Origin of the sequence: Shinella kummerowiae, from assembly GCF_009827055.1 — a bacterium.
Classification (GTDB): Bacteria; Pseudomonadota; Alphaproteobacteria; order Rhizobiales; family Rhizobiaceae; genus Shinella; species Shinella kummerowiae.
Map to the genome: position 1 here is coordinate 222,576 of NZ_WUMK01000009.1, position 56,643 is coordinate 279,218.

A 56,643-nucleotide genomic window follows, 5' to 3' on the forward strand; every position below is an offset into this window, starting at 1 on the left:
CGATATTGCTGCGATCTCCGAAAGCCTCGCGGTCACCAGCGCGACCCTGGTGCGCATGTCCGGTTCCGGCGCGACCTGTTTCGCGCTATACCCGTCCGATGCGGCGGCAGATAGAGCGGCGACGGCGCTCGCGATCCGGCATCCATCCTGGTTCTTCACCGCCACCCGCACTCTTGGAGCCGATGATGGCACGCATTGACGAGACGAGGCCCTTTCTCCCGGTCGGCATCGCCGTGCTGACGGTGTCGGACACCCGCACGCCAGAAACGGACCGCTCCGGCGACACGCTCGTCGCCCGTATCGAGGACGCGGGCCACCGCCTTGTCGCCCGCGCCATCGTGCCGGACGATATCGCCGCGATCCGCGCACAGGTGGAAGCCTGGACGCACGATACCGCGGTGGACGTCGTCATTACCACGGGCGGCACTGGCTTTACCGGCCGCGACGTGACGCCTGAAGCGCTGGAACCGATCTTCGAAAAGCGGATGGACGGATTTTCCGCGGTTTTTCACCGCATCTCCTACGAGAAGATCGGCACGTCGACCATCCAGTCGCGCGCGACCGGCGGCGTGCTGAACGCCACCTTCATCTTCGTGCTGCCCGGCTCGCCCGGCGCCTGCAAGGACGCCTGGGACGGCATCCTGAAAGCGCAGCTCGACTACCGCCATATGCCGTGCAACTTCGTGGAAATCATGCCGCGCCTCGACGAGCACCTTAAGCGCTCGGCCGGCTGACCTGTTCCATAGGGCACTGCGCGCCGCGTTCGCCGCATCTATCACTCTCCCACCAGCACAGAGCGAGGGAGAGCGAACATGGCACGCACGATCACCGGAACCAATGACGCGGACCGTATCGCCCAGGGCGGCAGCATCAGCAATGTCGAGCTGACCATCCGGGCGCTTGCCGGCAACGACACGATCATCCTCAACCGCACCGACGATTTCGGCGGCCGCAACAGCGTCGATGCGGGCGCCGGCAACGACAGCGTTGTCAACATGAAGGAGGATGGAAATGTCATCCTTCTCGGCGCCGGCAACGATACCTATGTCGGCACGGGCTTCGGCTCCTTCGCAAGCGAGCGCGCCGACCTCGTGCGGGCCGGAGACGGCAACGACAAGATCGTCGTCAGCACCTTCAAGAGCACCTATCTCGGCGAGGCCGGCAACGACCGCTTCTTTTCCGTCGGCCAGCAGAACACCTTCAATGGCGGCAGCGGCGTCGATTCGATCAGCTTCCTGCCGCGTGACGACGATACGGTCCTCGGCGGTTCCGGCGTCGGCATCGACCTGCTGCAAGGGCTCGCCCAGACCGGCGCCAACCGCTTCGAGACGCTGATCAGCATCGAGAACGCGGACGGCACCAATGCCGGCGACGCGCTCTTCGGCTCCAACGTCAAGAACGTGCTCAAGGGCCTTGCCGGCGACGACGCGATTGCCGGCCGCGGCGGCAACGACGTGCTGGTGGGCGGCCTCGGGCACGACCTCCTGCAGGGCGACAGCGGCGCCGACCGCTTCGACTTCAACTTCCGCGCCGAATCGGCCGTCGGTGCCAACCGCGACGTCATCCTCGACTTCAACCACAACCAGGGTGACCGGATCGATGTGCGCGACATCGACGCGAACACCAGCCAGGCTGGCAACCAGGCCTTCACCTTCATCGGCGACAGCAATTTCTCAAGCAGCGCCGGCCAGCTGCGCTTCAAGGACGGCATCGTTTCGGGAGATATCAATGGCGACGGGCGCGCCGACTTCCAGATCGAGGTGCAGGGCGTCGCTGCCTTGGTTGCAAGCGATTTCGTGCTTTAGGACGTCGGTCGTCCGGCCGCCCTGCCCCGCGCGTCAACCTGCGACTTGCGCCCGCATGGCCTTCACCGCCCAGGCGGGCACGATTTCCGTTACGAGCGTGCGTGCGCGCCCACCGGTCGCGACATCGGCGAGCGTCATGCCGGTGCGGACGGACGCCATGACCTGCTGCTTGGTGACGAGATATCCCTGCTCCAGCGGCGGGCTTCGTCGGCCAACACGCTGGAGGAACGGGCGGCGATGGCTGCGCGAGCCGAGGAACCGCGCCGGGCCGGCATTAACCGAAACATGATCGACGATCGCATCGACCCAACCGGTCATCGGCCGGCCACCCGGCTCCAGCAGCAGCAGCCAGTCGCCGCGCGCGGAGCGCACCACGTCCTTGATATCCCAGCTCGTCAGGAAGCGGCAGCCAGCCGCGTCCGCCACCTTGGCGGAACCGTCGCGCGAGCCGTGGTCGAGCACGATCACATCGCGCACGACACCCTCGACAGCGCCCGTGACCAGCGCGGACAATGTCTGCGCCAGTTCCGCCTCGTTGTCCCGGCATTCCATGATGATCGTCAGCATTCTCCTTCAATACCGCAATGCAGCATCGATTTCCACCGCACTGGATCCGGCATCGCGCGGCATGGTTAGGCGGTATGGTTAGCGCCGGGCAGAAATTTGTTCTTGCAATGTTCTCATTCCCGCGATAGGAATATAGTCATCGAACCAGGGGCAAGATTGCTCCGCCGGAGACAGCCATGAACGATCTTGCCGATCTCAGGCAGGGTGCACTAGCGCCCGGCCACACGAAAGACGTTGCCGAAGCGCTGATGGCCCAGACCGGCATGCGCATCGGGGTGGATCGCCGGCGCGGCCGCGGCGCCGGGCTGAATTTCACCGGCCGGTTCGAGCCGGTGACGCGCGAAGGGTTCGACGACGGCTGGCAGACACTGGAGGAATTGCCGCCCTTCCGCACGGAAGTGCAGGTCGAGAAGCCGCGCACCATCATCACCCGCAACGAATCGCCCGATATCCCCTTCGACCGTTCGATCAATCCCTATCGCGGCTGCGAGCACGGCTGCATCTACTGCTTCGCCCGGCCGACCCATGCCTTCATGGGCCTCTCCGCCGGTCTCGATTTCGAGGCGAAGCTGTTCGCCAAGCCGGATGCACCGAAGATGCTCGAACGCGAGCTGTCCAAGCCCGGTTACAAGCCGCGTGTCATTGCCATCGGCACCAATACCGATCCCTACCAGCCGATCGAGAAGGAGTGGCGCATCATGCGCCAGATGCTTGAGGTGCTGGACAAGGCCAATCACCCGGTTTCCATCGTCACCAAGTCGGCGCTGGTCATGCGCGACATCGACATTCTCTCCCGCATGGCGGCGCGCGGCCTCGCCTGGGTCGGCATGTCCGTCACCACGCTCGATCGCAAGCTCGCCCGCACCATGGAACCGCGCGCTGCCACCCCGCCGCGCCGGCTGGAGACGATCCGTGCGCTGTCCGAGGCCGGCATCCCGACCGCCATCATGATGGCGCCGATCATTCCCGGCCTCAACGACCACGAAATCGAGCGAGTGCTGGATTCGGGCAAGGCGGCCGGCGCGCTTGAGGCGAGCTATGTGCTGCTGCGTCTGCCGCTGGAGGTCAGCCCGCTGTTCCGCGACTGGCTGCTGCGCAACTATCCGGATCGCTACCGTCACGTCATGTCGCTGGTGCGCTCCATGCGCGGCGGCAAGGATTACGACGCCGAGTTCGGCAAGCGCATGAAGGGCGCCGGTCCCTATGCCTGGCAGATCGCCCGGCGCTTCGAGATGGCCGGCAAGCGGCTGGGCTTGACCCGTACCCGTCGCAGCCTCGCCAGCGACCAGTTCGTGCCGCCATCAGGCAGCGGGGTGCAACTGTCCCTGCTCTGAAAAGCGCGGCCGGGCGGACTTTGACCGCCCCCGATGCGGCCCATGCCGGGACGACCCATCCCCTGGCAGATGAAGCCAAGGCCCACCTCACTGTCAGGGCTGCGGCAATGATTTGAAATTTCGCGCAATTGCCCCGGCCGGCCGGCTCGGGAAAATGCGCCATCTCTTCCGGTCCGTCTTCCCCGGGCGCACCGGTTGCTCCTCCGGCATCCGCCTCCTGCCGGAGGGCTTGCAGGGAATCGGACGGATGTGCGAGGTTCGCCGCATGTCCCGTGTCGCATCCTCCGATTCCCGCCTTCTTTTCGATCTGCCCGAAGGGCCTGACTTCTCGATGGAGCTGGCTGCCCGCAAGCGCGGCATCTGGCCGGTCGCCGGCACGGACGAGGCCGGCCGCGGGCCGCTTGCCGGTCCCGTGGTGGCGGCGGCGGTGGTGCTCGATCCGGACAACATTCCGGACGGCCTGCATGATTCGAAACAGTTGAGCGCTGCAAAACGCGAATTTCTCTTCACGCTCATTGTGCAATCGGCCTTTGTCTCGGTCGCCTCGAGCTGCTCGCGCCGCATCGACGTCATCGATATCCGCAAGGCGAGCCTCGACGCCATGCGCCGCGCCGTCGCCGGCCTGGAGGTCAAGCCGCACCTCGTGCTCGCCGATGGTCGCGACGTGCCGCCCGGCCTCGCCTGCGAGGGCCGCGCCGTCGTCAAGGGCGACGCCCGCTCCCTGTCCATCGCCGCCGCCTCCATCGTCGCCAAGGTGATGCGCGACCGCATGATGGCCCGTGCCGAAGCCACCTTCCCCGGCTACGGTTTTGCCCTCCATGCCGGCTATGCCACCGAGGTCCATCGCAAGGCCATCGCGGCCATCGGCCCCTGCCGCCTGCACCGCATGAGTTTCCGGCCGCTCAAGCAGGAATGATGGGCAAGGGATCCGCATTGCAAACCAGATAAGTGTGTGCTTATCTGGTTTGCATGATCGAGAACGATATCTTCAAAGCCCTGGCCGATCCGACGCGGCGCACGATCTTCGACAAGCTGGCGAACGGCAGCATGAATGCCAGCGCCTTGCGGGACGGTATGGACATCAGCCAGCCTGCCATGTCCCAGCACCTTGCCGTGCTTCGCGGCGCACGCCTTATACGGGAAGAACGACAGGGGCGCTTTGTGAATTACGAGGTCGATCCGGATGGGCTGGCCCTCATCGCGGGATGGCTGGCGAAGTATCGCGCCTATTGGCCGACCCGGATCGACGCCTTGAAAACCTTGCTGAAGGATATGGATCAATGAGCGACACAGCCTCCAAGAAGCAGGGCAAGGACCTGGTGCTGGAATACGAGCTCGACGCACCGCCCGAAAAAGTCTGGCGGGCGATCAGCATTCCCGCATTCCGCGAGAGATGGTTGCCCGCGGGCAAGCCGACGGAAGCAGCACCCATTCCCACGGCGGCGGAGGGGGAGATCTGCATCGAGATGCGCGACGACGAACCACCCTTCCTTGAAAGCATCGCAACGTTTCAGATCAGGCCGAACAGCCAGGGCGGAACAACGTTGAGAATCGTCCACCGGCTTGTGGACATCCCGGTCGCGCCGACGGTGCCGCCTGCTGCAAACAGCAACGGACTGCGGCTGATGCGCGCCGCCTGACACCACCCGCCTCACCTGCCAAAGCTTGAAAACAGGAGTTCGCCGATGCGCGAAGCGATGCAACTCGTCCCTATGGTCGTTGAACAATCCAGCCGCGGCGAGCGTTCGTTCGACATCTATTCCCGCCTGCTGCGTGAACGCATCATCTTTCTGAACGGCGAAGTGAACGACAGCGTGTCCGCCCTCGTCTGCGCGCAATTGCTATTCCTGGAGGCTGAAAATCCCAAGCGGCCGATCCAGCTCTATATCAATTCGCCCGGCGGCGTCGTCACGAGCGGCCTCGCGATGTACGACACGATGCGCTACATTCAGGCGCCAGTTCACACGCTCTGCATGGGTACCGCCCGTTCGATGGGATCGTTCCTGTTGATGGCAGGCGAGCCAGGTTCACGTGCTGCGTTGCCGAACGCCAACATCCTCATCCATCAACCGTCGGGTGGCTTCCAGGGACGCGCGGCGGACATGCTCATCCATGCCGACGAGATCCTCAGAACCAAGCAGCGCATGACGCGGCTCTACGCCAAACATTGCGGCCGCACCTATGAAGAGTTCGAGCAGGCCATGGATCGCGATCGCTTCATGACCGCCGAGGAGGCGCTGGAATGGGGATTGATCGACCGCATTCTCACCGCGCGCGACATCGGCGCAAGGTATGAGACCGGCACATGAGCGCGGTTCCTGTATCGCCCCAGGATTGAACGGCCTGCGCGACATCTGCGTCGATCTCAAAACAAAAAGGCCGGCATCGCTGCCGGCCTTTTTAAATCATGCGGTCGAAGAGCCTCAGTTGAGGCGGGTCTTCACTTCGCTGATGGCGTTGTCGAACAGGGCCTTGCCGGTGGTGGCATCGGCCTTGGCGGCGATGACCTTTTCGGCGGCAGCGACGGCGAGGTCGACGGCAGCCGCACGAACGGCGTTGATCGCGTCGGCTTCCGCCTGCTTGATCTTCTGCTCGGAGAGTGCCGTGCGGCGGGTGACGTATTCCTCGGTCTTCTGCTTGGCTTCCGCCGTCAGCAGGCTTGCCTCACGCTCAGCGGCGGCGACGATGCTGGCGGCTTCCGCCTCGGCATCCTTGCGCTTACGCTGGTATTCGGCGAGCAGGTGCTGGGCTTCCTCGCGAAGACGCTTGGCTTCCGCCAGCTCGTTCTGGATTTTTTCCGCGCGGGCGTCGAGACCCTTCGCCATCATCGCCGGAACCTTGAGGTAGGCGATGAGGGCCAGGAACAGGATGAGGCCGACAAAGGCATAGAATGTTGCGTCGAATGCCATGGTGCGCTCCTTACTTGCCTGCGGCCGATTTGACGGCCGAAGCGACTTCGGCCTTGGTGACCTTGGCGCCGATCAGCTGTTCGACGACGGCTGCCGTGGTTTCCTCGGCAATCGTGCCGACATCGGCAAGGGCCTTTGCCTTGATCTCGGCGATGCGGGTTTCGGCACCGGCGATCTTGTCCTGCAGCGAGGCTTCGATCTTGGCGCGTTCGGCATCGGCACGGGCCTTGGCTTCGTCGCGGGCCGTCGAGGCGATCGCGTTGCCCTTGGTGCGGGCGCTGGCAAGCTCCTGCTCGTAGGATGCGATTGCCGCATCCGCCTCAGCCTTCAGGCGCGACGCTTCGTCGAGATCCTGGGCGATGCGGTCATGACGGGTTTCGAGAATCCCGCCGATACGCGGAATGACAACCTTCGACATGAGAAGATAGAAAAGACCGAAGGTGATCGCCAGCCACAAGAGCTGCGATGCAAACGTGCTCTGGTCGAACGGCGGGAAGACACCGGAACCGGCTTCTTCGCCATGCGCCACACCCGTTTCGGTGTGCACTTCGCCTGCTGGCTGAGCCGCATGCGTATCCGCAGGGGTCTCATGCGTTGTCGCAGGAGTTTCCGCCTGGGCGATTTCGAAAGGGGTGGACTCGGCCGACGCCAAGGTCACGGACATGCTGACCTCCAGGGGGCATTCTCAGATTGTACTGAACGTACGATGGACCACGGCCCTTGCGGGCCATGGTCCAGTCCTCAGCCGATATTAGACGGCGAAGAGGAGAAGGAGAGCGATGAGCAGCGAGAAGATGCCCAGAGCTTCCGTAACGGCGAAGCCGAATACGAGACGGCCGAACTGGCTGTCAGCAGCAGACGGATTGCGCAGAGCGCCGGACAGGTAGCTGCCGAAGATGTTGCCGAGGCCGAGAGCCGTGCCGGCGAGACCGAACGTGGCAAGACCTGCGCCGATGAACTTTGCTGCTTCCGCTTCCATGTTGAACTCCTTGAATGGGATGTTGCGGCTTATGAGCGACGCCCGAAGGCGCCGACGACTGTTTCCTTAGTGACCACCCGGATGCACGGCATCGTTCAGGTACATGCATGTCAGAACTGCGAAGACATAGGCCTGCAGGAACGACACGAGGAATTCGAGACCGGTCAGGGCGACGGTCATGAAAAGGGGCAGGATCGCACCGGCGACACCGACGGCGCCAAGGGCGCTGAGCGAGGTGACGAAGCCGGCGAAGACCTTGAGCGTGATGTGACCCGCCAGCATGTTGGCGAAGAGACGGATCGAGAGGCTGATCGGACGCGAGAGGAACGAAATGACCTCGATCGTGACAACCAACGGAAGAAGCATGCCCGGAACGCCGGACGGCACGAAGAGCTTCAGGAAGCCGAAGCCGTGCTTGTAGAAACCGTAGACAACCACTGTGCCGATGACGAGCATGGCAAGCGCGAAGGTGACGATGATCTGGCTGGTGACGGTGAAGAAATACGGCACCATGCCGAGCATGTTGGCGGTCAGAACGAACATGAAAAGCGAGAAGACGAACGGGAAGAATTTCATCCCGTGGCTGCCCGCCCCTTCCCGGAGCATCGAAGCGATGAATTCGTAGGACATTTCCGAGACCGACTGCATGCGGCTCGGAACGAGGCCGCGCTGGCCCGTGGTGAAGTAGAGGAAGCCGATGCCGGCTGCCACGGTGGCGACCATGAACAGCGAAGCGTTGGTGAACGAGAAATCGATGCCACCGATTTCGATCGGAACAATCTTGTTGACCAGGAACTGATGGGTCGGATCGTTGGACACCGCTTATCTCTCTCGCTTGCCCGCCTTGCGGCGGAAGTCACCCAATGTCGGACGCACCCTCAGGTGCCATCCTTCGTCTCAGTCGCATCCCGTCCGCTCGCGGCCTTGCCGGGCTCACGGCCGGCCAGCCTGTCGACCGGATGGGGCGATGCCACCATGCCAGCCGCGCGCATGACGTTCAGAACGCCGGCACAGAAGCCAAGAAGCAGAAGAATGATCATCCCCCACGGCCGTGTACCCGCAAAATGGTCCAAAAGATAGCCCAGAAGCGCCCCGACAATGACGGCCGCGACGAACTCGCTCGAGAGCTTCATGGCAACCGCGTAGCCCTTGCGGCTTTCGGATGCCCGTGCCTCGGCGGCTTGCTCCGCCCCGTCGTCCTTGCGCCGTTCCGCGAGTTCCGCGTCCAGGCGTTTCAGCCGCTCTTCCAGACTTTCCTTTTGCTGATCGGTCATGGCACGCTCCTCGCTCGCTTCCCCGCGAAGCTTTCGCCCCATTGCGGACATATTGAAGGCTAGGATTCAAGCCATATCCGACCCCTTTCGAAGTCGGCCGCAACATAGTTTTAGGTGCCAGCATAGTCAAGGCATGGCGAAGCTTTGTGCCTCACCAAATATATTGAGATAAATCAATAAATTAGCAGGATTTCCACTGCGACCGCGGCAGATCGTCCCGGGAATCGGGCATGCCACGGCACAGACTCAGCAAGCCCCCGACAAGCGTCAGGCGAAGGCCGTCAGCTCCAGCCGCCGCCATAGGTGCGGTAGAAGATGTGCTTGCCGATCTTGGCGACGCGCTTCATCGTGCGGCCCCACGGCGGCTTCACATAGGTCGCGTGATAGTGGGTGGAGGATCCGACTTCCTCCAACCAGATCTTGCCAGCGGTGACCGCCATGGCGATCTCCTTGGCCGTCTTCCAGTGCCAGGGCGAGAGAATGAGGTCGGGAATGCGGTCGCAGGCAAAGGAGAACTGGCAGCGGTTGCGCCAGTTTTCATTCTGGTAGACGACACCGCAGATGGTGTTCGGATAGGCGGGATTGCGCACGCGGTTCAGGATAACCTGGGCAACGGCGGCCTGGCCCTTCACTTCCTCGCCGCGCGCCTCGAAGTAGATGCCTTCGGCGAGGCACTTCTGCTCCTTGGCGGTAAAGACCTCGGCCGGCAACGGCGTTGCGGCCCAGGCGTGGTCTTCCGCCGAAATGTCGGGAATGAAACGGCCGAGTTCCTTGTTCGGCTTGAGGATCGAGTCAAACGGTGATTCCCGGGCGTAATCCGGCTCGACCCGCGCGTAGGCGGTCGCCAATACATCGGCCTTGTCGTTGGTGACGAGGTCAGCGATCATCGGCGAGACGCCAGGGTCCTTGCGCACCGGCGTCTTCTTGTAGAACGCCGTGGCGATCTCGATTTCCTTGCCGGCGATCCGCGACTTGGCAAACGCCATGCGCTCACCGCTGTCGAAGGCCGGCGAAAGAAGCGAACTGGTGCGTTCCAGGATCGAGCCGGCCGTGAAATCCTTCGGCGGCAGCACCGGCATGACGGCGACGATGCGGTTCTTCTTGTCGCGGCGGTTGACGCGGGCTTCGTCGGGAATGCCGCCCTTCCCCTTGTGTTCACTGCGCAGTGCCGCGGTGACGCCGCCCGGCAGTTCGACCCCTGCCCCGCTTTCCACGCCGCCGGTGGTCATCGCATCGGCAAACTCGATCTCGACTTCGTGCACGGAGCCGGCCGGCGAGCGGGTCAGCACCATGGTCTGGTTGCCGCCCTTGCGGTTGAGCCCGGCGAGATAGGTGGCAAGGTCCGTATGGGCCGCCTGGGTGGGAAAGCTGGCGACGAGGCCAAGGCCAAGCGCGAGCGGGATTTTCCATTCCCGCGGGAATTTCCCGCGCAAGTCCGCTGCACATTTCTGCTGGACCTGCTTCAAGAACTCGAGGAAGCGGCCTGCCCCTGCATGACGAATGCTACGCTTACGCAACTGTCTACTCCGCACGCATGCGCAGGCCACGCCGCCGATGGACGATCGGCGTGTTTTCCTGCCCGGAAATGGTCGTATGGGAGCCCCGCCGCGCCGAAGCACGGGCCCGAAGCGGCTCGTTGTCAGGGTAAAATGAAGCATTAACCTTGATGCTTGGTTAATGCTGATAAACGGCTTTGGGGGAGATCATCACCTCCCCTTCACGTTTTTGTCAGGTGCCGGCCACTAGATCACGACATGCGAGCCGAGTTCGACCACGCGGTTGGTGGGTAGGCGGAAATAGTCGGAGGGGTCGGTCGCGAGGTTGGCAAGGCCGATGAACAGCCGGTCCTGCCACATCGGCATGCCGGATTGCGCATCCGGCACCAGCTTGCGCCGACCGAGATAGAACGAGGTCGACATGATGTCGAACTTGTGCCCCGCCTTGCGCATCTGGCCGAGCACCTGGGAGACGTTCTGCGTCTCCATGAAGCCGAAATGCATTTCGATGCGCGAGAAGCGCTCGGAAATCTTCTCGACCTTGAAGCGCTCGGCGCGCGCCACACGCGGCGTGTTGTTCGTCTTGACCGTCAGGATGAAATTCTTCTCGTGCAGCACATGATTGTGCTTGAGATTGTGCAGCAGGGCGGCGGGCGCGAAATCCGGATCGCTGGTCAGGAAGATCGCCGTGCCGGGAACCTGCACCGGCGCGTGGGCGCTCTGTCTCTCCACCGATTTCACGAAGGCCGGCAGCGGCACCTCGATGCGGCGCGTCTTGTCGCGCAGGATGCGCGTGCCGCGCGTCCAGGTCCACATCACGATGACGACGCCGGCGGCGATCATCACCGGCACATAGCCGCCGTCATGCACCTTGAGCAGGTTCGCGCCGAGGAAGGTGAGTTCCAGCAGGAAGAGCGGCAGCAGCACGGCGGTGGCGGCAAGTTTCGTCCAGCGCCAGCGCTTGCGCAGGAATTCGAAGGCGAGCACGGTCGTCACGACCATCGCGCCGGTGACCGAGATGCCGTAGGCGGTCGCGAGCGCCTCGGACGACCCGAAGATGAAGACGAGCGCCATCACCCCAAAGAGCAGGACGGAATTGACGCCCGGCAAGTAGATCTGCCCGGTCTGGGTTTCCGACGTGTGGTAGATTTCCATGCGCGGCAGGAAGCCGAGATGGATGGCCTGGCGCGTCAGCGAGAAGGCGCCGGTGATGACGGCCTGGCTGGCGATGATGGTGGCGGCGGTCGCGAGGATGACGACGGGCAGCAGCGCCCATTTCGGGAACATCAGGAAGAACGGATTTTCGATCGTCTCGGGATGCGCCAGCACCAGCGCGCCCTGCCCCAGATAGTTCAGCGTCAGCGCCGGGAAGACCAGACAGAACCAGGCCCACTGAATGGGCCGGCGGCCGAAATGGCCGAGATCGGCATAGAGCGCTTCCGCGCCGGTGACCGTGAGGAACACCGCGCCGAGCACGACAAGGCCGACATAACCTTCGGTGATCATGAAAAGCACGGCGTAATAGGGATTGAAGGCGGCGAGGATGCCGAGATCGTCGCTGATATGGTTGAGGCCGGCAACACCCATGACGATGAACCAGACCGCCGTGATCGGGCCAAAAAACTTCGACACGGCGGCGGTGCCCCAGGATTGCACGGCAAACAGCATGACGAGAATGACCACCGAAATCGGCACGACATAGTCGGCGAGCGTCGGTGTCACCAACTTGAGGCCTTCGACGGCGGACAGAACGGAGAGTGCCGGCGTGATCATCGCATCGCCGATGAAGAGCGCGGCCCCGACCGCTCCCATGAAGAACAGCACGGTGGCGCGGCGCCCCGCCGTCTTCGCCAGCAGGGCCAGCAGCGAGAGCGTGCCGCCCTCGCCGTGGTTGTCGGCGCGCAGCAGGAAGAGCACATATTTGAGCGTGACGATGATCGTCAGCGTCCAGATCATCAGCGAGATCAGGCCGACGACCTCCATGCGCGAAACGCCGTCAGCCGCAACAGGGCGCAAGGCCTCGCGGAAAGCATAGAGCGGGCTGGTGCCGATATCGCCATAGACGACGCCGACGGAGCCGAGGGCAAGAACAAACAGCGTGCGCGCCCTGCTGCGGGAATGCGGCGCGTGACCGGCGTGTGACTGCATGGGGCGCGATCAGGCTCTAGAGCCAGCCTTTCCAGCGGAAGAAGAAGAACGGGAGAATTGCCGACAGGACCATCGCGACCAGCGTCAGCGGGTAGGCGGCGGCCACGCGCAGTTCCGGCATGAACTCGAAATTCATGCCGTAGGTCGAGGCGATCAGCGTCGGCGGAAGCAGCACGACGGAAGCGATCGAAAAGATCTTGATGATGGCGTTCTGCTCAAGATTGATCAGGCCCAGCGAGGCATCGAGCAGGAAGGTGATGTTGCCGGCGACGAAATTGGCGTGTTCGGAGAGCGACTGCACGTCGCGCGTCACCGAGCGGCAGCGTTCCAGGCTCTCGCGGTCGGATTGCAGGGCGGGAAGCCCGTGCAGGAAGGTCAGCACGCGCGAGAGCGACATCAGGCTGTCGCGCGTCTTGGCAAGCAGGCGGTGCAGTGCCGAGACCTGGATGATCCGGTCTTCGAGGTAGCGCGGCGGACGGCGGGAAAGGTGACGTTTGTCGCCGAACACCTCCAGAGACAGCGTGTCGGCCCGCGACACCGCGGTTTCGAGGATTTCCGCCGTGCGGTCCGCGATGGTTTCCATCAGTCGCGTGATCATCACAGTCGGCGAGGAACAGCCGCCCGGAATACGGTGCATGGCGCTTTTGAAGAGCGAGAACGAACGTGGCTCGGCATAGCGCACCGTCAGAAGCTTGCTCGACGTCAGAATGAAGGCGACGTCTGTCAGGTGGGGCAGATCGCTTTCCGCCTTTACCATCAGCGAAGCGGTCATATAGGCCGCATTGCCCTCCGTATAGAGACGGCTGGAGGGCTCGATGTCCTTCAATTCGTCGCGCGTCGGCACTTCGATCGACAGGATACGCTCGATGAGCGCTTCCTCGTCCCGCGTGGGCTCGAGCATATCGACCCAGACCGCGCCGGAGAGTGCGTCGGCGGCAGCGGAATCGCTGTCTGTGGGCAGGGCGCAGGCCTCGCCATTGGGACGGAAAACGGTGATCACCGGCGAATGGCTCCGGAACGGACCATCGCTCACACTCCTGGTTAAACGCCATCCCTCTGCGGATGGCCGCGCATATTGCGCGGCGCAACATAAAAATCAAGCGCAGGCCTCGAACGCCCCGCGGAGCGCAGGAGCGTCTATTCGAAGACGATGGCCGGCGCCTCCCGCGTGCCCTTGCCCCGCACGACTTCCAGTTCCTGCCAGACCCGCGTGGCGATCGCACGATAGGTTTTGGCCGCCGCACCCTCCGGGTTCGAAACGACGACGGGCGTGCCGGCATCCGAGGTCTCGCGGATATCCATGGTCAGCGGCACCTCGCCAAGGAACGGCACGCCGATGCGCTCGGCTTCCTTGCGCGCACCGCCATGGCCGAAAATATCGTAGCGGTTGCCGGTGTCGGGCGCGATGAAATAGCTCATGTTCTCGACGATGCCGAGCACCGGCACTTCGACCTTGCTGAACATGTTGAGGCCCTTGCGCGCGTCGATCAGCGCCAGGTCCTGCGGGGTCGAGACGATGACGGCGCCGGCGAGCGGCACCTGCTGGGCCATGGTGAGCTGGGCGTCGCCCGTGCCCGGCGGCATGTCGACGACGAGCACGTCGAGATCACCCCAGGCGACCTCGCGCAGCATCTGCATCAGCGCCGACTGGATCATCGGGCCGCGCCAGATCATCGCCACTTCCTCATCGACGAGGAAGCCCATCGACATGACCTTGATGCCGTAATTCTCCATCGGCTTGATCATGCGACCTTCGAGCTGCTGCGGCCGGCCGGTGATTTTCAGGAGCCGCGGCATGGAGGGGCCGTAGATATCGGCGTCGAGGATGCCGACGCGCAGACCGTTCGCCTTCAGCGCCAGCGCCAGGTTGACGGATGTCGTCGACTTGCCGACGCCGCCCTTGCCGGAGGCGACCGCGATGATGGCACCGACGCCCGGAATGCCGGATTTCGTGCGCTGCTGCGGCTGCGCGGGGGCGGCGTGGGCGTGGCCCGCGTGCGAATGCCCCGCATGGGAATGCGCAGCCTCGCCGCGACCGGGCGGCGGCGGTGCGGGCGAGCGGGCGGCCGCGGGACCGGTGGCGGCGCGCTTGTCAGCCGTCAGCGCCACCATGGCGGCCTTGATGCCGGGAATGTCCTTGACGACACGCTCGGCGGCCGCCCGCAACGGATCCAGCTCACGGGCGCGTTCGGCCGGCACGGTGATCGAGAAGTAAGCCTTGCCGTCGGAAATAAAGACGTCGGAGACGAGACCGAGATCGACGATGTTGCCGTCCATGTCCGGGCCGCGCACCGTGCGCAGCCGTTCCAGCACCTGTTCCTTGCTTACATCCGTCATGAAACCCTCGATAGCCGTTCGCGGCGTCTGGTCGCCGCCGTCTCCCGTAGATAGTGCACGGAAAGGCCGTCGCCAAACGAATTTACCGGCGACGGAAGACCTCGGCTTTGCGGCAGGTTGCCTCAGTCCATGACGGCGGACGCAAAGCGCTTCAGGCGATCAGCCCGCGGCGGATCGCCTTGACCACGGCCTGGGTGCGGTTGACCGCCTCCAGCTTGCGGGTGACCTGGTTCAGGTAGTGGTTCACCGTATGCTCGGAAAGACCGAGGATTTCGGCAATCTCCAGGCTGGTCTTGCCCGCAGCCGTCCAGCTCAGGCACTGGATCTCGCGCTCCGTGAGCACCACCTGGCCCGACTTCCACGCGGCACCGATTTCGGCGAGCCGGTTGAAAAGGTGCACGGAGATCATCTGCAGCATCAGCCGGTCGTCACGCGCCAGCGACGGGCTTTCGCCACCCCAGACGATGGCGCCGCGATTGCCGAGCGCATCGTGCACCGGAAAGAAGTGGCCGACGAGCATGCCATGGGTGTTCATCAGGTCGAGCAATTCGGTGAAATCCGACTGTTCGGACGAATCGCCGATCCACTCGCGCATGTCGTAGGAGAACGGCACCGTTGTCAGCCGCAGTTTGCGGATCCCGGCGCTCTGGCGCACCATGCGCAACGCATCGTATTTGGCGAGAACTTCCTGCGGCCAGTTGCTGACGATGGAATAGGCCGACAGTTTTTCGGCCTCGAAACCCGGCAGGTTGAAAACAATGAAGTATTTAAGCCCGTATTCCTCGCACTTGCGCCGCATATAGCGCACGATGTCGAACTGCGTTTCGAGCGCGGCGATCTCGACGCCCTCGTCCTGCAGCTGATGTTCTGTGCTGCTTGTTTCGTCAGCCGTCATGATTCCCCGCAATTTTGTTTTTCGCCTTGGGCAATTGGAGCGGTACTGAACGCATTCCAGAAGGTCGCAAGGTTTTTTTATGCATCAGTTCAAAAGTCCGGCGCGAATCGCCTTCACGACCGCCTGGACCCGGTTGACGGCATCAAGCTTGCGCGTCGCCCGGTTGAGATAATGATTGACCGTATATTCCGACAGACCGAGAATTTCCGACATTTCAACGCTCGTCTTGCCGGCCGATGCCCAGGACAGGCACTCGGTCTCGCGGCGCGAAAGCGTCACGTTCTGGCGGCGCCCGGCACGCAGATCCACCACCTCAGTGAAGATCTCGTTGGCGAGCGCGTTGAGTTCGGCCATCTCGCGCGGATTGAGCACGTCGCGTGTGCCGCCGAAGGCGAGCGCGCCGCGCAGACCTGCCGAATTGTGCGCGGGGAAATAGGCCCCGCGCGACAGGCCGTGCCGGTCGAACAGGTTTGCCGCGATCGCCGCCTTGCCATCCGGCCGGCGGCGGTTCGTGCCGTCGGCGTCATAAGTAAAGGGGTTCGTGCTCTGGCGCAGGCGACTGATGACGGGGCTGCCGAAAATCAGACCGGCATCGTCATAGGTTTCAAGCATCTCATCCGGCCAGGACGTCAGAAGGACGTTGGACGAGAAATCGGTCGAGGTTTCGGACGGAATATTGATCAGCAGATAGCCATGGAGGCCAAAGCGCTTGGCGATGCCGTTGAGTTTTTCGGCAACGTCTTCCTCCGACCCCAAGGCCGGCGGGGTTGTTCCCCACCGATGCTGGAATTGCGCAGACGTCGTATGGAATCGATCCGCCATATCCGTTCTTCCTTCAGCACGCACGCGACCGTGCGGCAAAATAACATGCCGACACAATGCACTGCTTGCCTCAGGAACCCCCGTATCCCAATGCAAGTATGTTCGATGAACCGCGCCTCAAGACCGCGGAAAGCGACGCAACTCAAGAGCCGGTCGTGACGGAAGCTACTGGTGCCCCTTTCCCACGTCCAGCGCGATTTTCTAATTTACCGTAAAATGGGGCAAGAAGACAACCACTCGATCATTTACGTACCTCATTATCGACTTACCGTTGCGGACCGAGCCTTGCTGCGAGTTCCGCCATGATGGCGCCGGCCGCCTGGCGGACACGCGGCGCCCAGTCGTCAAGCTCTGTTTGTCCAACACGATAGGCGGGGCCCGTCACGGAAACGCCCGCGACGAGCGAACGTTTGGCATCGAAAACCGGTGCTGCGACACAGCGTATGCCGGGTTCGTGCTCTTCCCGGTCAAAGGCGATTCCGCTTCGGCGAATCTCCCCCAGTTCGGCGAGGAGCTGGGTTCGCCCGGTGATCGTCTGCGGCGTGAAGCGCCGGAACTCGGTGACCTTCAAGACCGCCTCCAGGGCCTCGGAATCGAGCACGGAGAGCGCTGCCTTGCCGACGCCCGTGCAATAGGCGGGCGAGGCGTTGCCGACCTGCGAATTCATGCGCACCGCCTGCCGGCTTTCCACCTTGTCGAGATAGATGATCTCGCGTCCGCGCAGCACGCCGAGATGCACGGTCTCGCCGGTCTCCCTGTGCAGAACATCGAGAAAGGGGGCTGCGACGGCGCGGAATTCATTGCGCGCCCAACTGGCCGAGGCGAGCTTGAGAAGGCGCAGGCCCGGCACATAGGCGTGGTCGGGACGCAGTTCCAGAAGGCCTTCCTGCACGAGGTGGGACAGTTGGCGATGCAGCGTGCCGCGCGGCTGGCCGCTGACGGCAAGCACATCGGTGAAGCGCATGGGCCGGTCGGCGAGCGCCACCGTCTCCAGCACGTCCATCGCCTTGCCGAGCGTGCCGGTGCCCGAACCGCCCTCTTCCGCCGTCGCCATTGTCGCAGCCCCGCTGATCCCTTGACACTCCGGCACAGTAACGGAATAATTCCGAATAATCAAACTCAGTTCCAAATAATGGAATTTATTCGGGAGAACGGCGATGACGGGTCGCTATCCGGACCTTGCAGGACAGGGCGTGATCGTCACCGGCGGTGGTTCGGGCATCGGTGCGGCGCTGGTGGCGGGGTTTGCCGCGGCAGGGGCCTGCGTCGCCTTCCTCGACATTGCGGAGGTGGAGAGCCGCACGCTGGTTTCCGAACTGGACGGCACGGTCGAGCACCTTCCGCTCTATATAAGAACGGACCTGCGCGACATCGCGGCATTGCGCATGGCGATCGATACCGCTGCCGTGGCACTCGGTGGCATTCGCGTGCTCGTCAACAATGCGGCACGCGACGACCGGCACGATCTGGACGCCGTCGAACCCGACGACTGGGACGAGAACCAGACGGTCAACCTGCGCCATCACTTCTTCGCCGCCCAGGCGGTCGCGCCACATATGCGCAAGGGCGGCGGTGGCGCGATCATCAACTATTCCTCCATCGCCTTTCTGCTCAACATGGGCGAACTTCCCGGTTACGCCGCAGCCAAGGCCGGCATTATCGGCCTCACCAAGTCGCTCGCCGGCAGGCTTGGCCCGGACGGGATTCGCGTCAACGCCATCCTGCCCGGCATGGTGCTGACCGAGCGGCAGAAGCGCCTGTGGATCGACGACGCCACCATAGCCGGCGGCATCGACCGCCAGTGCCTGAAGCGCTCGCTGGTTGCGGAGGACATGGTCGGCCCTACTCTCTTCCTGGCGTCGGATGCGTCTGCCGCCATCACCGCACAAACGCTCATCGTCGATGGAGGCATGCTCTGATGACCAACCCCGCCCCCGAACCCGCCTATGTCGCGGTCGACTGGGGAACCTCCAGCTTCCGCCTCTGGCTCATCGGCAAGGATGGCAGCATCATCGCCGAACGCCGCAGCGGCGAAGGCATGACCACCGCTGCCCGCACCGGCTTTGCCGCGGTGCTGGCAAACCACCTTGCCGCCGTGGCCGCGCCCGAAGGCCTGCCCGTGCTGGTCTGCGGCATGGCCGGCGCCAAGCAGGGCTGGGTCGAGGCGGGCTACATCGACACGCCCGCAGCCCTTGCCGATATCCCGGCCGCCGCCGTGCGCATTCCCGGTGTCGCGGCGGATATCCGCATCCTGCCCGGCCTTGCCCAGCGCGATGCGGCAGCCCCGGACGTGATGCGCGGCGAGGAAACCCAGCTTCTCGGTGCCGCCGCCACACTCGGCGACGACGATCATCTCGTCTGCATGCCCGGCACGCACAGCAAATGGGTTCGCCTCTCCGGCGGCAAGGTTCTCGGTTTTTCCACCTTCATGACCGGCGAACTGTTCGAGGCCATCGCGAAGAACACCATCCTCAGCCATGCCATCGCGGAAGCCGGCGCGATTTCCGGCGAGACACCCGCCTTCCGCGCGGCCGTGGCGCGCATGGTCGCCAACCCGGCGCTGGCGACGAGCCAGCTGTTTTCCGTGCGGGCCGGTTCGCTGATTGCCGGGCTGTCGCCTGAGGACGCCAAGGCGCGGCTCTCGGGTACGCTGATCGGGCTGGAAATCGCCGGTGCGCTTTCGCTCGTTGCGGAGGGCACGCCGGTAAGCCTTGTCGTCTCCGGCGCGCTAGGCGCGCTTTACAGCGAGGCACTGGCAGCCGCCGGCCTCTCCCCTTCCATCATCGACGCCGATACGGCCGTGCGCAACGGTCTTGCCGCAGGCGCCAAGGCGCTCTGGTCCCTCTGAGAAAGCAAACACCATGAACCGCATCCCCTTTCCCCCGATGAAATATCCGCTGATCGCCATCCTGCGCGGCCTGAAGCCGAGCGAGACCGAAGGTGTCGTCGGCGCGCTGATCGAAACCGGCTTTACCGCCATCGAGATCCCGCTGAACTCGCCGGAACCGTTCAAATCCATCGAGATCGCGGTGAAAATGGCCCCGGACGGCTGCCTGATTGGCGCCGGCACCGTTCTGACCGTGGAGGACGTCAACCGCCTCGCCGACGTCGGCGGACGGCTGATGGTGAGCCCGAATGTCGAGCCGGACGTCATTTCCACCGCCGCCGCCAAGGGCATGGTGACTATGCCCGGCGTCTTCACGCCCACGGAGGCGCTTGCCGCCGCGCGGGCCGGTGCAACAGGCCTCAAATTCTTCCCGGCCAGCGTGCTCGGCCCCGCCGGCATCCAGGCGATCCGCGCCGTGCTGCCGGCAGAACTGGAGATCGCCGCTGTCGGGGGCGTGTCGGAGAAGAATTTTGCCGATTACGCCGCCATCGGCCTGCGCAGCTTCGGCCTCGGCTCCAGCCTCTACAAGATGGGCATGGGAGCCAACGAGGTGCGCTTGCGCGCCAAGGCCACCATCGAAGCCTATGATGCCGTCTATGGAGCGGGCCGATGACCGAGACGCATTCCTTCTCCGGCCGCATTCTCAGCGACATCGCCTGCCATCTCGGCGAGGGGCCGACCTACGATCCGGCGAGCGGAAAGGCCTTCTGGTTCGATATCCGCGGCCAGAAGCTGCATGAGCTGCACCTTTCGAGCATGGCGAAAACCGAGCACGACCTGCCCTTCCTCGGCAGCGCGCTCGCCGTCATCGATGCGGAGCGCCAGTTGATCGTCGCCGACCAGGGGCTTTTCATCCGACAGGTCGCCGACGGCCGGCTGACGCCCTTCGTGAAACTCGAGGACAAGTCGCACAACCGCTCCAATGACGGCCGCGTCCACCCGTCCGGCGCGTTCTGGGCGAGCACGATGGGGCGCAAGACGGAAAAGCATTCGGGCGCGATCTACCACATCGCGGGCGACCGGGTGACGCTGCTCTACGCCAACATCACCATCCCGAACGCCATCTGCTTTTCGCCGGATGGCAGCATCGGCTACTTCACCGATACCGACGTCAACCATCTGATGCGGGTCGCGCTCGATCCGAAGACCGGCCTTCCCACCGGGGCGCCGGAGGTGCTGAGCGATGAGAGCGTCACGTCGGGTGGTGTCGATGGCGCGATCTGCGATGCCGATGGCCTCATCTGGAATGCCCGCTGGGGCTCGAACGCCGTCGACGTCTACAGACCCGACGGCACGAAGATCACGCGCTACCTGGTGCCGGCCTCGCAGGCGAGCTGCCCGGCCTTCATCGGCGAAAAGGCCGACCGGCTGCTGGTGACGTCCGCCTGGCAGGACATGGACGCGGCAGGGCGCCTTGCCGACCCGCATGCCGGCCAGACCTTCGAATTGGGTATTTCGGTCAAGGGACGCTTCGAGCCGAATTTCCGGCTCTAGACACCGCTCCAGCCGGCATTTTGCCGGCGGAGTTGCACCAAAAAAGCATAGCGGCAACAAAAAAGAAGGCAATTTTCATCGGAACCAAAGCCGGGGGTCATCGTTCCTTGTCCATCAACCGGTGTGGACGGGCACTTCAAAACCTCCGCCGCGCCTTGATACCAACGAGACGAAAGGCAGGTTTCCAATGACTAACAAGCTTCTTACTTCCGTTGCCGCTGGTGCAATTTTCCTCGGCGCGGCCCTTGCTCCGGCAGCCTATGCGCAGGACACCACGCAGCCGGCCGCCGGCGAAACCCAGACCATGGACAAGCCGGCCGTGATGCCGGGCGATGACGCGACGGGCACGACGCCTGGCGACACCGCCGCAACCCCGGGCACGACCCCGACCGAAGATACGGCCCAGACGCCGGCCACGGGCACCGAAAGCCAGGATACGGCTGAGACCCCGGCCATGACGCCGAGCGAAGACACCGCCCAGGCTCCGGCCGCCGGTGGTGACTACCTGACCGCCCAGTCGGACGAGCAGATCAGCGCCAACACCTATATCGGTCAGTCGGTCTACAACAGCGCCGATGAAAGCATCGGCAAGATCTCCGACCTGATCATGGAAAAGGATGGCGGCATCACCGCTGCTGTCGTTGGTGTCGGTGGCTTCCTGGGCATCGGTGAAAAGTGGGTCGCCGTTCCGTTCGAGAAGGTCTCGATCACCCAGACCCCGGATTCGGACGACGTCAAGCTGACGACGACCGAAACTGCCGAAAGCCTGCAGGCTGCGCCGGAATTCAAGACCAAGTCGCAGCAGGTCGCCGAACGCCAGGCCACGACGCCGGTCGATACTTCGACCACTTCGTCGACGACCGATACGGGCACGGCTCCGGCCACGACCCAGCCGGCCGAATAAACCGGCGGGCACTCTGACCTCCAGCCCGATGGCGTCCCTGCGCCATCGGGTTTTTCCGTTTTGCAGCCCGAAAAGCGTCAGTACCAGGCGTCGGCCATCGCGGCCTTCCGGCGGTTCATATGATCGCAAAGCGCCTCGTCGATGGCGGCATCCAGCGGGGGCGCTTCGTACTCGGCAAGCGTCTTTTTCCATTGGCGGTTGGCGCGCGTTGCCATGTCGGTCGAACCGCCCTCCTCGCTCCATTTCTCGAAGGGTTCGTTGTCGGAGAGCGTCGCATCCCAGAAGGCCGTCTGGTAATTGCGCATCGTGTGGTCGCAGCCGAGGAAATGGCTGCCGGGACCAACCTGCAGGAAGGCATCCATTGCAAGCGTGTTGTCGTCGACGACGACGCCGGCGAGATAGGAATGCAGCGCGCCGCACAGGTCCGCATCCATCACGAACTTTTCGTAGGACATGGCAAGCAGGCCATCGAGGAAACCGGCGGAATGCAGGATGAAGTTCGCGCCGCAATGCACGGCCGACAGCATCGACATCAGCCCTTCCTGCATGGCCTGCCCGTCCGGCAGCTTGGAGTTCGAAAAATTGCCGGCGCAACGCAGCGGCAGCTTGAGGCGGCGGGCGAGCTGGCCGACGACCATGGAGCCGATGGCCGGCTCCGGCGTGCCGAAGGTCGGCGAGCCGGAGCGCAGCGACATGGAGGAGAGGAAGTTGCCGAAGATGACCGGCGCACCCTTGCGCTCGAGCTGGGTCAGCGCACAGCCGGCGAGCGTTTCGGCAAAGGACTGCGCGATGGCGCCGGCATTGGTGACCGGGCCCATGGCGCCGCCGAGGATGAAGGGCACGATGACGGCGGCCTGGTTGGCGCGGGCATAGGCGCGCAGCGACTTCGTCATGGTGCCGTCCCAGACGAGCGGCGAGTTGACGTTGACATTGCCGAGGATGACGCAGTTTTGGTCGACGAAGTCGGCACCGAACAGGATGCGCGCCATGTCGATGGAATCCTCGGCGCGCTCCTCCGCCGTGATCGAGCCCATGAAGGGGCGATCGGAATATTTGATATGGCTGTAGACCATGTCGAGATGGCGCTTGTTCACCGGGATATCGACCGGCTCGCAGATCGTGCCGCCGGAATGGTGCAGCCAAGGGCTCGACTGGGCGAGCTTGATGAAGTTGCGAAAATCCTCCAGCGTGCCGTAGCGCCGGCCCTTGTCCAGATCCATCACGAAGGGCGAACCATAGGCGGGCGAGAAGACCACCTTGTTGCCGCCGATCTGCACGTTGTTGGCAGGATTGCGGGCATATTGGGTGAATTCGGCGGGCGCGGAGGAGACGATCTCGCGCAGCATGCCCGGCTCGAAACGGACCAGCACGCCATCGACCTTCGCACCGGCGCGCTTCCAGTGCTCGATTGTCGCCGGGTCGTCGCGAAACTCGATGCCGACTTCGGCGAGGATGCGATCCGCCACCCGCTCGATCTTCTGCAGGTTCTCTTCCGACAGCACGTCATAGGTCGGGATGCCGCGCACGATATAGGGCACGCCGAGCGGCTTTGCCGTATTGTCCCGTCGGGTGCCTCTGCTGCGCCGTACCGGCGCCTCGATCGTCGCTGCCTCGGCCATGCATTCCTCCATAATTTGACAGGAGGCTAGGCGCGAAAAAGCCGGTTGTAACGCTGGAAAAATCTATTCGACACTATAAGCTGAGTTTATGGAAACGCTCCGCCGCCTGCTCCCCTCCGCCTCCAGCCTCATCATCTTCGAGGCCGCCGGGCGGCACCAGAATTTCACCCGTGCCGCCCATGAGCTCGGCATGACACAGGCCGCCGTCTCCTATGCGGTGCGCAACCTGGAGGAACAGCTCGGCGTGGCGCTCTTCCACCGCGTCCACCGCGCGGTGGAGTTGACCGATGCGGGCGAACGCTTTCACGTCGATGTGACGCTCGGCCTCTCGCGCATCCAGAAATCGGCAGAAGACATTCGCGCCAAAGGACGGGAGGCGAACGTGACGCTCGCCGCCTCCACCGCCTTCGCCTCGATGTGGATGCTGCCGAGGCTTGCCAAGCTCCGGGCGGATCTTCCGGAGATCGACCTGCGTATCCAGACCAGCGTGCGTGATCTCGATCTCGACGAAGAGCCGATCCCGCTCGGCATTCGTGGCGGCGATCCGGCGAAATGGCCGCGCTATCATGCCGCCCTGCTGGCGCCGGAGGTCATCACCGCCGTTGCGAGCCCCGCCTTCGTGGAGAGCCGGGGGCATCCGGCAACGCCGCAGGACCTGTTGAAACTGCCGCTCATCCACCTGGAGGAGCCGGTGCGCTCGGCCTGCGACTGGCCGGCATGGTTTGCCAGCGCCGGCCTTCGCTACCCGGCGCAGGCGCGGCGGCTCTCCATCAACGACTATGTGCTGGTGATTCAGGCGGTGCTGGCCGGCGAAGGCGTCGCGCTCGGCTGGCAGCACCTGATCGAACGGCAGGTGCGTTCCGGCGCGCTCGTCACCGTCGGCGGCCATGTGCTGCGCATGGACGATGCCTTCTACGTCGTCTGGCCGCGGTCGCGCGAGCTCAACAGCCCGGCACGGCGCGTGCGTGACTGGCTGGTGGAGGAAGGCCGCATGGGCCGGGACGCGGTGTCCTGACCTTTAGCGGCGAAGGACCGGCCGCACCTCCTCGTGGAAGAAGCGGAAATAGGAGGTGATCTGCGCCAGCGCATTGGTCGACAGCTTGTACTGGATGCCGAGGCGACCATTGCTGAGCCAGCGGATCGTGCCACTGAGACGGCCCAGCTCCTCGCTCTCGATGGTGACCAGCTGGCCGGGTATCGCCTGTATCGGCTTTTCCAGATCCAGCGCCATGCCGCTCGGCGACAGGTCGACCACGCGGCCGCGCGTCGATTGATGCATGACCTGCACGGTCGCGAAAATCCGCACTCTTGAACGATCGGTCGCCCTGACGGGCATATCCTTGATGGTGGACATTCCTGGCTCCATCCCCCTGAACCCATTTGATGGAGCCACCATAACGACGAGTGCTTGCAGTCCAGCTAAACCGATACGCGCAATTTTAGCGAACTGACCTGTTCAGGGACGATTGTCAGGCGGAGGCGGCGCGCCCCTCGATGCTGACATAGCGATCGGCGAGGAAACGCATGGTGGCGACGGCATCCGCCGGCTTGCCGTAGAAATAGCCCTGCCCCATGCCGCAGCCGAGCGCTTTCAGCTTCAGCGCCTCGGAAAAGTCCTCGATGCCTTCGGCAACCACCGCTAGGTCCAGGCCTTCACACATCGCGACGATCGCCTTGATGATGTGTTCGGAGGCCTTGTCGTTGGAGATGCGCGAGACGAAGGCGCGATCGATCTTCACCTTGTCGAAGGTAAAATCGCGCAGGCGTCCGAGGCTCGACTGGCCGGTGCCGAAATCGTCGAGCGAGATGCGCACGCCGGCGCCGCGCAGTTCGCCAACGATCTTCTGCGCGGTGTCGGCATCCGTCATCATCGCCGTTTCGGTGATTTCCAGCTCCAGCCGGCGCGGATCGAGGCCGACGCGGTTGAGGATCGCCAGCGTGTTGAACGCCGTCTTCGGATCCATCAGCTGGGCGGAGGAGAGATTGAAGGAGAGGAAGAGTTCCTTCGGCCAGGACAGCGCGGTTTCAGCGGCCTTGCGCAACAGCGTGTCCGACAGCGCATCGATGAAACCGCGCTCTTCGGCAAGCGGCACGAAGACGGCGGGCGAGACATAGCCGAGATCCGCATCGCACCAGCGGGCGAGCGCCTCGAAGCCAACGACCGTATCGTCGCGCAGGCTGACGATCGGCTGAAAATGCACGTCCACCTCATTGGCGATGATGGCATTGCGCAGCGCCTGTTCGAGCTGCGTGGCGCGCTTCATCTCCTGGGCGATTTCCTGCGAATAGACGGTGATCTGGCCACGGCCGCGGCGCTTCGACCGGTAGAGCGCGGTATCGGCGCTCTTCAGAAGCTCGGTAAAGTCCTCGCCGGCGAAGGGGTAGATGGCAAAGCCGAAGGAAGCGGACAGGCGCACGTTGCGGTCGCCGAGATCGAACGGCGCCGACAGCACTTCGCGCAGCATCTGGCCGATCTTTTCGGCACCCTTGCGCTCGAAGACCAGCGGCAGCACGAAGGCGAACTCGTCGCCGCCGTGGCGGGTGACGGTCGCGCCGTCCGGAATGCAGGCTTTCAGACGATGCGCGACTTGGCAGAGGATCTCGTCGCCGGCGCGCGGGCCGAAAAGGTCGTTGATCGGTTTGAAACCATCGAGATTGGCCATGCCGATGGCGAAGGGCGCCGGGTCTTCCTCGCGCTCCTTGGCGATCTGGCGCACCTTGTCGCGCAGCCGGTAAAGGTTACCGAGCCCGGTCAACGGGTCGGTGTAAGCCATGGCATGGAGGTCAGTCTGGGAAACATCCAGCGCCGCATGTTCAGCAGACTTCATCAATGATTTCCCGTACTTGCACCCGATCTCCGCCGACCTCTCCACGATGGGGCATGATCGTTAACAAATGCATAGCAAGCGATGCTCAGTCCTCCCCACCTGCCTCCCCATTTTTGGGGAGTTGACCACCCGTTTTCAACTTACGCGACATTTTTCTCCGGCTTGCCGGCGGCGTAACGCTGGTAGATGGCCTCGATCATGTCGGGGCTCACCGGCTTGGTGATGTAGTCGTCCATGCCTGCATCCATGCAGTTCTGCATATCGACATTGAGCGCCTGGGCGGTCACGGCGACGATAGGCGTGCGGGTGCCCGTCAGCTTCTCGGCTTCGCGGATTTCCATCGCCGCATCGATGCCGTTCATGACGGGCATGGAAATATCCATCAGCACGAGGCGCGGCTGGTGCTTGCGCCACAGCATGACCGCTTCCTCGCCATTCTCGGCGATGCGGTGCGAAATGCCCATGCCTTCGAGGATCTGCGAGAAGACGAACTGGTTGATCTGGTTGTCCTCGGCGACCAGCACCTCGATGTCGCCGACGGCGGCCGGCAGCATGGTCGAAATGTCGGTGGCGATGTACCAGTCGTCGGACAGCGAGACCGGCGTCAGGATATCGCCCAGCGGCGAGCCGTCTTGCGACAGCAATTCATGCTCCTCGACGAGCGCGCGCATGAAATCCGGGCCGATGCCATCCGGGCTGATCAACCGCGTGGCGATGCCGCGGCTGTTCGCCTGGATGATTTCGTGGCCGGACATGTTGTCGTCGATGACCACGAGATCGATCGCAAGCCCCTGGCGGGCGGCAAGGGTAAGGAAGGCATCGTATTCCCGCACGCTGCTGACGGCGCAGCAATCGCCCCCGCGCGCCTTGAATTCCGCCACGAGGATGTCCTCGATATGCGGGTTCGGGGTGACGACGAGGATGCGCTTGCCGGCGACGACGCGCAATTCCTCGGGATTGAGCTGATCCAGCAGCAGGCGGCGCTCCGCGTCGCGCACGGGATCGAAGCAGTTCTGCGCCTCCACGAAGCCGCCCGGTACGCGCAGCACGGCGTCGTCGGTGTCCGTGACAGTCCGCTCGCCCGTCACGAAGGCTGTCACGTCCTCCATCAGCGTCACCAGGGCGTAATGCCCCGGCGCACCGATGCGATATTTGCGGGTGATGGCATAGAGATTGGACCCATCGGCGCGGATGACGTGTTCCGCGAGCGTATAGGGTTCGCCCGTCTCCAGCACGGCGCGGTCGCTGCTTTCGATCCGCTCGGCGCTCTCGGCATCGGCAAGCGTCCAGATCGAGCGGCCGATGATGCTGTCGGCGCTGGTGTCGTAGATGGTGCAGAACGCCTTGTTGACGGCGATATAGGTGAGGTTGCGGTCCTTGATGACCACCGGCGACGGCAGGCTCTCGAGGATGGCCTCGGTCAGCGCGATGCGCTCGAGATCGACACGCCACTGCTCTTCCTGCTTCTTCTGCTCGGAGACATCGACCAAGGTCGTCACGTTGTAGCCGCTCGGCAGGCGGCGCTTGCGGAAATGGATCCAGCGGTCGCGGCCAAGCCGCTCGACGGCGTCATATTGCTCGCGCCAATGGGCGGAGATGCGGGTGGAGATCCACTCCTCGCGGTTGACCGCCTTGTGACGCTGCTCCAGCGGGATGCCATAGCGCACGCCGCTGTCGAAGATCGCGCCGAGCACGTCGCGCAGCCGGGTGCCGGGTTTCAGCGTATCGGGGGGGATGGGGAAGTAGCGCAGGACCTGGCGACTGGCGAAGACGAGGCAGTCGTTCTTGTCATAGACGATTACGGCGGCGGCGAGAATATCGCACGCGGCCTCAAACATTCCCAGCCGGATGTTCGCGTCGGACGACGCTACATCATTCATTGTGGCAGTCCTCGCCTGTCTGGCATTCCCCGGAAACATGCTGATCGGTGCTCATCGCACCTGGACGTGAGGGAATGACAGCGGCCAGCGACGCTGAAATTTGTCCACCGGGAAACCGGACTTCTCGTGTTCATACGAGCGTTCGGGCACGTTCGCAGCATTTTATTAAAGCCTGATTAAACGATTTCGGGTCGTCGGCGTGCAGGACACGGGATAAGGCAACTTGGCACTGGCAAGGCCCGGCCGAATCCGCGAAAATAGCCCCATGACCATCAGGCAGCTTTCCGAAACCCTCATCAACCAGATTGCCGCCGGCGAAGTGATCGAACGGCCGGCCAGTGCCGCCAAGGAGCTGATCGAGAACGCGCTGGATGCCGGCGCGACGCGCATCGAGATAGCGACGGCCGGCGGCGGCAAGACGCTGCTGCGCATCACCGACAATGGCAGCGGCATGGCGCCCGCCGATCTGGAACTGGCAATCCGCCGGCACTGCACCTCCAAGCTCGACGCGGACCTCACCGACATCCGCACGCTGGGTTTCCGCGGCGAAGCGCTGCCGTCGATCGGCTCCGTCGCGAAACTTTCGCTGCTCAGCCGCACGGCCGATGCCGGCGAAGGGGCCGAGATCAGCGTGACGGGCGGCAAGGTGGTGCCGGTGCGCCCCGCCGCCGCCAACCGCGGCACCGTCGTCGAAGTGCGCGACCTGTTTTTCGCGACACCGGCGCGGCTCAAATTCCTGAAGAGCGAGAAGGCGGAGGCCTCGGCGATTTCCGACGTGGTGCGCCGCATGGCAATCGCCTTTCCGCATGTGCGCTTCGTGCTGTCGGGTTCCGACCGCACGACGCTGGAATTCCCCGCGACCGGCACGGACCGGCTCGCCCGCATCGCCCAGGTGCTCGGCCGCGATTTCCGCGACAATGCCATCGAGATCGATGCGGCACGCGAGGGCGTGCGGCTGACCGGCTTCGCCGGCGTGCCGACCTTCAACCGCGGCAACAGCCTCAACCAGTTCGCCTTCGTCAATGGGCGTCCGGTGCAGGACAAGCTGGTCTGGTCGGCGTTGCGCGCCGCCTATGCCGAGACGATCCCGCACGGACGCTATCCCGTGGCGGTACTGGCGATCGACATCGACCCGGCACTGGTCGACGTCAACGTGCATCCGGCGAAATCCGACGTGCGTTTCCGCGATCCGGGCCTGGTGCGCGGCCTGATCATCGGTGCGATCCGCGAGGCGCTCGCCCGCGAGGGCAACCGGGCAGCGACGACCGGTGCGAGCGGCATGATGCGCGCCTTCCGGCCGGAAACATCGCAGCCTTCGGCACCCTGGACGCCGACTGCCTCGCCCTACCGGCCTTTCGAGGCTGCGACCTCGCCTGCCCCGCTTCGCGAACGGCAGGCGGGTTTTGCGGAGTTCGCAACGCCATCGGCGCGCAGCGAGCCGGTGTTCGCGCCGTCCGGCCTGCGCGAAGAGGAGCCGCCGCAACGCCATCCGCTCGGCGCCGCCCGCGCGCAGTTGCACGAGAACTATATCGTCGCACAGACCGAGGATGGGCTGGTGATCGTCGACCAGCACGCGGCGCACGAACGCCTGGTCTTCGAGGCGATGCGCAATGCCCTGCATGCGCGCGCCGTACCGGCGCAGGTGCTGCTCATTCCCGAGATCGTCGACCTGCCGGAAGACGATTGCGACCGGCTCGTCGCCCATGCCGACGAGTTTGCAAAGCTCGGCCTCGGTATCGAGCGCTTCGGCCCCGGTGCGGTGGCGGTGCGCGAGACACCGGCCATGCTCGGCGAGATGGACGCGGCCGGCCTCATCCATCAGCTTGCCGACGAACTGGCGGAGTGGGACACGGCGAGCGGGCTCAAGGCCAAGCTCGAGTATCTTGCCGCGACCATGGCCTGCCACGGTTCGGTGCGCTCCGGCCGGCGCATGCGGCCGGAGGAAATGAACGCGCTGCTGCGCCAGATGGAGGCGACGCCCGGTTCCGGCCAGTGCAACCACGGGCGGCCGACCTATATCGAACTGAAGCTTTCGGACATCGAACGGTTGTTCGGGCGTAGCTGACGACAGCGAAAATGCTGGAAATTTCACCCTTGCCGCGATATGGCAGCATGACGACCAGATGACACGGATATTGAGATCGATGATGAACCGTCTTGAAGGACGCGGCAGCCGCGAAGCGAAGATCCGCTATCTCGACGGCGATTTCCAGATCCTGATGCCCGGCTCGCACGTCACCTGCGCGATGACCGGCGAGGCGATCCCGGTCGACGAACTGCGTTACTGGAGCGTCGCCCGCCAGGAGGCCTATGCCACCTGCGCCGCCTCGCTGGAGGCCGAAAAACGCGCCGGCGCGCTGCCAAATCAGAAGCGGCAGTAGGCAGTAGGCAGTAGGCAGTAGGCAGTAGGCAGTGATGTTGCTGCGGAGCACGGCCACGGCGTCAATCTTTTAAGCCGCTATTGGCTACTGCCTATTGCCTACCGCCTTGCTCCCCTGCAGTTTCCGCCGTCGTGCATTGGCAATTGCCGCGTCGATGATCGCATCCGGCCCCTTCGGGTCGTCGAAGTGGATTTCCACCTCGATCACCCGGCTCTTTTCCTTCAACTCCTCCGAACGGCCATGCCCGCCGGCAAGGCGCACACTGTCCTTGGATGTCGTGACGAGCTGGTAGCTGAGCCCTTCGGCATGGTCGAGGATTTCCGCCACCTCGTCGTCGCTCAAATAATGATGGTCGGGGAAGCTGCGGGTCACGTAGAGATGCGCGCCGGTCTCGTTGACGGTGCGGAAGAACTTTTCGTTGTCGGCGATGCCCGACCAGGCCATGACGACCTGCCCCTCCAGATCTTCGGCACCCACGGTGACGAGCGTAGCGGAATGGACCGCCTTGCCGGCACGCGCCGCCTGGCGGATCAATCGGTCGGCCGCATTGCCATCGCCGATCGCCAGCAGCGCGCTCGCCTGGCGCATCTGTTCGGCCAGCGGCGCACGCACCGGGCCGCTCGGCACGAGGTGGCCGTTGCCGATGCCGCGGCGCGTGTCGATGACCAGCAGCGCATAATCGAAGCTCAGTTGCGCGCTCTGGAAGCCGTCATCCATGATGATGAGGTCGGCGCCCTCCTCCACCAGCTTTTTCGCGCCCTTGATCCGCTTACGGGCGATGACCGTCAAAGCTTCCCGGGCGAGCAGCAGCGGTTCGTCCCCGACGGCGCGGGCATAGTGGTGATGGGGATCGACGACGGTGGTCACGTCGAGCGAACCGCCATAGCCGCGGGAGAGGAAGCCCGGCTTGAGGCCCCGCGCCTTTGCGGCACGGGCGATGGCGATCGCCGTCGGCGTCTTGCCGGCACCGCCGACGGTGAAGTTGCCGACACAGATGACCGGGACCGGCACTTCCCCGCGCCGCTTCTTGCGCATGCGCTGGCCGGCGACCAGGCCATAGAGGCGCGAGACGGGCCAGAGCGCATAGGCCCGCCAGTCCGGCTTCGTCCACCAGAAAGGCGGTGCTTCACTTACCATTCGGCCCCCAGCGAGCGCTTCTGCCCGATCGTTGCGTCAAGAAACGCGAGAAGGCGCGGAAAATCAACCATGAGAGACGGTTTGCCTGGCAAGACGGTTGCGGCGTCTCACGCTGCCGGACGTGCGGCCGCGGCTTCGGGGAAGAGCGGCACGAGTTCGGTGATGTCGTTGAGGCAGTAGTCGGAGGCGTCGGCCAGCGATTCCCGCGAGCCCGTGCCGGTGAGCACGGCGACGGTGAGGCCGGCGCCGGCATTGCGGCCCATGTGCATGTCGTGATTGTTGTCGCCGACGACGGCGACCTGATGCGGCTCGAGGCCGGTCGCAGCGCAGAAGCCGAGCACCATGCCGGCTTCCGGCTTGATGCCGAAGCCGCTGTCATAGCCGGCGACGTAGTGGAGATAGTTTTCGAAGCCGAAGCGCTTTGCCGTTGCGCGGATCGAGGCCTCGTTGTCGCTGGAGGCGACGCCCAGCCAGTAACCACGGGCGTGCATGGTGGCGAAGAAATCAGCAAGATCGGTGACGGCGACCGCAAGCTGCGCGGAATTGGCGAAGAGGCCGTCGAAATGGATGGTCAGCGCCTCCACGGTGAAGGGTGCGCCGGCCGCAACGAAGCCCTCGGCGATTTCCACCGTATTGCCGGCGGCCAGCAGGCTATCGGGCATGACATGGCCGGTGTCCGGGTCCATACCGCCCGCCACGAGCAGCTTGCGCGCCAGATCTTCATCGCCAAGTGCGGCAACGCGGGCGAGCTCGTAGTTCACCGGTACCCAGCTCCGGGCATAGTCGAGCAGCGTTCCGTCCTTGTCGAAGAGGATGCCGGAAATCGTCGCTGCCTTGGTCATGTCCCGTCCTTTCAGGAGGTCTGGCGCGGGTGGAGCCGCGCCTTCACGGTGAGCGGATTGATATAGGGTTCCAGCCCCTTGACCGTGGCGCGCAAGGCGCCGCGCATTTCCTGCACGGTCTCTTGCCCGGCCTCGATCATCTGCTTGCGCATCTCGTCGTTGCTCAAGAGGTAGTGTACGCCCTTGGCCAGCATCTCGACGTCGCGCACCATCTTGGCGCTGCCGTTACGGGCGAGCTGCTGGTAGGCCTCGCGGAAATTCTGCACGTTGCCGCCGGACAGGATCGCGCAGCCGAGCATGGCCGGCTCCAGCGGGTTCTGTCCGCCTTCCGCAAACAGCGAACGGCCAACGAAGGCGATTTCCGTCATGCGCAGGTAGAGCCCCATTTCGCCGATCGTATCGCCGAGGAAGATATCGGTCTCCGGCGTCAGCGGGTCGTTCAATGTGCGACGGGCGACATTCAGGCCGCGCGCCGTCAGCATGTCCGCGATGGCATCGCTGCGCTCGGGATGGCGCGGCACGATGATGGTGAGGAGGCCCGGCGTGCGCTCCTTCAACACGCGGTGCACATTGCCGGCGGCCGCTTCCTCGCCCTCGAAGGTCGAGATCGCCGCCCAGGTGCGACGGCCCTTGATCTGGTCGAGATAGGCCTTCAGCACGGCGGCATCGGCCGGCGGCCCATCCGTATCGACCTTGAGGTTGCCGGAGACCATGACCGGCAGGGCACCCAGCGTGCGGAAGCGTTCCGCATCCAGCTCCGACTGCGCGATGACCAGGGCGAAATTCTCGAAGATCGCGTCGGCGATCGACATGCGCCGCTTCCAGCGCGGAAAGGACCGGTCCGAGATGCGGCCGTTCACCAGGACCTGCGGGATATGCCGCTTGCTGAGCTCCAGGATGGTCATCGGCCAGATTTCCGACTCCGCCATGATGGCGAGATCGGGATGCCAGTATTCCAGGAAACGGCTGATTGCCGGCTTCAGGTCGAGCGGCACATATTGGTGGATGACATCATTGCCGAGGCGGTCGCGCACGATCTTGGCCGAGGTGATGGTACCGGTCGTGAGCAGGACGGCTATGCCGCGGCGGCGCACTTCCTTGATGAGCGGCAGCACCGCATTGGTCTCGCCGACGCTTGCCGCATGAAACCAGACGAGCGGGCCCGCCGGGCGGTCGACGCTGGCGAAGCCGTAGCGTTCGCGGCGGCGGGAGCGTTCTTCCTTGCCCTTGGCCACCCGCAGCGCCAGATAGGGACCGACGATCGGGTAAAGCGCGACGCCGCCCCAGCGGTAAAGCGAAAGCGCGAAACGGGCGAGCCGCCTGCTCATCGGCAGGACACCCCGGTTGCGGCTTTCGGGCTTGTGAGGGTCATGGAAGGTCCGGTTTTGTCCGGCGCGGCGAAAGCCGCGCGGGAGCGGTGTCAGGGAACGCGTTTCAGCCGTTCTGCGGGTCCAGAAGCCGGTGCATGTGCACGATGAAGTAGCGCATATGCGCGTTGTCCACGGTCTGCTGGGCCTTCGACTTCCAGGCGGTGAGCGCGCTCGCATAGTCGGGGAAAATTCCGACGATATCGAGATTGTTGAGATCGCGGAACTGGATGTCCTTGAGCGTGGTCAGTTCGCCGCCGAACACCAGATGGAGGAGCTGTTTCGATTCGGTGGTTTCGGTCATGTTCTTCTCTCTTTTTCTTGTCGGATTTTGGCAGACGGTTTGCGGTATTCCGCATCAAAGGTCAATGGCCGGCAAGGTGCCGGGAGGCATCCACAAGGCTGGAAAGCCGGGATAAACCGGCAGCGGCAAGCGTCTCATGGCTGACGTTTGGCCGGTTGTAGGACAAGGCCTCGCCATCGAGCGTGACGAGCGATCCGCCGGCCCGCGCCAGGATGAGGTCGGCGGCCGCCAGATCCCAGTCATGGGCGTTGCGCTTGACCAGCGTGGCATCGATGCGCCCGTCCGCCACCATGGCAAGCCGGTAGGCGAGCGAGGGCACATGCGAGATGCGGTGCACGCCGCCGACAACATGTTTGTCGATGTGGCGCAGCATGTCTTCCGGCACGGCCATGCGGGTCGGGCGGTCGGCATCCGGCTCGGTCGCCCTGATCGGCTGGCCGTTCTTCAGCGCCACGCCATCGGCAGCCGCGGTGTAGAGTTCATCGAGCGACGGTGCGAACAGCACGCCGGCGACGGGGCGGCCCTTGTGCACGACGGCGGCGCTGACGCACCAGATGTCCTTGCCGGCAATGAAGGCGCGCGTGCCGTCGATCGGATCGATGACGAACACGGTCTCGCAATCCAGCCGTCCGGCATCGTCGTCGGTCTCTTCCGAGAGCCAGCCGTAATTCGGCCGGGCGGACAGCAGCTCCTTCTTGAGGATATCGTTCGCCGCGAAGTCGGCGGCACTCACCGGTGAGTGGCCGCCATTCTTCCACCAGACCTCTGGCCCCTTGCGGAAGAATTCCAGTGCCCGCGCACCGGCAAGCCGTGCTGCGGCGGTGAGAAGGTCGAGGTCGGCAGTCCAGTCGTTGGCGGGGCTTGTCATGACGTCACGTCCCGGCAAGCGTCATGCCTTCGATGGCAAGTGTCGGGGCGGCAACGCCGAACGAGCGATCGATGTCGTTGGCCGGCGTGATGCGCATGAACATGTCGGTGAGGTTGGAGGCGATGGTGACCTCCGAGACCGCGAAGGTCAGTTCGCCGTTCTCGATCCAGTAGCCGGAGGCGCCGCGGCTATATTCGCCCGTCACCATGTTGACGCCCTGGCCGATCAGCTCGGTGACGTAGAAACCATTGCCGATGGAACGGATCAGATCCTCGGGCGCGATGTCGCCCGGCTCCAGTGCAAGGTTGGTGGAGGCCGGGTTGACCGAAGTGCCGCCGCGCACGCCGCGGCCATTGGTCTTGAGGCCGAGTTCGTTTGCGGTGGAGGTGGAGAGGAACCAGTGCTGCAACACGCCGTCCTCGATCATCGCCAGCCGCTCGCCGGAAATGCCCTCCCCATCGAACGGGCGGGAGGACGAGCCGCGCACGATCAGCGGATCATCGGTGACGGTGAGGCCGGCCTTCAGGACGGGCTTGCCCATGCGGTCCCGCAGAAAGCTCGTCTTGCGGGCAACGGAAGCACCGTTGATCGCGCCGGCGATATGGCCGGCAATGCCCCGCGCCACGCGGGGATCGTAGACGACCGTAACGTTCTTCGCCGTCGGCACCTGGCGCGGGTTCAACCGGCGTACCGCGCGGGCGGCCGCTTCCCGGCCGATCTCTTCGGCATCGCGCAGATCGGCGAAGTAGAGGCTCGAATCGAAGTCGTAGTCGCGCTCCATCTTCGTGCCCTCGCCGGCGATGACGCTGACGGAGCGGCCGAAGCGGCTGGCGCTGTAGGCGCCGGAAAAGCCGTGCGAGGTGGCAAGCACCAGGCCGCCCATGCCGGCGGAGGCCCCGGCGCCGCCGGAATTGGTGATACCGGAAACGGCAAGGGCCGCGGCTTCGGCGGCAAGCGCCGCCTCGGTCAGCTGTTCGGCGGTCACTTCGGTCGGGTCGAAAAGCTCGAGGTCGGGCCAGTCCTTGGCAAGGTCTGCCTCATCGGCGAGCGTCGCATAGGGATCTTCCGGCGAGGCCTTCGCCATGGCGACGGCGCGCTCGGCGAGCACCTTCAGGTCGAAGCCGGGATTGGCCGAGACGCTGGCGACGCGCTTGCCGACGAAGACGCGCAGCGAAAAATCATCGCCCTCCGAAGCCTCCGTGCCTTCGACCTTGCCGAGGCGCACACTGACGGATGAGGAGCGGCCGCGAACGACGACAGCATCGGCCGCATCCGCTCCCGCCTGGATGGCGCGGTCGATAAGTTCGCCGGCGCGCGCGAGAAGGCTTGCGGAATCGATCGTCTCTGACATGACTTGGCCTTTCTTTGCTGCCCCATTTATTGTGCAGTAGCACAGGCATCAAGGGCAGCCGTTCCTTTTTTGCCCCGCGACCGCCGCCCCTCGAAGAAAGCCCGCCGCATGCCCTACACCCACAGCCCCTATAACGAGGTCCTGCTGATGCTTGGCGGCGCGCTTCTTGCCGCGCCGATCTTCAAGCGACTGGGGCTCGGCACCATCCTCGGCTATCTCGCCGCAGGCGTGGTGATCGGCCCGATCCTGCACCAGATCCGCGACGGCGAGGAACTGCTCGGCGTCGCCGAACTGGGCGTCGTCTTCCTTCTATTCCTCATCGGGCTGGAGCTGAAGCCCTCGCGCCTCTGGGCGATGCGGCACGATATTTTCGGGCTCGGCCTGGCGCAGGTCGTCATCACCGGCCTCGTGCTGGCCGGTTTGACCTTCGTGACGGGCATGGAACACTGGGACGGGGCGCTGATCATCGGTTTTGGCCTCGCGCTCTCCTCCACCGCCTTTGCCATGCAGATCCTCGACGAGAAGGGCGACACGAACACACGCTACGGCCAGCGCGCCTTCTCCATGCTGCTGTTCCAGGATCTCGCGATCGTTCCGCTCCTGGCGCTCATTCCGCTGCTGGCGGAACAGGCGCCGGAGGACACGACAACGGCCTTCCAGGACTTCCTGATCGCCATTTCAGCGATCACCGCGCTCTTCGTCGCCGGCCGCTACCTGCTCAACCCGCTGTTCCAGATCATCGCCCGCACCGGGGCGCGCGAGGCGATGATCGCCGCCGCGCTGTTCGTCGTGCTTTCCGCCGCCATGCTGCTGCAGATGGCCGGCCTTTCCATGGCGATGGGCGCGTTCCTTGCCGGCGTGCTGCTCGCCGATTCCTCCTACCGCCATGAATTGCAGGCCGATGTGGAGCCGTTCCGCGGTATCCTGCTCGGCCTGTTCTTCATGGCCGTCGGCCTGTCGCTGCATCTCGACGTCATCTTTTCCGGCTGGCTGACCATCCTGATCGCCACGCCGGCCGTCATGCTGGTGAAGAGCTTCGTTATCTACGGCCTCTGCCGGTTCACCGGCTCATCGCACAATGATGCGGTGCGCATCGCCCTCGTCTTGCCGCAGGGCGGCGAATTCGGTTTCGTGCTGTTCACCGCAGCGTCTGCCGCCGGCATCTTCTCCGGCGGGCTTGCCTCGCTGCTGGTCGCCATCGTCACCATTTCCATGGCGCTGACGCCGATTGCCGCAGCCCTCTCGCGCTTCCTGCTTGTCGAGGATATCGAGGAGGAGATGGAGGAGGATTTCGAGGGGGCGGGTGCCGACGTCCTGATGATCGGCTTTTCGCGCTTCGGCCAGATCGCCGCGCAGATCCTGCTGGCCGGCGGTCGCGAGGTAACCGTCATCGACCATTCGACCGACCGCGTGCGCCAGGCGGCGAGCTTCGGCTTCCGCATCTATTTCGGTGACGGCACGCGCAAGGACGTGCTGCGCGCCGCCGGCATCGAGCGCGCCAAGATCGTCGCCATCTGCACCCAGGGCAAGGCGGCAACGGACCGCATCGTCGATCTCGTGCAGTCGGAATATCCGAACGCCACGCTTTTCGTGCGCTCCTACGACCGTGTACACACCCTCTCGCTACGCGCCCGCGGCGTGCAGCACGACGTGCGCGAAACCTTCGAGTCGGCCCTTCTCTTCGGCCGGGAAACGCTGGAGGAACTCGGCGTCGAGCCGGAGGACGCCCTGGCGATCGGCGACGACATCCGCCGGCGCGACGTGGCGCGGCTGGAGCTCCAGGCCGTCGAAGGTCTTACGGCCGGTCGGCACATGCTGCATTTCAAGCCGGTCAAGCCGGAACCGCTGGTCAAGCCGAAGAAGATCATGCAGGCCGAGGTCGACGAGGAGGAAAGCGCTTAAGCCAAAGCCGAGAGCTTCGCGTCGAGCGCCCGCTTCAACTCATCGCGGATGCCGGCGGAGACGGTCAGCACCTCCTCGGCCTTGGCGAAATCGAGCACGCGGAAGCGGCCGACATCGGGTTGCAGGAAAATGTCGGGCGCCGCCTTTTCCAGCTTCAGCGTGACGATGGAGCGCATGGTGAGCTGGGTCGCACCGTAGAGGCTGTCGATGCTGTTCGGCAGGCCCGCGGTGCCGGCCGGCGGGTGGCCGATCACGTCGACGCCGATGGTGATATCGGCCTGGCCCGTCAGATGGTCGAAGGGCACCGGGTTCCACAGGCCGCCGTCGATCATCACGCGGCCATCGATCAGCACCGGGCGGAAGACGGCGGGCAATGCCGCCGAAGCGGCAATCGCCGGAAAGAGCGGGCCGCTCTCGCAGACACATTCGCACTGGCCGTAATAATCCGACGCGATCACCTTCAGCGGAATTTGCAGCGCCTCGAAGGTCTCCGGCAGGCGATCCGGCAGGAAGGCCTTCAGGACACGCTCCAGGTTGAACTGCCCGACGCGGAAGCCGCCGGCGACGACCTCGGAGAAACGGGTGGGGCGCAGGCTCCACAGCCGGTTCATGATGCGGCTCGGATGGCCGATCGCGGCCAGCGTATGCTCGCGGATCTCCTGGCCGGTCATGCCGGCCGCCATGGCCGCGCCCATGATCGCGCCAATGGAGGCGCCTGAAATCAGCACCGGGCGGATGCCGAGTTCGTCCAGCACCTCGATGACATGGATGTGGGCAAGGCCGCGCGCGCCGCCACCGCCAAGCGCAATGGCGACGGTCGGGCCGCTTCTATGCGGGCTTTCAACGGAAACGAGGGCTTCGGTCATCCGGCGTCTCCTGCGGCGGGTCAAAGTCTTTCAGCAATTCCGGACGCAAAACCGCTTCACACTTTTGCTGGAACTGCTCAGAATCAGCCGGCCCGGTAGCGGTAGAAATGCATGCGCGTGTCGCCGAAGGTGCGGACCTCCAGAGGATCGAACCCATCGACGGCGACAGGCTGAATATCGGCGCGCTCCTCGAGGATCGCAAGGGCACCATCGACGAGCCAGCCGCCACGGCTTGCCGCGTCGAGCGCGCGTTCGCCCAGCCCCTTGGCGTAGGGCGGGTCGGCAAACAGGAAAGCGAACGGTTCCACCGTGCCGACGCCGCCGAGTGCCGTGGCATCGCGCCGGAAAATCTTGGCGCGGCCGATCACGCCGAGTGTTTCGATATTGGTATGGAGAAGGCCCCTGCCCTCGACGCTCTGCTCGACGAAGAGTGCAGCGCGAGCGCCGCGCGACAGCGCCTCCAGGCCGACGGCGCCCGTTCCCGCGAAGAGATCGAGCACGCGCGTGCCGTTCAGCGCTTGCGGATAGGCATGTGACAGGATGTTGAACAGGCTTTCGCGCGTGCGGTCCGTCGTCGGACGAATGTCATCCGACTTCGGCGTCGCAAGCGAGCGGCCGCGAAACTCTCCGCCGACGATCCGCACCGCCTGTTACTTCCCCTTGCCGCGCGGGCCGCCCGCAGGCCGTCCACCGGGCTTTCCGGTAGGCTTGCCACCGGAGGGGCGACCACCACCCGGCTTGCCGCCGAAGGATTTGCCACCGGAAGGCTTTGCACCAAACGGCTTGCCGCCGTCACGGCGCGGCGGGCGATCGGAGAAGGTGCGCTCGCCCTCGGCGCGCGGCTTGCGGTCACCGAAGGAACGTTCGCCGTCCGCGCGTGGCTTGCGGTCGCCATGGGCCGGACGGGCACCGAACGAACGCTCACCTTCCGCACGCGGTTTACGGTCGCCACGGGACGGGCGGTCACCAAAGGAACGCTCGCCCTCGGCACGCGGTTTGCGGTCGCCACGCGGCGGGCGATCGCCGAAATCGCGCTTGACGCGGTCGTCGCCCGCACCCGAGCGCGAACGGCCGAAACCGCCGCGGCCACCATCGTCACGGTCGCGCGTTTCCGGCTCGCTGGCGCGGATCCATTCACCGTCTTCGTCCCGCGTCTTCAGGATACGGGGCTTTTCGGCCCGGTCGTCGCCGGGACGGCCGCGTGCCGGTCCCTTGCGGTCGGGATCGAATTTCTTTGCCGAGCGCGTCGGCGCGCCGTCGGCCGTGCGGCCATAACGCTTGGTCTTCGGCGCACCATCCGGACGTTCGCGCGGTTCGCGCTTCACGCCGTCAGACGTTTCCGCCTTCTTCTCGGCCACGGGGCGGGCACCGGGCGCCATCCAGACGTTGGACTTGCGGGCCCGGTTGGCGGGCTCGCGCTTCGGCTTGCCGTCGAACGGGCTGTCGTCGCGGTCGCGATCGCGAGGACCGCCGCGCGGCTTGTCGCCGAAGCGGTCGTCGCGCTTGGTATCGAGCCGGGCGCGGGCTTTTTCGCGGCGGTCTTCCGGCTTTTCGCGGCGTTCGGCGGGACGCTCGGCCCAGCCGGGTGCGGCGTCGCGGCTCTTGCGGGCGGGCTTCTCGTCGTCTTCCGGCGCATGATCAAACAGCGGCGCATCGAAATTCGCCTTGGCTTCCTCGATCAGGCGAGGGCCGAGCTGGTCGCGCAGCGTGCGGCCGCGGATTTCCTGGGCCTGGCCTTCCGGCAGTTCGCCGAGCTGGAACGGGCCGTAGGAAATGCGGATCAGGCGGTTCACGTCGAGACCGAGCGCGCCGAGCACGTTCTTGATCTCGCGGTTCTTGCCTTCACGAAGGCTGACGGTGATCCAGGCGTTGGAGCCCTGTACCTTGTCGAGCGTCGCGTCGATGGCACCATAGAGCACGCCGTCGACAGCAATGCCGTCCTTCAGCTTGTCGAGATCGGTCTGCTCGATCTTGCCGTGGGCGCGCACCCGGTAGCGGCGCAGCCAGCCTGTCGTCGGCAATTCCAGCATGCGGGCAAGCCCGCCATCGTTGGTCAGCAGCAGCAGGCCTTCGGTGTTGATGTCGAGGCGGCCGATCGACATGACGCGCGGCAGGTCTTCGGGAAGGTTGTCGAAGACGGTCGGGCGGCCTTCCGGATCGGCATTCGTCGTCACGAGGCCGGCCGGCTTGTGGTAGAGCCAGAGGCGCGTGCGCTCGATGCCGCGGATCGGCTGGCCGTCGACCTCGATGCGATCGGCAAAGGTGGCGTTGACGACCGGCGTCTCCAGCACCTTGCCGTTCACGCTGACGCGGCCTTCCATGATCATGCGCTCGATATCGCGGCGCGAGGCGACGCCCGCGCGGGCGAGCAGCTTGGAAATGCGCTCCGGCGCAAGGTCCGTCGCCGCAGAAGCGGCCGGCGCTGCCTTGGCAGGCCGCGCATCGCGGGCAGGCTTGCTGTCGCGGGGAGGCTTGCCGTCCCGGGGCGCGGACTTTCCAGCGAAAGCCTTGCCCTCGGGTTTGCGGCCCGCGGGCTTTTCAGCCGAAAAGGATTTCTTGCCCGAAGCGGCCGATGCGGCGCTACGCGGCTTGCGATCACGGCCCTCGGGCGAGCCGCCCGGCCGTTTTGGCTTGTCTTTGAATGTCATTTGTGTTGCCTGCGTTTTGGCGTGTCCTATCAGGTCGCACGCCCCGGGTTAAGAGGAATTCGTTGTGCGATGACAAATCGCTTCATGGAGATCGCGCTTTGCGAGGCGCGCGCGGCCGGCGCACGGGGCGAAGTGCCGGTCGGAGCCGTGCTGGTGCTGGATGGCGCGATCATCGCGCAATCCGGCAACCGGACACGGGCGGAGACCGACGTAACCGCCCATGCCGAGGTCGCCGTCATCCGCGAGGCTGCCCGCAAGCTCGGTCAGGAGCGCCTTACCGGTGCTGATCTCTACGTGACGCTGGAGCCCTGCACGCTCTGTGCCGCCGCCATTTCCTTCGCCCGCATCCGGCGGCTGTACTACGGTGCGGAGGACCCGAAAGGCGGCGCGGTGGACAATGGCGTGCGCTTTTTCGCGCAGCCGACCTGCCATCATGCGCCGGATGTCTATTCGGGGATCGGCGGCCAGGAGGCGGCGGATATCTTGAAGGATTTCTTCGCCGAGCGGCGCTGATCGGAGCGTGAGGACTATCCGGCGGCGAACTGGCGAAGTTTTTCGCCGTCCAGCCGGTAGCGGACCCATTCCGGCTTCGGCTCGGCACCGATCGCGTCATAGACGCGGATCGCCGGCGTGTTCCAGTCGAGCACGCTCCACTCGAACCGGGCGCAGCCCTCATCGAGCGCCGTGCGCGCGAGATGCCGCAGCAGCAGCTTGCCGACACCGGCACCGCGATGATCGGGCGTCACATAGAGGTCTTCGAGATAGAGGCCGTTCTTTGCCTGCCAGGTGGAGTAGGTCTTGAACCATACGGCGGAGCCGGCGGGTTCGCCGTCCTCGGTCTCGCAGATGGCGGCCCGGCTTACCGAGCCTTCGCCGAACAGCGAGGCGGCAATGCTCTCCTCCGTCGCTGCGACCTCATGCAGCGCCTTTTCATAGTCTGCGAGTTCACGGATGAAACGAAGAATGACCGCGGCGTCGTCAACCGACGCCGGGCGAATGCGATAGGCCACCATGGCTTAGAAGGGCCACCAGCTGGACCCGCTCTGCTTGGCCGCCTTCGCTTCCTTCTTGCGGCGGCGCTCCTTGGTCTTTTCCGGCTCGCCGAGGTCGGCCTGCGCCTCCTCGGGAAGACGGCGGTAGTCCAGCGGCGGATCGCTCAGGTAGCGGCGCTTGTCGGAATAGGCGCCCATCTGCAGCCGGCGCGCCTCACGATAGGCTGCCGTCTGTTCGGATGCGGAGAGCTTGCGGTTCGTCGTGCCCTGGTTGGCGAGCGGAGACCTGTAGTTCACGTCGCCGCTGTTTTCATCCGCTTCCGCCCGCAGGCGCTCGCGCATGTCCTCGGGGCTTTCCAGCCATTCCGGATTGTCCTTGCCGGAAACGGATTGCTGCGGCGTGAGAAGCGCCGTCTGGTCCTTCGGAACGACGAGGCCACCGCGCGGCTGGTAACGGATGCTTTTCGCTTCCTTGTTGTCGGGCTGGACCATGACGGCGTTGCCGACGTCTTCCACCAGCTGCTCGCCAGCGCTCTTGCCCGTGCCGTAGGTCGGCCCCATGCAGCCGGTCAAAAGGAAACTTCCGCCCAAAAGACCGATCAGGCCGGATCGCACCCGAATATTTCGCGTCATTCCCATGAATACCCTTCCAGCAGAGCCGGCGCCCCAAAGCCCAAGCACGGCAATAGATCGCCGTGCCATGGCGGAAAAATCCGACCATTTTCAGGCAGCAATACCGGATGAAGCATGGAAGTGCAATTCATCCAGGCATCGACGGCCGGAAAGCCCCGGCCGTCAACAGGCGTGTGGTTTTACGCCGCGCGACGGAAACCGATTTCGCGCAGTGCCGCCGCGTCGCGTGCCGAGACATCGGGATAGTCGGCATCCGAGCCGACATCCGTGGTGATGCGCCAGGAGCGCGCGCATTTCGTGCCTTCTGCCAGCTTCGGCTCGACAGCGACCTTGGCGACTTCGGCCAAGCGGAAGGCCTCGACCGGGCCTTCGCCGGCGACCACGGTGATGGCCGAGGTGATGCAGATTTCCGCAAAATCCTGGCCGTCGAGCGCGTTCAGAAGCTCCGGGTCAGCGATGGAAACGACCGGGGCCGCCTCCAGCGAGGCACCGATGCGCTTCTCGCGGCGCTCGATTTCCAGTGCGCCGGTGACGACCGAACGCACAGCGCGGATCTTCTCCCACTTGGCTTCCAGCGCGTCGTTGCGCCATTCGGCCGGCACATCCGGGAACTGCTCGAGATGGACCGAGACGGCATCCGGCTTCCGCGACAGCCAGGCTTCCTCCATCGTGAAGGGCAGCATGGGCGCCAGCCAGGTGACGAGGCACTCGAACAGCTTGCGGATGACGCAGAGCGAGGCGCGGCGCTTCAGCGAGGACGGGGCATCGCAGTAGAGCGCATCCTTGCGGACGTCGAAGTAGAAGGCCGAGAGCTCGACATTCGAAAAATCGATGAGCGCACGGGCGATCTTCTTGAAGTCGAAGGCGTCGTAGCCTTCGCGAACGACGGCGTCGAGTTCCGACAGCCGGTGCAGCATCAGCTTTTCCAGCTCCGGCATGTCGGCATAGGCGATCTCCTCGCCCGTGTCGTGCGCCAGCGTGCCCAGCATCCAGCGCACCGTGTTGCGCAGCTTGCGGTAGGCGTCGATGTTGGTCTGGATGATCGTCTTGCCGAGGCGCTGGTCTTCCCAGTAGTCGGTAGTCATGACCCAGAGGCGCAGGATATCGGCGCCCGATTCCTTCATCACGTCCTGCGGCGAGACGACGTTGCCCTTGGACTTCGACTGCTTCTCGCCCTTCTCGTCCATGGTGAAGCCATGGGTGACGACGGCATTGTAGGGCGCACGGCCGCGCGTCGCGCAGCTTTCGAGCAGCGACGAGTGGAACCAGCCGCGATGCTGGTCGGAGCCTTCCAGATAGACGTCGGCCGGCCATTTCAGGTCCGGGCGGTCTTCCAGCGTGAAGGTGTGCGTCGAGCCCGAGTCGAACCAGACGTCAAGGATGTCCATGACCTGCGTCCACTTGGCCGCGTCGTGGTCGTTGCCAAGGAAACGCTCCTTGGCACCTTCGGCAAACCAGGCGTCGGCGCCTTCCTTTTCGAAGGCGTCGAGGATGCGGGCGTTGACAACCTCATCGACAAGCACCTCGCCGTTCTCGTCGGCGAAGACGGCGATCGGCACGCCCCAGGCGCGCTGGCGCGAGAGCACCCAGTCGGGCCGGCCTTCGATCATCGCGCGCAGACGGTTCTGGCCGGAGGCAGGCACGAAGCGGGTGTCGTCGATGGCCGACAGCGAACGCGAGCGCAGCGTGGTTCCGTCGCCGAGTTCCTTGTCCATATAGACGAACCACTGCGGCGTGTTGCGGAAGATGACCGGCTTCTTGGAGCGCCAGGAATGCGGGTAGGAGTGCTTGAGGCGCCCACGCGCAAACAGCGTGTTGGAGGCGATCAACGCCTTGATGACGCGCTCGTTGGCATCGCCCTTCTTGCCGTTGTCGTCCATGACGCGCGCGCCGTCGAAACCGGGGGCGTCGGCCGTGTAGAAGCCGGCGTCGTCGACCGGGAACGGGATTTTCGACGAGATGCCGCGCACTTCGAGCTGGCGAGCGTTTGCCGTCCAGGCATCAAAGTCCTCGCGGCCGTGGCTCGGCGCTGTGTGCACGAAGCCCGTGCCGGCATCGTCGGTGACGTGGTCGCCATCGAGCAGCGGAACGGGGAAGGTGTAACCGAGATCCTTCAGCGGATGGGCGCAGGTGATCGCCGCCAGTTCTTCCGGCGTGACATCGCGAACGAGCTTGAAGGTGAGCTTCGCCTTCGCGGCCGCCTCATCGGCGAGACGCGTTGCGAAGATCAGCTTTTCGCCCGGCTGCGGACCAAAGTCGTTCTGCGCGCTTTCGACTTCGAAAAGGCCATAGGGGTAGCGCGAGGAAAACGCGATGGCACGGTTGCCGGGGATCGTCCAGGGCGTGGTCGTCCAGATGACGACGAAGGCACTATGCAAATCGTCGAGACGCCGGGCAACCTCCTGCGTAACGCCGCCATCTTCCTCAACGCCTTCGGCTGCAAGGGACGTTGCCTGCGCTTCGAGGACGGAACCGGCTTCAACGTGGATCGATGCGACCGGGAACTTCACCCAGATCATGTCGCTCTCGACATCGGCATATTCGACTTCGGCTTCGGCAAGCGCCGTGCGCTCGACGACCGACCACATGACGGGCTTGGAGCCGCGGTAGAGCTGGCCGCTCTTGGCGATTTTCAAGAGTTCACCGGCGATGCGCGATTCGGCGTGGAAATTCATCGTCGTGTAGGGATTGTCGAAGTCGCCCTCGATGCCAAGGCGCTTGAACTCGTCCGACTGGATCTTGATCCAGCCGGCGGCGAAGTCACGGCATTCCTGGCGGAACTCGTTGACCGGAACCTCGTCCTTGTTCTTGCCCTTCTCGCGGTACTTTTCCTCGATCTTCCATTCGATCGGAAGGCCGTGGCAGTCCCAGCCGGGCACGTAGTTCGAGTCATAGCCGCGCATCTGGAACGAGCGGGTGATGACGTCTTTGAGGATCTTGTTCAGCGCGTGGCCGATATGGATGTTGCCGTTGGCATAGGGCGGGCCATCGTGCAGCACGAACTTTTCGCGGCCGGCGGCGGATGCGCGCAGCTTTTTGTAGAGACCCATCTGCTGCCAGCGGGCCACCGTTTCCGGCTCCTTCGTCGGCAGGCCGGCGCGCATCGGAAAGTCCGTCTGCGGCAGGTAGAGGGTGGACGAATAATCGACTTTTTCGGGCGTATCGGTCATGGATATGGCTATCGTCTCGTCGCGCGGTTTTCGCGCATGCGGGGAAAGTATCAGTCAATACTGTGGCACTGACGGCGGGGGCGCTTGCGAAAACGCCCGAAATCCCGGACCTTCCGGCTCTCGCTCAGAGCGCGCGGAAAGCCGGGCCACTAATTCGCAGATCGATGGTCAGCCGGTTGAGCATCATGCGCGCGGTCTTACGGCCTTTTCGCCGGTTTGAAAAGACGGGGCGTTTATATTTGGGAGAGCTTGACGTTTGCGGCACCCGCCTCAGAAACAGAGGCGCTGGTCGATCAACCCGAGCGGCTTGACGCCGGACAGCAGTGCGCGCGCCTCCTCCTCGTCGCGCTTCATCTGCACGACCAGCGCATCGAGGCCGTCGAATTTCAGCTCGTCGCGCAGGTGTCCGAAGAAGGACACGGCGGAGACTTCGCCGTAGAGATCGCCCGAGAAATCGAACAGGAAGGTTTCCAGCAGCGGCGCGCCATTCGACGTCACCGTCGGGCGGCGGCCGTAGCTGGCGACGCCGTCGTGCAGGCTGCCGTCGGGGCGACGGAAACGCACGGCGTAGATGCCGTTGCGCAGCTCCACTTCCGGCGGAAGCTGCATATTGGCCGTGGGATAACCGAGCGTGCGACCGAGCTGCTGGCCACCGATAACCTCGGCCTCGACCGTATAATGATAGCCGAGCTGCCCGGCAGCCTCGACGACGGCGCCGTCGCCAAGCAGCTTGCGGATGAAGCTCGACGAGATGACCGAGGCGTTCTCATCCCGGAAGGCATCGACCAGCGTGACGCCAAAACCATTGTCCTGGCCGGCCGCCATCAGGAAGGCCGGGCCGCCTTCCCTGCCCTTACCGAAATGAAAATCGAAGCCGGTGACGACCTCGGAGGCATGCAGCCAGTCCAGCAGGATCGTGCGGATGAAGTCATGCGCCGATATTTCGGAGAAGGAGCGGTCGAACGGATATTCAATGACGGCGGAAAAACCCATGCCTTCGAGGATGCGCGCCTTCAACGGCGCCGGCGTCAGGCGGAAGACCGGGCGTTCCGGGCGGAAGACGGTGCGCGGATGCGGTTCGAAGGTCAACACAAGCGCGGGAATGCCGCGTTCCGTGGCAAGGTCGAGCGCCCGTTGCAGCACGGCCTGGTGACCACGATGCACGCCGTCGAAATTGCCGATGGCGATAACGCCGCCGCGCAGAAACTCCGGCAGCGGCTGTTTCGTCTCGTTCCTGTGAAATACCGTCATGACGACCGTCTCCGTCCCGTCACCGCAGCCGGGGCATCCACCACTTCGGGTGGGCATTTTCCTGAGCAAGAAAGCGTTCCAGCTTTGCCTCGTCCGTGCGACCGGCCTCGACATATTCCTGCGCGTGAATGCCGCCGGAAATATAGAGCACGTCGAGACCGAAAGCTTCGGCACCACGCACATCGGTCGGCATGCCGTCGCCGATGGCGATGACACGCGACAGGTCGAAGGCGCCGCGCACGTCCTCAGCCTCCGCAATCGACTTCTCGTAGATCGGCCGATGCGGCTTGCCGGCGATCTGGCTTGTGCAACCGAGCTCCTCATAGAGCTTGGCGAGCGCGCCGGCGCAGGGAATGAGCCGGTGGCCGCGCTCGACGACGAGGTCGGGATTGGCGCAGATGAAGGGCAGCTTTTTCGCCGCGAGCGCGGTCAGCTCGTCGCGATAGTCCTCGACGGTTTCCTTCTCGTCTTCGCGGAGGCCCGCGCAGACGACGATGCCCGCCTCTTCAAGACCGACCGGCTCGACGCCGAGGCCATCGAGCAGAGGCAGATCCTTTTCCGCGCCGATGAAATAGATCTTTTTCGGCCCCTGCGCGATCAACGCGCGGGTGACGTCGCCGGACGTGACGATGCGATCATAGGCATCGTCGGTGACACCGAGGCCACGGATCTGTACCTTCACGCCCGGATGGGGGCGCGGCGAATTGGTGATGAGCACGACCGTCAATCCAGCGGCACGGGCTTCGGCCAGCGCTTCCGAGGCATAGGAAAAGGCTTCCACGCCATTGTGCAGGACGCCCCAGACGTCGCAGAGCACCACGTCATAATGCGCAGTGATGTCGCGGAAGGATTGGATGCGGTGAGCCATCAGGAATTCCCGTGTCGAGGTCGAGCCCGGCTGACATTGCAAAGCGACGCCAAGAAAACAAGCCTCTTCCCACAATTTTGCCGCATCGGCGGGGAAACTGCCGGAAATTCATGGTCCTGACTTGATGGCATGCGAAGTCACTCCCATCTGCCGGCTGCGGTAACCATTCGCGGCAAAATAATTTCCCGGCGCTCTCCTTGACTCGAAAAGCCCCGCCGCCTATCTCCAAGCCGCTAGCACTCCTGAACAGTGAGTGCTAACACCAATCCATCGGATCCAGTTTCGGGATCCGCAATGTCATTCGATCGAGGGATAAGACAATGGCAAGCACCACCTTCCGCCCGCTTCACGATCGCGTCGTCGTACGTCGCGTCGAATCCGAAGCAAAGACCAAGGGCGGCATCATCATTCCTGACACCGCCAAGGAAAAGCCGCAGGAAGGCGAAATCGTCGCCGTCGGTTCCGGCGCTCGTGACGAGTCCGGCAAGGTTGTTCCGCTGGACGTCAAGGCTGGCGACCGCGTTCTGTTCGGCAAGTGGTCGGGCACCGAAGTCAAGCTCGACGGCGAAGACCTTCTGATCATGAAGGAAGCCGACATCATGGGCGTCATCGGCTGATTTAGCCGGTCATCCCTTTCCGAAATTCGCTGATACCTCTTTCAGGAGTTCACACAATGGCAGCCAAAGAAGTCAAATTCGGCCGCACCGCGCGCGAAAAGATGCTGCGTGGCGTCGACGTTCTCGCAGACGCAGTGAAGGTAACGCTCGGCCCGAAGGGTCGTAACGTCGTTATCGACAAGTCCTTCGGCGCACCGCGCATCACCAAGGACGGCGTTTCCGTCGCTAAGGAAATCGAACTGGAAGACAAGTTCGAGAACATGGGCGCCCAGCTCGTTCGCGAAGTCGCTTCCAAGACCAACGACATCGCCGGCGACGGCACGACGACTGCAACCGTTCTTGCCCAGGCTATCGTTCGCGAAGGCCACAAGGCTGTTGCCGCCGGCATGAACCCGATGGACCTGAAGCGCGGCATCGATCTCGCCGTTGCTGAAGTCGTCAAGGATCTCCAGGCCAAGGCCAAGAAGATCAACACCTCGGAAGAAGTTGCCCAGGTCGGCACGATCTCCGCAAACGGCGACAAGCAGGTCGGTCTCGACATTGCTGAAGCCATGCAGAAGGTCGGCAACGAAGGCGTCATCACGGTTGAAGAAGCCAAGACCGCCGAAACCGAACTCGAAGTCGTCGAAGGCATGCAGTTCGATCGCGGCTACCTGTCGCCCTACTTCGTGACCAACCCGGAAAAGATGATCGCCGACCTCGAAGACGCGTTCATTCTCCTGCACGAGAAGAAGCTCTCGAACCTTCAGGCAATGCTGCCGGTTCTCGAAGCCGTCGTCCAGACCGGCAAGCCGCTGGTCATCATCGCTGAAGACGTCGAAGGCGAAGCGCTCGCAACGCTCGTCGTCAACAAGCTGCGTGGCGGCCTCAAGATCGCTGCCGTCAAGGCTCCTGGCTTCGGCGACCGCCGCAAGGCCATGCTGGAAGACATCGCCATCCTGACGGGCGGCACTGTCATCTCCGAAGACCTCGGCATCAAGCTTGAAAACGTAACGCTCGACATGCTCGGCCGTTCGAAGAAGGTTTCGATCTCCAAGGAAAACACGACGATCGTCGACGGTGCCGGCCAGAAGGCTGAAATCGAAGGCCGCGTCGCGCAGATCAAGGCTCAGATCGAAGAAACCACCTCCGACTACGACCGCGAGAAGCTGCAGGAACGTCTTGCCAAGCTCGCTGGCGGCGTTGCCGTCATCCGCGTCGGCGGCTCGACGGAAGTCGAAGTGAAGGAAAAGAAGGACCGCATCGACGACGCTCTCAACGCGACGCGCGCTGCTGTTCAGGAAGGCATCGTACCGGGCGGCGGCGTTGCCCTGCTGCGTTCCTCCACGAAGATCACCGTCAAGGGTGAAAACGACGACCAGGAAGCTGGGATCAACATCGTTCGCAAGGCGCTCCAGTCGCTGGTTCGCCAGATCGCCGAGAACGCTGGTGACGAAGCTTCGATCGTTGTCGGCAAGATCCTCGACAAGAACGAAGACAACTACGGCTACAACGCCCAGACCGGCGAATACGGCGATCTGATCGCACTCGGCATCGTCGACCCGGTCAAGGTTGTCCGCACGGCTCTGCAGAACGCAGCTTCGGTTGCTTCGCTGCTGATCACGACGGAAGCCATGATCGCCGAACTGCCGAAGAAGGATGCACCGGGCGGCATGCCTGGCGGCATGGGCGGCATGGGCGGCATGGACATGATGTAAGACCTTCGGGTCCTGCATCTGAGCCATCCGGTTCAGTTTAGGAAAGGGCGGCCTTCGGGTCGCCCTTTCTGTTTTCCCGCGAGGAAAGGTTGTATCGTTACCGCGGAAAGAATTTTTCCAATCGTGCAATAATTATCAAAAAGCCGTTGCTGGCATCAGAAAACCAATTATAAAGGCGCCCCAAGTGAACTTTTCAGATTCACCCGGGGTTCAGGCGCTAAAATCCGACACGGTGTTGTCGGTTTGTCGCGCAACCGGATTTCCCGAAGCATTGGATAGCACCCGCCGGGGACTGAACAGGGTCAGCGGCGGTTTTTACGCGTAGCCCCGGTCCGTTCGACGGTAGGATCCGGGTATAGTTCAGTTCATGGAAAAATCGTTCGGCCGACTTCGAAGGTTGTCAGCCAACGCTGTCATTTTAGCATGTAGCGCCCCTCAAGGGACGGGACATGTTCGGCCAAATTCGAGCAACTGCCTGAGGTCGTGGGTGTTCAAGATAATCAAGACTGATCTCTCGTCGCCCTTTCTGCCGGGCTCGATGGAATTCGACGAAACGGACAACGAGCTGTTGACGCAATATTGCGTGACGGAGCGCTGGACCGGTGATCTTTCCAACGGCCTGTTCACGCTCGGTGACAAGGCCGCGCTGGCGCATGGCCTGCCGCAGCGTGCCTGCGGCCTGCTCAATCTGATCCGCTGCTACGAGCCGCTCGACCGCACGCGCGTGCTGGAGCTTTTCGAGCAAGCGGCTGCCTCCTCCTCGTCCTTCTGTTTTTCCACGACGATCCATCTCGATGGCGCACCGCGCCAGCCGGTGTTCTGCGTCGGGGAATCGACAGGCCTCGAGGAGAAGTACGCCGGCACGATCATCGGCGTCTTCATCTTTCCGCGCTTCCAGATCGACCTCGCCGGCCGCCGCTTCAAGCGGCAGTAAGCCGGCTCAGGCCGCTTCGCTCGTCTCCACGTCGACCCGGATCCGCTCTATCGGCATCGGGCGCCCGAGGAAGTAGCCCTGCGCTTCGTCGCAACCTTCGTCGAGGAGGATGGCGAGCTGGTTGCTCGTCTCCACGCCTTCGGCGAGGACTGGAACGCGCAGCGACTGGCCGAGCGCCAGGATGGCGCGGATGATGGCCTTGGCCTCCGGGCTTGCCTCGACTTCGCTCATGAAGCTGCGGTCGAGCTTGATCTTGTCAAAGGGGAAAGCGCGCAACGTTTCCAGCGACGAATAGCCCGTGCCGAAATCGTCGATGGCGATGGTGACGCCGAAAGCCTTGATGCGGCGCAGCGTCTGCAAGGCACGCTCCTTGTCGCCGATAATGGTCGACTCGGTGATTTCCAGCTCCAGCCGGCGCGGGTCGAGGCCGGTTTCCAGCAGAACCCGGTGCACGAGGTCGGCGACATCGGCATTGCCTAGCTGCACCGGCGACAGGTTAACGGCGATCTTCTGCTCGTTATCCCAAGTCGAGGCCTCGCGGCAGGCCTGCCGCAGCACCCACTCGCCGATCGGCAGGATGGCGCCGCACTCCTCGGCAATCGGAATGAAGTCGGACGGCGGGATCGTGCCGCGCACCGGATGGTGCCAGCGCAGCAGCACCTCATAGCCGAGCGTCTCGCCGCTGTTGACCGCCTTCTGCACCTGGTAGTGCAGTTGCAGCTCGTTGCGCTCCACGGCCTGCCAGAGATCGTTGGCGATCAGGCGGCGGCTGCGGGCGGCCTCGTCCATGGAGACTTCGTAGAAGCACACCGTCTGGGTCAGCGCATCCTTGGCGCGGTACATGGCAAGGTCGGCATTGTTGAGCAGCGCTTCGATATTGTCCGCGTCCTGCGGATAGATCGCCACGCCGAGGCTGGCCCCCGGCTTGATGTCGTAGCCGTCAATGCGGATTTCCGCGTTGAGGCAGGCTTCGAGGCGCTGGATGAAGTCGGTCAGCTCGGACATGTCCTCGAAGCGCTTGGCGGCCGCGAATTCGTCGCCGCCGAAGCGGGCGATCGTTTCATCCGCCTCCAGGCAGGCCTCGATACGCTTCGACAGCGTGACCAGAACTTCGTCGCCCGCCGCATGGCCGCGCGTGTCGTTGATTTCCTTGAACTTGTCGAGGTCGATGCCGATCGCCGCGACCTTGCCGCCGGAACGCTGCGCCGAATCGAGGTCGGCCTCGAGGCGGTTGTTGAAGCTCGCGCGGTTGGGCAGGCCGGTCAGGCTGTCATGACGGGCGAGGAAGGAGATCTGCTCTTCGGAGCGAAGGCGATCGGATACGTCCTCGTAGGTCGCGACCCATGCGCCATCCGGCAGCGTGCGGTAGCGCAACTGCACCGACGTGCCGTTCGGCAGCTTTTCGACCATTGCACCGCCGTCATTGGCCAGGATTGCAGCGCGGCGGCGCGCGTAGACATCGCGCGCCTTGGCCTGCCGGACATCAGGATCGGCAAACAGCGTGGCAACGCCCTGCTCGACGATCTCGCGCAGCGTCATGCCGGGCTGGACGTGGCCTTCCGGGAAACCGAAAATTTCGCTGTAGCGCTTGTTGGCAATCAGCAGACGCTCGTCCTTGTCGAACAGGCAGAGACCCTGCGACATGTTTTCCAGCGCGAGATCGAGGTTCTTCGTCACCGCGGCGAGCCGGTCGGCATCGGCCTTTTCCTTCGTCACGTCCTTGGTGATCTTGGCGTAGCCGACGAGCACGCCACCGGCGTCATGGATGGGATCGATGACGACATGCGCCCAGAACCGGCCGCCGTCCTTGCGGTAACGCCAGCCCTCGCTCTCGCATTTTCCCTCTTCGCGCGCGGTGCGCAGCGCTCGCTCGGGCAGGCCGGCTGCGCGATCCTCCTCGCTGTAGAAGCGGGAAAAATGCTGGCCGACGATCTCGTGCGCCGCGTAACCCTTGTGGCGCTCGGCGCCCTCGTTCCAGTTGGCGACGCGGCCTTCCGGATCAAGCATATAGATCGCGTAATCCTTCACGCCCTGTACGAGCATGGCGAACTGGCGCGTGCTTTCGCTGGCCGCAAGCTCCGCCTGCCGGGCAAAGACAGCAGCGGTCAGGCCGGCAAAGAGCAGCGAGAAGGCGACGATGGCGATCAACGGCACCATCAGGCTCGCCGACAGCATCGTGTCGTCGCTCACCGGCATCAGGCCCGGCTCGATCGTCACGGCCGCCATAGCGGTGAAATGCAACGAAACAACGCCGACTGCCATGAGCAGGGTTGCGAGCGCGCGATCACGCACACCGGCCCGCGGGCGCATGCAGAAGATGAGCGCTAAGGCACCAAAGATGGCAGCGAATACCACCGAGGCCACAACGTAGGGGTAGTCCCAGACGATACGGCCCGGCAGTTCCAGCGCGGACATGCCGATATAGTGCATGGAGGTGATGCCGGCGCCCAGCAGCAGGCCGCCCGCAATCGTGGCACTGCGACCGGACACATAGGTGGCCAGCGAGAGCCCCATTGTCGTCATGACGATGGCCACCGCCAGGGACAGGAGCGTCGGCTCCATGTCGAAACCCATGGCGACGCCCGGATTGTAGGCCAGCATGGCAATGAAGTGCGTCGCCCAGATGCCAAAGCCGCTCGATGTCCCGGCTGCACCCAGCCAGAGATTGCGCGCCGTGCCTTCCGCAACACGAGCCCTTTGCGCCAGCGTCACCGCCACATAGCAGGACAGGAAGCAGATGAAGGCCGCGAGCAGCACGAGGCGGAGGTCGTGCTCGACGGTCAGGCAGGTCAGAATGCGATACATGAAGGCTCACCCGGCGGGATCAAGATGACCCCACTCAGCGTGAGAACCCTAAAAAATGAGTGAATTCAGAAAGCATTGAGGGAGGCCGGCCCTCCGCGGATTTTATCATACTTAACGAATATCAAAACAATACAACTGTGCCAGTGCATACCAGTCACGTCGCACAACTCACGCTACGTGAGTGTCTCAGAGCGTGAGCGCCTTCAGGTCCGTCGCCGGGTCCTCGAGGGCGGCGCGTTCGGGAGTGCGGCCCATCTCGATCAGCTTCTTGCCGACGACATAGGACTTGGCATCGTTGACCGCGTCCACCGCGATCAGCTTGCCCCCGCGGAAATACCAGACGGAGACGCTGCCTTCGCGCGGACCGGGGCGGACGAACGTATCGTCGAAGCCCATGCAGAAGCCGGCGATCTGCAGTTTGACGTCGTACTGATCGGACCAGAACCAAGGTTTCGGCTGATAGGGCGCATCGCCACCGGCGATGATGGCGGCGGCCGCCTCCGCCTGGTCGACCGCGTTCTGCACGGATTCCAGCCGCACGCGACTGCCCTCGAAGGGCAGCACGGCGCAATCGCCCATCGCGAAGATCGCAGGATCGGACGTGCGGGCATGGCTATCGACGACAATACCGTTCGCAACCTCCAGATCCGCATCTCGCGCCAGCGCATCATTCGCCGTCACGCCGATGCCGGCGATCACCACATCCACCGGCAGCACAAACCCGTCCGTCAGTTCCGCGCCGGTAACGCGGCCATTCTCGCCGAGCAGGCGCACCAGGCCGGTCTTTTCGCGCACGTCGACGCCGCGTGCCGTGTGGATCGCCTTGAGGATGGTCGCCGTTGCCGGAGAGGCCACGCGGGCGAGGATGCGGTCGGCCATCTCGATGACGGTAACGTCGAGCCCCCTGCCCCGTGCGACGGCCGCCGCTTCGAGGCCGATGTAACCGCCGCCGATGACGAGCGCCCGGCGGCCCTCCTGCATTTCCAGGCCGAGGCGATCGGCGTCGCGATAATCCCTCACCGTGAAGACGCCCTCGAGGTCGCCGCCAATGTCGGCCGGCAGGCGGCGCGGCGTGGCGCCGGTGGCAAGCGCCAGATAGGCGTAATGTAGCGTCGCACCGTCGCTCAGCGTGACCGTCTTCGCCGCGCGGTCGATGGACGTGACCTCGGTGGACAAACGGATATCGACATGGTTGTCGGGATACCAACTTTCCGGGCGGAACATCAGGCGGCTCAAATCGGCCTCGCCGAGCAGGTATTTCTTGGAGAGCGGCGGGCGTTGATAGGGATGGCTCGCCTCGGCGGCGATGATGGTGATCGGCCGTTCGTCCTTGAGTGCACGCAGCTTTGCAACGAGGGCAAACGCGGCCTGACCGCCACCCACAACAACCAGTCTTCCCGTCACGATATGTTCCGTCCCGTCCTTGTTTTATCCGAGAGGTAGCGCGTCGGAACCGGCGGCGTCAACTCATCGCCGCGCCGCCGGATTTTTCGTTTGCGTCAGGCCTTTGCCGGAATCTCAAGACCCTTCTGGACCGCCGGACGGGCAAGGCAGCGCTCCAGCCAGGCCATGACGGCGGGGAAGCCGGCATAGTCCAGCGCCTCGCGACCGCCATAGAAGACATCCGCGCCGCGGATCCACGGGAAGGTCGTGATATCGGCGATGGTGTAGTCGTCGCCCATGATGAACTGGCGGTCCTTCAGACGAGCGTCCAATATGGACAGCAGGCGCTTGGACTCATCCCGGTAGCGTTCGGCCGGATAAGGATTGTTGGCGACCTTGTCGGCGGCGAATTTGTGGAAATGACCGAACTGGCCGAACATCGGGCCGAC

The 56,643-nt window shown here is 64.1% G+C and carries 55 protein-coding genes (2 of these 55 running past the window's edge); 21 read left to right on the plus strand and 34 right to left on the minus strand.

Annotation, left to right across the window (positions count from 1 at the left end):
• The 3 genes from GR138_RS23230 to GR138_RS23240 form a co-directional block, all read left to right on the plus strand.
• Positions 1–199, plus strand: the 3' end of a protein-coding gene (locus tag GR138_RS23230; RefSeq protein ID WP_160861637.1) for a 4-(cytidine 5'-diphospho)-2-C-methyl-D-erythritol kinase. Its footprint begins 701 nt before the window's first position; the window shows 199 of its 900 coding nt (coding positions 702–900); its start codon lies beyond the left edge, outside the window; it ends in the stop codon at positions 197–199.
• Positions 186–734 (plus strand): molybdenum cofactor biosynthesis protein B, encoded by a 549-nt coding sequence (moaB, locus tag GR138_RS23235; protein ID WP_160861638.1) that lies wholly within the window; start codon positions 186–188, stop codon positions 732–734. The genes GR138_RS23230 and moaB overlap by 14 nt, the downstream gene beginning before the upstream one ends.
• A gap of 78 nt (positions 735–812) precedes the next feature.
• On the plus strand, positions 813–1,805 hold the full coding sequence (locus GR138_RS23240) for a calcium-binding protein (protein WP_160861639.1): 993 nt from the start codon (positions 813–815) through the stop codon (positions 1,803–1,805).
• A 33-nt stretch (positions 1,806–1,838) separates the two neighbouring features.
• On the opposite strand, the gene GR138_RS23245 is transcribed toward GR138_RS23240, so the two are convergent.
• The gene (locus GR138_RS23245) at positions 1,839–2,372 is read right to left on the minus strand and encodes a glycosyltransferase family protein (protein ID WP_160861640.1); all 534 of its coding nucleotides are present in this window, start codon (positions 2,370–2,372) and stop codon (positions 1,839–1,841) included.
• A gap of 176 nt (positions 2,373–2,548) precedes the next feature.
• Here GR138_RS23245 and GR138_RS23250 point away from each other — a divergent pair, with 176 nt between their 5' ends.
• From GR138_RS23250 to GR138_RS23270, 5 genes are all read left to right on the plus strand, one after another.
• Entirely contained in the window at positions 2,549–3,706 is a 1,158-nt protein-coding gene (locus GR138_RS23250) for a PA0069 family radical SAM protein (RefSeq protein ID WP_160861641.1), read from the plus strand.
• Between the two features lie 247 nt (positions 3,707–3,953).
• Positions 3,954–4,622 (plus strand): ribonuclease HII, encoded by a 669-nt coding sequence (locus tag GR138_RS23255; RefSeq protein ID WP_160861642.1) that lies wholly within the window; start codon positions 3,954–3,956, stop codon positions 4,620–4,622.
• A 53-nt stretch (positions 4,623–4,675) separates the two neighbouring features.
• Entirely contained in the window at positions 4,676–4,990 is a 315-nt protein-coding gene (locus GR138_RS23260) for an ArsR/SmtB family transcription factor (RefSeq protein WP_160861643.1), read from the plus strand.
• Positions 4,987–5,346, plus strand: a complete 360-nt coding sequence (locus tag GR138_RS23265) for an SRPBCC family protein (protein ID WP_160861644.1) — start codon at positions 4,987–4,989, stop codon at positions 5,344–5,346. The genes GR138_RS23260 and GR138_RS23265 overlap by 4 nt, the downstream gene beginning before the upstream one ends.
• 45 nt (positions 5,347–5,391) lie before the next feature.
• On the plus strand, positions 5,392–6,015 hold the full coding sequence (locus GR138_RS23270) for an ATP-dependent Clp protease proteolytic subunit (protein WP_160861645.1): 624 nt from the start codon (positions 5,392–5,394) through the stop codon (positions 6,013–6,015).
• Between the two features lie 114 nt (positions 6,016–6,129).
• Here GR138_RS23270 and GR138_RS23275 read toward each other — a convergent pair whose 3' ends face one another.
• The 12 genes from GR138_RS23275 to GR138_RS23330 all read right to left on the minus strand — a co-directional run bounded on the left by GR138_RS23275 (position 6,130) and on the right by GR138_RS23330 (position 17,620).
• Complete coding sequence (locus tag GR138_RS23275; protein WP_160861646.1) at positions 6,130–6,615, minus strand: F0F1 ATP synthase subunit B; 486 nt, start codon at positions 6,613–6,615, stop codon at positions 6,130–6,132.
• A 10-nt stretch (positions 6,616–6,625) separates the two neighbouring features.
• Positions 6,626–7,279: a F0F1 ATP synthase subunit B gene (locus GR138_RS23280; protein WP_160861647.1), complete on the minus strand. Its 654-nt coding sequence runs from the start codon at positions 7,277–7,279 to the stop codon at positions 6,626–6,628.
• Positions 7,280–7,366: 87 nt separating this feature from the next.
• Positions 7,367–7,594: a F0F1 ATP synthase subunit C gene (locus tag GR138_RS23285; RefSeq protein WP_160861648.1), complete on the minus strand. Its 228-nt coding sequence runs from the start codon at positions 7,592–7,594 to the stop codon at positions 7,367–7,369.
• A 66-nt stretch (positions 7,595–7,660) separates the two neighbouring features.
• Positions 7,661–8,413: a F0F1 ATP synthase subunit A gene (locus tag GR138_RS23290; RefSeq protein ID WP_160861649.1), complete on the minus strand. Its 753-nt coding sequence runs from the start codon at positions 8,411–8,413 to the stop codon at positions 7,661–7,663.
• Between the two features lie 59 nt (positions 8,414–8,472).
• Positions 8,473–8,868 carry an AtpZ/AtpI family protein gene (locus GR138_RS23295; protein ID WP_160861650.1) on the minus strand — a complete coding sequence of 132 codons (396 nt, stop codon included), beginning with the start codon at positions 8,866–8,868 and terminating at the stop codon, positions 8,473–8,475.
• A gap of 281 nt (positions 8,869–9,149) precedes the next feature.
• Entirely contained in the window at positions 9,150–10,301 is a 1,152-nt protein-coding gene (locus GR138_RS23300) for a cell wall hydrolase (RefSeq protein WP_246200658.1), read from the minus strand.
• A 309-nt stretch (positions 10,302–10,610) separates the two neighbouring features.
• A complete protein-coding gene (locus GR138_RS23305; RefSeq protein ID WP_160861652.1) occupies positions 10,611–12,512 on the minus strand; it encodes a potassium transporter Kup in 1,902 nt (633 codons plus the stop codon).
• Positions 12,513–12,528: 16 nt separating this feature from the next.
• Positions 12,529–13,512 (minus strand): CorA family divalent cation transporter, encoded by a 984-nt coding sequence (locus tag GR138_RS23310; protein ID WP_160861653.1) that lies wholly within the window; start codon positions 13,510–13,512, stop codon positions 12,529–12,531.
• A gap of 137 nt (positions 13,513–13,649) precedes the next feature.
• Positions 13,650–14,849: an iron-sulfur cluster carrier protein ApbC gene (gene apbC / locus GR138_RS23315; RefSeq protein ID WP_160861654.1), complete on the minus strand. Its 1,200-nt coding sequence runs from the start codon at positions 14,847–14,849 to the stop codon at positions 13,650–13,652.
• A 151-nt stretch (positions 14,850–15,000) separates the two neighbouring features.
• Positions 15,001–15,744 (minus strand): helix-turn-helix transcriptional regulator, encoded by a 744-nt coding sequence (locus GR138_RS23320; protein WP_160861655.1) that lies wholly within the window; start codon positions 15,742–15,744, stop codon positions 15,001–15,003.
• Between the two features lie 84 nt (positions 15,745–15,828).
• Positions 15,829–16,566 carry a helix-turn-helix transcriptional regulator gene (locus GR138_RS23325; RefSeq protein ID WP_160861656.1) on the minus strand — a complete coding sequence of 246 codons (738 nt, stop codon included), beginning with the start codon at positions 16,564–16,566 and terminating at the stop codon, positions 15,829–15,831.
• A 265-nt stretch (positions 16,567–16,831) separates the two neighbouring features.
• A complete protein-coding gene (locus tag GR138_RS23330; protein ID WP_202402793.1) occupies positions 16,832–17,620 on the minus strand; it encodes an IclR family transcriptional regulator in 789 nt (262 codons plus the stop codon).
• Positions 17,621–17,723: 103 nt separating this feature from the next.
• On the opposite strand from GR138_RS23330, the gene GR138_RS23335 reads away from it, so the two are divergent.
• The 5 genes from GR138_RS23335 to GR138_RS23355 all read left to right on the plus strand — a co-directional run bounded on the left by GR138_RS23335 (position 17,724) and on the right by GR138_RS23355 (position 21,851).
• Positions 17,724–18,485: an SDR family NAD(P)-dependent oxidoreductase gene (locus GR138_RS23335; RefSeq protein ID WP_160861657.1), complete on the plus strand. Its 762-nt coding sequence runs from the start codon at positions 17,724–17,726 to the stop codon at positions 18,483–18,485.
• On the plus strand, positions 18,485–19,414 hold the full coding sequence (locus tag GR138_RS23340) for a 2-dehydro-3-deoxygalactonokinase (protein WP_160861658.1): 930 nt from the start codon (positions 18,485–18,487) through the stop codon (positions 19,412–19,414). The genes GR138_RS23335 and GR138_RS23340 overlap by 1 nt, the downstream gene beginning before the upstream one ends.
• Before the next feature lie 13 nt (positions 19,415–19,427).
• Positions 19,428–20,066 (plus strand): 2-dehydro-3-deoxy-6-phosphogalactonate aldolase, encoded by a 639-nt coding sequence (locus GR138_RS23345; RefSeq protein ID WP_160861659.1) that lies wholly within the window; start codon positions 19,428–19,430, stop codon positions 20,064–20,066.
• Positions 20,063–20,947, plus strand: coding sequence for an SMP-30/gluconolactonase/LRE family protein (locus tag GR138_RS23350; RefSeq protein ID WP_160861660.1), 885 nt, complete (start codon positions 20,063–20,065; stop codon positions 20,945–20,947). Before GR138_RS23345 ends, GR138_RS23350 begins: the two co-directional genes overlap by 4 nt.
• Before the next feature lie 187 nt (positions 20,948–21,134).
• Positions 21,135–21,851 (plus strand): PRC-barrel domain-containing protein, encoded by a 717-nt coding sequence (locus GR138_RS23355; RefSeq protein WP_160861661.1) that lies wholly within the window; start codon positions 21,135–21,137, stop codon positions 21,849–21,851.
• A gap of 77 nt (positions 21,852–21,928) precedes the next feature.
• Here GR138_RS23355 and GR138_RS23360 read toward each other — a convergent pair whose 3' ends face one another.
• Positions 21,929–23,470: a trimethylamine methyltransferase family protein gene (locus tag GR138_RS23360; protein WP_420853706.1), complete on the minus strand. Its 1,542-nt coding sequence runs from the start codon at positions 23,468–23,470 to the stop codon at positions 21,929–21,931.
• An 88-nt stretch (positions 23,471–23,558) separates the two neighbouring features.
• Here GR138_RS23360 and GR138_RS23365 point away from each other — a divergent pair, with 88 nt between their 5' ends.
• On the plus strand, positions 23,559–24,485 hold the full coding sequence (locus GR138_RS23365; protein ID WP_160861663.1) for a LysR substrate-binding domain-containing protein: 927 nt from the start codon (positions 23,559–23,561) through the stop codon (positions 24,483–24,485).
• Between the two features lie 3 nt (positions 24,486–24,488).
• Here the strand turns inward: GR138_RS23365 and GR138_RS23370 are convergent, their stop codons facing one another.
• The 3 genes from GR138_RS23370 to GR138_RS23380 all read right to left on the minus strand — a co-directional run bounded on the left by GR138_RS23370 (position 24,489) and on the right by GR138_RS23380 (position 28,178).
• A complete protein-coding gene (locus GR138_RS23370; RefSeq protein WP_246200641.1) occupies positions 24,489–24,824 on the minus strand; it encodes a PilZ domain-containing protein in 336 nt (111 codons plus the stop codon).
• Between the two features lie 115 nt (positions 24,825–24,939).
• Entirely contained in the window at positions 24,940–26,298 is a 1,359-nt protein-coding gene (locus tag GR138_RS23375; RefSeq protein ID WP_160861664.1) for a putative bifunctional diguanylate cyclase/phosphodiesterase, read from the minus strand.
• 140 nt (positions 26,299–26,438) lie between these two features.
• Complete coding sequence (locus GR138_RS23380; RefSeq protein WP_160861665.1) at positions 26,439–28,178, minus strand: response regulator; 1,740 nt, start codon at positions 28,176–28,178, stop codon at positions 26,439–26,441.
• 265 nt (positions 28,179–28,443) lie between these two features.
• Between GR138_RS23380 and mutL the strand changes: the two genes are divergently transcribed.
• Together mutL and GR138_RS23390 are read left to right on the plus strand one after the other, a co-directional pair.
• Positions 28,444–30,243, plus strand: coding sequence for a DNA mismatch repair endonuclease MutL (gene mutL / locus GR138_RS23385; RefSeq protein WP_160861666.1), 1,800 nt, complete (start codon positions 28,444–28,446; stop codon positions 30,241–30,243).
• A gap of 79 nt (positions 30,244–30,322) precedes the next feature.
• Positions 30,323–30,559 (plus strand): DUF2093 domain-containing protein, encoded by a 237-nt coding sequence (locus tag GR138_RS23390; RefSeq protein ID WP_160861667.1) that lies wholly within the window; start codon positions 30,323–30,325, stop codon positions 30,557–30,559.
• 84 nt (positions 30,560–30,643) lie between these two features.
• Here the strand turns inward: GR138_RS23390 and lpxK are convergent, their stop codons facing one another.
• The 6 genes from lpxK to GR138_RS23420 all read right to left on the minus strand — a co-directional run bounded on the left by lpxK (position 30,644) and on the right by GR138_RS23420 (position 36,428).
• On the minus strand, positions 30,644–31,696 hold the full coding sequence (gene lpxK / locus GR138_RS23395; protein WP_160861668.1) for a tetraacyldisaccharide 4'-kinase: 1,053 nt from the start codon (positions 31,694–31,696) through the stop codon (positions 30,644–30,646).
• 107 nt (positions 31,697–31,803) lie between these two features.
• Positions 31,804–32,538, minus strand: a complete 735-nt coding sequence (locus GR138_RS23400; RefSeq protein WP_069059673.1) for an HAD family hydrolase — start codon at positions 32,536–32,538, stop codon at positions 31,804–31,806.
• An 11-nt stretch (positions 32,539–32,549) separates the two neighbouring features.
• Positions 32,550–33,866 carry a lipid IV(A) 3-deoxy-D-manno-octulosonic acid transferase gene (gene waaA / locus GR138_RS23405; RefSeq protein WP_160861669.1) on the minus strand — a complete coding sequence of 439 codons (1,317 nt, stop codon included), beginning with the start codon at positions 33,864–33,866 and terminating at the stop codon, positions 32,550–32,552.
• A 106-nt stretch (positions 33,867–33,972) separates the two neighbouring features.
• Positions 33,973–34,209, minus strand: a complete 237-nt coding sequence (locus GR138_RS23410) for a DUF4170 domain-containing protein (RefSeq protein ID WP_160861670.1) — start codon at positions 34,207–34,209, stop codon at positions 33,973–33,975.
• Positions 34,210–34,270: 61 nt separating this feature from the next.
• A complete protein-coding gene (locus GR138_RS23415; protein WP_160861671.1) occupies positions 34,271–35,077 on the minus strand; it encodes a 3'(2'),5'-bisphosphate nucleotidase CysQ in 807 nt (268 codons plus the stop codon).
• Positions 35,078–35,081: 4 nt separating this feature from the next.
• Positions 35,082–36,428, minus strand: coding sequence for a TldD/PmbA family protein (locus GR138_RS23420; RefSeq protein ID WP_160861672.1), 1,347 nt, complete (start codon positions 36,426–36,428; stop codon positions 35,082–35,084).
• Between the two features lie 108 nt (positions 36,429–36,536).
• Between GR138_RS23420 and GR138_RS23425 the strand changes: the two genes are divergently transcribed.
• Positions 36,537–38,330: a monovalent cation:proton antiporter-2 (CPA2) family protein gene (locus tag GR138_RS23425; protein WP_160861673.1), complete on the plus strand. Its 1,794-nt coding sequence runs from the start codon at positions 36,537–36,539 to the stop codon at positions 38,328–38,330.
• On the opposite strand, the gene GR138_RS23430 is transcribed toward GR138_RS23425, so the two are convergent.
• The 3 genes from GR138_RS23430 to GR138_RS23440 form a co-directional block, all read right to left on the minus strand.
• Positions 38,327–39,196, minus strand: coding sequence for a patatin-like phospholipase family protein (locus GR138_RS23430; protein WP_160861674.1), 870 nt, complete (start codon positions 39,194–39,196; stop codon positions 38,327–38,329). The two genes, GR138_RS23425 and GR138_RS23430, sit on opposite strands and share 4 nt — an antisense overlap.
• A gap of 83 nt (positions 39,197–39,279) precedes the next feature.
• Complete coding sequence (gene rsmD, locus GR138_RS23435) at positions 39,280–39,840, minus strand: 16S rRNA (guanine(966)-N(2))-methyltransferase RsmD (RefSeq protein ID WP_160861675.1); 561 nt, start codon at positions 39,838–39,840, stop codon at positions 39,280–39,282.
• A gap of 6 nt (positions 39,841–39,846) precedes the next feature.
• A complete protein-coding gene (locus tag GR138_RS23440; protein ID WP_160861676.1) occupies positions 39,847–41,844 on the minus strand; it encodes a pseudouridine synthase in 1,998 nt (665 codons plus the stop codon).
• Positions 41,845–41,913: 69 nt separating this feature from the next.
• Between GR138_RS23440 and GR138_RS23445 the strand changes: the two genes are divergently transcribed.
• Positions 41,914–42,357 (plus strand): nucleoside deaminase, encoded by a 444-nt coding sequence (locus GR138_RS23445; RefSeq protein WP_160861677.1) that lies wholly within the window; start codon positions 41,914–41,916, stop codon positions 42,355–42,357.
• Positions 42,358–42,371: 14 nt separating this feature from the next.
• Here the strand turns inward: GR138_RS23445 and GR138_RS23450 are convergent, their stop codons facing one another.
• The 5 genes from GR138_RS23450 to GR138_RS23470 form a co-directional block, all read right to left on the minus strand.
• The gene (locus GR138_RS23450) at positions 42,372–42,854 is read right to left on the minus strand and encodes a GNAT family N-acetyltransferase (protein ID WP_160861746.1); all 483 of its coding nucleotides are present in this window, start codon (positions 42,852–42,854) and stop codon (positions 42,372–42,374) included.
• A 6-nt stretch (positions 42,855–42,860) separates the two neighbouring features.
• On the minus strand, positions 42,861–43,475 hold the full coding sequence (locus GR138_RS23455) for a hypothetical protein (RefSeq protein WP_160861678.1): 615 nt from the start codon (positions 43,473–43,475) through the stop codon (positions 42,861–42,863).
• 173 nt (positions 43,476–43,648) lie between these two features.
• A complete protein-coding gene (gene ileS / locus GR138_RS23460) occupies positions 43,649–46,639 on the minus strand; it encodes an isoleucine--tRNA ligase (RefSeq protein WP_160861679.1) in 2,991 nt (996 codons plus the stop codon).
• Between the two features lie 270 nt (positions 46,640–46,909).
• Positions 46,910–47,890 carry a bifunctional riboflavin kinase/FAD synthetase gene (locus tag GR138_RS23465; RefSeq protein WP_160861680.1) on the minus strand — a complete coding sequence of 327 codons (981 nt, stop codon included), beginning with the start codon at positions 47,888–47,890 and terminating at the stop codon, positions 46,910–46,912.
• 19 nt (positions 47,891–47,909) lie between these two features.
• Positions 47,910–48,758, minus strand: coding sequence for a TIGR01459 family HAD-type hydrolase (locus tag GR138_RS23470; protein ID WP_160861681.1), 849 nt, complete (start codon positions 48,756–48,758; stop codon positions 47,910–47,912).
• Positions 48,759–49,078: 320 nt separating this feature from the next.
• Here GR138_RS23470 and groES point away from each other — a divergent pair, with 320 nt between their 5' ends.
• From groES to GR138_RS23485, 3 genes are all read left to right on the plus strand, one after another.
• Positions 49,079–49,375, plus strand: a complete 297-nt coding sequence (gene groES / locus GR138_RS23475; protein WP_069059687.1) for a co-chaperone GroES — start codon at positions 49,079–49,081, stop codon at positions 49,373–49,375.
• A 56-nt stretch (positions 49,376–49,431) separates the two neighbouring features.
• Positions 49,432–51,072: a chaperonin GroEL gene (gene groL / locus GR138_RS23480; RefSeq protein WP_160861682.1), complete on the plus strand. Its 1,641-nt coding sequence runs from the start codon at positions 49,432–49,434 to the stop codon at positions 51,070–51,072.
• Positions 51,073–51,559: 487 nt separating this feature from the next.
• On the plus strand, positions 51,560–52,006 hold the full coding sequence (locus tag GR138_RS23485) for a hypothetical protein (protein ID WP_160861683.1): 447 nt from the start codon (positions 51,560–51,562) through the stop codon (positions 52,004–52,006).
• Between the two features lie 6 nt (positions 52,007–52,012).
• On the opposite strand, the gene GR138_RS23490 is transcribed toward GR138_RS23485, so the two are convergent.
• The 3 genes from GR138_RS23490 to GR138_RS23500 form a co-directional block, all read right to left on the minus strand.
• The gene (locus GR138_RS23490) at positions 52,013–54,811 is read right to left on the minus strand and encodes a bifunctional diguanylate cyclase/phosphodiesterase (protein WP_160861684.1); all 2,799 of its coding nucleotides are present in this window, start codon (positions 54,809–54,811) and stop codon (positions 52,013–52,015) included.
• Between the two features lie 186 nt (positions 54,812–54,997).
• Positions 54,998–56,215, minus strand: coding sequence for an FAD-dependent oxidoreductase (locus tag GR138_RS23495; protein ID WP_160861685.1), 1,218 nt, complete (start codon positions 56,213–56,215; stop codon positions 54,998–55,000).
• Between the two features lie 95 nt (positions 56,216–56,310).
• On the minus strand, positions 56,311–56,643 hold the 3' end of the coding sequence (locus GR138_RS23500) for a glutathione binding-like protein (protein ID WP_160861686.1). It continues 375 nt past the right edge of the window; the window shows 333 of its 708 coding nt (coding positions 376–708); its start codon lies beyond the right edge, outside the window; the stop codon is at positions 56,311–56,313.

Coding starts and splice junctions, on each gene's coding strand:
- moaB (WP_160861638.1), top strand. CDS start 186: ATGGCACGCATTGACGAGACGAGGCCCTTTCTCCCGGTCGGCATCGCC.
- GR138_RS23240 (WP_160861639.1), top strand. CDS start 813: ATGGCACGCACGATCACCGGAACCAATGACGCGGACCGTATCGCCCAG.
- GR138_RS23245 (WP_160861640.1), bottom strand. CDS start 2,372: ATGCTGACGATCATCATGGAATGCCGGGACAACGAGGCGGAACTGGCG.
- GR138_RS23250 (WP_160861641.1), top strand. CDS start 2,549: ATGAACGATCTTGCCGATCTCAGGCAGGGTGCACTAGCGCCCGGCCAC.
- GR138_RS23255 (WP_160861642.1), top strand. CDS start 3,954: ATGTGCGAGGTTCGCCGCATGTCCCGTGTCGCATCCTCCGATTCCCGC.
- GR138_RS23260 (WP_160861643.1), top strand. CDS start 4,676: ATGATCGAGAACGATATCTTCAAAGCCCTGGCCGATCCGACGCGGCGC.
- GR138_RS23265 (WP_160861644.1), top strand. CDS start 4,987: ATGAGCGACACAGCCTCCAAGAAGCAGGGCAAGGACCTGGTGCTGGAA.
- GR138_RS23270 (WP_160861645.1), top strand. CDS start 5,392: ATGCGCGAAGCGATGCAACTCGTCCCTATGGTCGTTGAACAATCCAGC.
- GR138_RS23275 (WP_160861646.1), bottom strand. CDS start 6,615: ATGGCATTCGACGCAACATTCTATGCCTTTGTCGGCCTCATCCTGTTC.
- GR138_RS23280 (WP_160861647.1), bottom strand. CDS start 7,279: ATGTCCGTGACCTTGGCGTCGGCCGAGTCCACCCCTTTCGAAATCGCC.
- GR138_RS23285 (WP_160861648.1), bottom strand. CDS start 7,594: ATGGAAGCGGAAGCAGCAAAGTTCATCGGCGCAGGTCTTGCCACGTTC.
- GR138_RS23295 (WP_160861650.1), bottom strand. CDS start 8,868: ATGACCGATCAGCAAAAGGAAAGTCTGGAAGAGCGGCTGAAACGCCTG.
- GR138_RS23305 (WP_160861652.1), bottom strand. CDS start 12,512: ATGCAGTCACACGCCGGTCACGCGCCGCATTCCCGCAGCAGGGCGCGC.
- apbC (WP_160861654.1), bottom strand. CDS start 14,849: ATGACGGATGTAAGCAAGGAACAGGTGCTGGAACGGCTGCGCACGGTG.
- GR138_RS23320 (WP_160861655.1), bottom strand. CDS start 15,744: ATGACGGCTGACGAAACAAGCAGCACAGAACATCAGCTGCAGGACGAG.
- GR138_RS23325 (WP_160861656.1), bottom strand. CDS start 16,566: ATGGCGGATCGATTCCATACGACGTCTGCGCAATTCCAGCATCGGTGG.
- GR138_RS23330 (WP_202402793.1), bottom strand. CDS start 17,620: ATGGCGACGGCGGAAGAGGGCGGTTCGGGCACCGGCACGCTCGGCAAG.
- GR138_RS23335 (WP_160861657.1), top strand. CDS start 17,724: ATGACGGGTCGCTATCCGGACCTTGCAGGACAGGGCGTGATCGTCACC.
- GR138_RS23340 (WP_160861658.1), top strand. CDS start 18,485: ATGACCAACCCCGCCCCCGAACCCGCCTATGTCGCGGTCGACTGGGGA.
- GR138_RS23345 (WP_160861659.1), top strand. CDS start 19,428: ATGAACCGCATCCCCTTTCCCCCGATGAAATATCCGCTGATCGCCATC.
- GR138_RS23350 (WP_160861660.1), top strand. CDS start 20,063: ATGACCGAGACGCATTCCTTCTCCGGCCGCATTCTCAGCGACATCGCC.
- GR138_RS23355 (WP_160861661.1), top strand. CDS start 21,135: ATGACTAACAAGCTTCTTACTTCCGTTGCCGCTGGTGCAATTTTCCTC.
- GR138_RS23360 (WP_420853706.1), bottom strand. CDS start 23,470: ATGGCCGAGGCAGCGACGATCGAGGCGCCGGTACGGCGCAGCAGAGGC.
- GR138_RS23365 (WP_160861663.1), top strand. CDS start 23,559: ATGGAAACGCTCCGCCGCCTGCTCCCCTCCGCCTCCAGCCTCATCATC.
- GR138_RS23370 (WP_246200641.1), bottom strand. CDS start 24,824: ATGTCCACCATCAAGGATATGCCCGTCAGGGCGACCGATCGTTCAAGA.
- GR138_RS23375 (WP_160861664.1), bottom strand. CDS start 26,298: ATGAAGTCTGCTGAACATGCGGCGCTGGATGTTTCCCAGACTGACCTC.
- GR138_RS23380 (WP_160861665.1), bottom strand. CDS start 28,178: ATGAATGATGTAGCGTCGTCCGACGCGAACATCCGGCTGGGAATGTTT.
- mutL (WP_160861666.1), top strand. CDS start 28,444: ATGACCATCAGGCAGCTTTCCGAAACCCTCATCAACCAGATTGCCGCC.
- GR138_RS23390 (WP_160861667.1), top strand. CDS start 30,323: ATGATGAACCGTCTTGAAGGACGCGGCAGCCGCGAAGCGAAGATCCGC.
- lpxK (WP_160861668.1), bottom strand. CDS start 31,696: ATGGTAAGTGAAGCACCGCCTTTCTGGTGGACGAAGCCGGACTGGCGG.
- GR138_RS23400 (WP_069059673.1), bottom strand. CDS start 32,538: ATGACCAAGGCAGCGACGATTTCCGGCATCCTCTTCGACAAGGACGGA.
- waaA (WP_160861669.1), bottom strand. CDS start 33,866: ATGAGCAGGCGGCTCGCCCGTTTCGCGCTTTCGCTTTACCGCTGGGGC.
- GR138_RS23410 (WP_160861670.1), bottom strand. CDS start 34,209: ATGACCGAAACCACCGAATCGAAACAGCTCCTCCATCTGGTGTTCGGC.
- GR138_RS23415 (WP_160861671.1), bottom strand. CDS start 35,077: ATGACAAGCCCCGCCAACGACTGGACTGCCGACCTCGACCTTCTCACC.
- GR138_RS23420 (WP_160861672.1), bottom strand. CDS start 36,428: ATGTCAGAGACGATCGATTCCGCAAGCCTTCTCGCGCGCGCCGGCGAA.
- GR138_RS23425 (WP_160861673.1), top strand. CDS start 36,537: ATGCCCTACACCCACAGCCCCTATAACGAGGTCCTGCTGATGCTTGGC.
- GR138_RS23430 (WP_160861674.1), bottom strand. CDS start 39,196: ATGACCGAAGCCCTCGTTTCCGTTGAAAGCCCGCATAGAAGCGGCCCG.
- GR138_RS23440 (WP_160861676.1), bottom strand. CDS start 41,844: ATGACATTCAAAGACAAGCCAAAACGGCCGGGCGGCTCGCCCGAGGGC.
- GR138_RS23445 (WP_160861677.1), top strand. CDS start 41,914: ATGACAAATCGCTTCATGGAGATCGCGCTTTGCGAGGCGCGCGCGGCC.
- GR138_RS23455 (WP_160861678.1), bottom strand. CDS start 43,475: ATGGGAATGACGCGAAATATTCGGGTGCGATCCGGCCTGATCGGTCTT.
- ileS (WP_160861679.1), bottom strand. CDS start 46,639: ATGACCGATACGCCCGAAAAAGTCGATTATTCGTCCACCCTCTACCTG.
- GR138_RS23465 (WP_160861680.1), bottom strand. CDS start 47,890: ATGACGGTATTTCACAGGAACGAGACGAAACAGCCGCTGCCGGAGTTT.
- GR138_RS23470 (WP_160861681.1), bottom strand. CDS start 48,758: ATGGCTCACCGCATCCAATCCTTCCGCGACATCACTGCGCATTATGAC.
- groES (WP_069059687.1), top strand. CDS start 49,079: ATGGCAAGCACCACCTTCCGCCCGCTTCACGATCGCGTCGTCGTACGT.
- groL (WP_160861682.1), top strand. CDS start 49,432: ATGGCAGCCAAAGAAGTCAAATTCGGCCGCACCGCGCGCGAAAAGATG.
- GR138_RS23490 (WP_160861684.1), bottom strand. CDS start 54,811: ATGTATCGCATTCTGACCTGCCTGACCGTCGAGCACGACCTCCGCCTC.